At 62.6% G+C, this 56,184-nt stretch carries 51 protein-coding genes (2 of these 51 running past the window's edge); 22 read left to right on the top strand and 29 right to left on the bottom strand.

Annotated features, from left to right (window positions below; translation table 11 throughout):
- Positions 1–22, top strand: the end of a protein-coding gene (gene lhpI, locus NKH29_RS20925; RefSeq protein WP_023718954.1) for a bifunctional Delta(1)-pyrroline-2-carboxylate/Delta(1)-piperideine-2-carboxylate reductase. The gene continues 944 nt to the left of window position 1, outside the view; 22 of the gene's 966 nt are visible here — the last part of the coding sequence; the start codon falls outside the window, past its left edge; it ends in the stop codon at positions 20–22.
- 106 nt (positions 23–128) lie between these two features.
- On the opposite strand, the gene NKH29_RS20920 is transcribed toward lhpI, so the two are convergent.
- Both NKH29_RS20920 and NKH29_RS20915 read right to left on the bottom strand, forming a co-directional pair.
- Positions 129–497 carry a VOC family protein gene (locus NKH29_RS20920; protein ID WP_031193999.1) on the bottom strand — a complete coding sequence of 123 codons (369 nt, stop codon included), beginning with the start codon at positions 495–497 and terminating at the stop codon, positions 129–131.
- Positions 498–583: 86 nt separating this feature from the next.
- The gene (locus NKH29_RS20915) at positions 584–1,267 is read right to left on the bottom strand and encodes a helix-turn-helix transcriptional regulator (RefSeq protein WP_023718953.1); all 684 of its coding nucleotides are present in this window, start codon (positions 1,265–1,267) and stop codon (positions 584–586) included.
- 124 nt (positions 1,268–1,391) lie between these two features.
- Between NKH29_RS20915 and NKH29_RS20910 the strand changes: the two genes are divergently transcribed.
- The 7 genes from NKH29_RS20910 (at position 1,392) to olsB (ending at position 8,839) form a co-directional block, all read left to right on the top strand.
- A complete protein-coding gene (locus tag NKH29_RS20910) occupies positions 1,392–1,877 on the top strand; it encodes a DUF1772 domain-containing protein (protein WP_023718952.1) in 486 nt (161 codons plus the stop codon).
- A gap of 89 nt (positions 1,878–1,966) precedes the next feature.
- Positions 1,967–3,028 carry an RsmD family RNA methyltransferase gene (locus NKH29_RS20905; RefSeq protein WP_353000503.1) on the top strand — a complete coding sequence of 354 codons (1,062 nt, stop codon included), beginning with the start codon at positions 1,967–1,969 and terminating at the stop codon, positions 3,026–3,028.
- A complete protein-coding gene (locus NKH29_RS20900) occupies positions 3,029–3,892 on the top strand; it encodes a TrmH family RNA methyltransferase (protein WP_023718950.1) in 864 nt (287 codons plus the stop codon).
- 26 nt (positions 3,893–3,918) lie between these two features.
- Complete coding sequence (gene lspA / locus NKH29_RS20895) at positions 3,919–4,395, top strand: signal peptidase II (RefSeq protein ID WP_023718949.1); 477 nt, start codon at positions 3,919–3,921, stop codon at positions 4,393–4,395.
- 52 nt (positions 4,396–4,447) lie between these two features.
- Positions 4,448–5,437, top strand: coding sequence for an acrylyl-CoA reductase (NADPH) (gene acuI / locus NKH29_RS20890; RefSeq protein ID WP_352964148.1), 990 nt, complete (start codon positions 4,448–4,450; stop codon positions 5,435–5,437).
- 88 nt (positions 5,438–5,525) lie between these two features.
- Positions 5,526–7,814 carry a hybrid sensor histidine kinase/response regulator gene (locus tag NKH29_RS20885; RefSeq protein ID WP_023718947.1) on the top strand — a complete coding sequence of 763 codons (2,289 nt, stop codon included), beginning with the start codon at positions 5,526–5,528 and terminating at the stop codon, positions 7,812–7,814.
- A 149-nt stretch (positions 7,815–7,963) separates the two neighbouring features.
- Positions 7,964–8,839, top strand: coding sequence for a l-ornithine N(alpha)-acyltransferase (olsB, locus tag NKH29_RS20880; protein ID WP_023675251.1), 876 nt, complete (start codon positions 7,964–7,966; stop codon positions 8,837–8,839).
- A gap of 9 nt (positions 8,840–8,848) precedes the next feature.
- Here olsB and NKH29_RS20875 read toward each other — a convergent pair whose 3' ends face one another.
- A complete protein-coding gene (locus tag NKH29_RS20875) occupies positions 8,849–9,481 on the bottom strand; it encodes a trimeric intracellular cation channel family protein (RefSeq protein ID WP_023718946.1) in 633 nt (210 codons plus the stop codon).
- A gap of 76 nt (positions 9,482–9,557) precedes the next feature.
- Between NKH29_RS20875 and NKH29_RS20870 the strand changes: the two genes are divergently transcribed.
- Together NKH29_RS20870 and NKH29_RS20865 are read left to right on the top strand one after the other, a co-directional pair.
- A complete protein-coding gene (locus tag NKH29_RS20870; RefSeq protein ID WP_352483594.1) occupies positions 9,558–10,208 on the top strand; it encodes a TetR/AcrR family transcriptional regulator in 651 nt (216 codons plus the stop codon).
- A gap of 53 nt (positions 10,209–10,261) precedes the next feature.
- Positions 10,262–11,041 carry a cupin domain-containing protein gene (locus NKH29_RS20865; RefSeq protein ID WP_352847375.1) on the top strand — a complete coding sequence of 260 codons (780 nt, stop codon included), beginning with the start codon at positions 10,262–10,264 and terminating at the stop codon, positions 11,039–11,041.
- 120 nt (positions 11,042–11,161) lie between these two features.
- On the opposite strand, the gene grpE is transcribed toward NKH29_RS20865, so the two are convergent.
- On the bottom strand, positions 11,162–11,797 hold the full coding sequence (grpE, locus tag NKH29_RS20860; RefSeq protein WP_353000501.1) for a nucleotide exchange factor GrpE: 636 nt from the start codon (positions 11,795–11,797) through the stop codon (positions 11,162–11,164).
- A 237-nt stretch (positions 11,798–12,034) separates the two neighbouring features.
- Between grpE and NKH29_RS20855 the strand changes: the two genes are divergently transcribed.
- Both NKH29_RS20855 and NKH29_RS20850 read left to right on the top strand, forming a co-directional pair.
- Positions 12,035–12,238, top strand: a complete 204-nt coding sequence (locus NKH29_RS20855; RefSeq protein WP_353000499.1) for a hypothetical protein — start codon at positions 12,035–12,037, stop codon at positions 12,236–12,238.
- Positions 12,239–12,359: 121 nt separating this feature from the next.
- Positions 12,360–13,382, top strand: a complete 1,023-nt coding sequence (locus NKH29_RS20850) for a fatty acid desaturase (protein ID WP_352483596.1) — start codon at positions 12,360–12,362, stop codon at positions 13,380–13,382.
- Between the two features lie 146 nt (positions 13,383–13,528).
- On the opposite strand, the gene NKH29_RS20845 is transcribed toward NKH29_RS20850, so the two are convergent.
- From NKH29_RS20845 to cysG, 6 genes are all read right to left on the bottom strand, one after another.
- The gene (locus tag NKH29_RS20845) at positions 13,529–14,149 is read right to left on the bottom strand and encodes a DJ-1/PfpI family protein (RefSeq protein ID WP_353000498.1); all 621 of its coding nucleotides are present in this window, start codon (positions 14,147–14,149) and stop codon (positions 13,529–13,531) included.
- A 137-nt stretch (positions 14,150–14,286) separates the two neighbouring features.
- Positions 14,287–14,823, bottom strand: a complete 537-nt coding sequence (locus NKH29_RS20840) for a DUF934 domain-containing protein (protein WP_023718941.1) — start codon at positions 14,821–14,823, stop codon at positions 14,287–14,289.
- Positions 14,824–15,038: 215 nt separating this feature from the next.
- Entirely contained in the window at positions 15,039–15,803 is a 765-nt protein-coding gene (locus NKH29_RS20835; protein WP_352816834.1) for a phosphoadenylyl-sulfate reductase, read from the bottom strand.
- Entirely contained in the window at positions 15,778–17,448 is a 1,671-nt protein-coding gene (locus NKH29_RS20830; RefSeq protein ID WP_023718939.1) for a nitrite/sulfite reductase, read from the bottom strand. Before NKH29_RS20830 ends, NKH29_RS20835 begins: the two co-directional genes overlap by 26 nt.
- 73 nt (positions 17,449–17,521) lie before the next feature.
- Positions 17,522–17,827 carry a DUF2849 domain-containing protein gene (locus NKH29_RS20825; protein WP_023718938.1) on the bottom strand — a complete coding sequence of 102 codons (306 nt, stop codon included), beginning with the start codon at positions 17,825–17,827 and terminating at the stop codon, positions 17,522–17,524.
- Positions 17,824–19,275: a siroheme synthase CysG gene (cysG, locus tag NKH29_RS20820; protein ID WP_352592662.1), complete on the bottom strand. Its 1,452-nt coding sequence runs from the start codon at positions 19,273–19,275 to the stop codon at positions 17,824–17,826. The genes NKH29_RS20825 and cysG overlap by 4 nt, the downstream gene beginning before the upstream one ends.
- 441 nt (positions 19,276–19,716) lie before the next feature.
- On the opposite strand from cysG, the gene NKH29_RS20815 reads away from it, so the two are divergent.
- Complete coding sequence (locus NKH29_RS20815; protein WP_023718936.1) at positions 19,717–20,166, top strand: baeRF12 domain-containing protein; 450 nt, start codon at positions 19,717–19,719, stop codon at positions 20,164–20,166.
- Between the two features lie 420 nt (positions 20,167–20,586).
- Here the strand turns inward: NKH29_RS20815 and NKH29_RS20810 are convergent, their stop codons facing one another.
- Positions 20,587–21,084: a GNAT family N-acetyltransferase gene (locus NKH29_RS20810; protein WP_023718935.1), complete on the bottom strand. Its 498-nt coding sequence runs from the start codon at positions 21,082–21,084 to the stop codon at positions 20,587–20,589.
- Between the two features lie 451 nt (positions 21,085–21,535).
- Between NKH29_RS20810 and NKH29_RS20805 the strand changes: the two genes are divergently transcribed.
- On the top strand, positions 21,536–23,308 hold the full coding sequence (locus NKH29_RS20805; RefSeq protein WP_352789318.1) for a cation:proton antiporter domain-containing protein: 1,773 nt from the start codon (positions 21,536–21,538) through the stop codon (positions 23,306–23,308).
- Between the two features lie 114 nt (positions 23,309–23,422).
- Here the strand turns inward: NKH29_RS20805 and NKH29_RS20800 are convergent, their stop codons facing one another.
- The 6 genes from NKH29_RS20800 to NKH29_RS20775 all read right to left on the bottom strand — a co-directional run bounded on the left by NKH29_RS20800 (position 23,423) and on the right by NKH29_RS20775 (position 29,803).
- A complete protein-coding gene (locus tag NKH29_RS20800) occupies positions 23,423–24,175 on the bottom strand; it encodes an SDR family NAD(P)-dependent oxidoreductase (RefSeq protein ID WP_023675240.1) in 753 nt (250 codons plus the stop codon).
- Between the two features lie 86 nt (positions 24,176–24,261).
- A complete protein-coding gene (locus tag NKH29_RS20795; protein ID WP_352495497.1) occupies positions 24,262–24,576 on the bottom strand; it encodes a hypothetical protein in 315 nt (104 codons plus the stop codon).
- 72 nt (positions 24,577–24,648) lie between these two features.
- Positions 24,649–26,901: a transglycosylase domain-containing protein gene (locus NKH29_RS20790; protein WP_353000496.1), complete on the bottom strand. Its 2,253-nt coding sequence runs from the start codon at positions 26,899–26,901 to the stop codon at positions 24,649–24,651.
- Between the two features lie 338 nt (positions 26,902–27,239).
- Positions 27,240–27,491 carry a hypothetical protein gene (locus NKH29_RS20785; RefSeq protein ID WP_353000494.1) on the bottom strand — a complete coding sequence of 84 codons (252 nt, stop codon included), beginning with the start codon at positions 27,489–27,491 and terminating at the stop codon, positions 27,240–27,242.
- A gap of 202 nt (positions 27,492–27,693) precedes the next feature.
- A complete protein-coding gene (locus tag NKH29_RS20780) occupies positions 27,694–28,314 on the bottom strand; it encodes a ribonuclease D (RefSeq protein WP_352816844.1) in 621 nt (206 codons plus the stop codon).
- A gap of 103 nt (positions 28,315–28,417) precedes the next feature.
- The gene (locus NKH29_RS20775; RefSeq protein WP_352483602.1) at positions 28,418–29,803 is read right to left on the bottom strand and encodes a M20/M25/M40 family metallo-hydrolase; all 1,386 of its coding nucleotides are present in this window, start codon (positions 29,801–29,803) and stop codon (positions 28,418–28,420) included.
- Between the two features lie 445 nt (positions 29,804–30,248).
- Between NKH29_RS20775 and polA the strand changes: the two genes are divergently transcribed.
- Positions 30,249–33,197 carry a DNA polymerase I gene (gene polA / locus NKH29_RS20770; RefSeq protein WP_352483603.1) on the top strand — a complete coding sequence of 983 codons (2,949 nt, stop codon included), beginning with the start codon at positions 30,249–30,251 and terminating at the stop codon, positions 33,195–33,197.
- A gap of 228 nt (positions 33,198–33,425) precedes the next feature.
- Here the strand turns inward: polA and NKH29_RS20765 are convergent, their stop codons facing one another.
- Positions 33,426–33,830, bottom strand: a complete 405-nt coding sequence (locus NKH29_RS20765; RefSeq protein WP_023721937.1) for a Fur family transcriptional regulator — start codon at positions 33,828–33,830, stop codon at positions 33,426–33,428.
- 211 nt (positions 33,831–34,041) lie between these two features.
- Between NKH29_RS20765 and NKH29_RS20760 the strand changes: the two genes are divergently transcribed.
- The 3 genes from NKH29_RS20760 (at position 34,042) to NKH29_RS20750 (ending at position 37,427) form a co-directional block, all read left to right on the top strand.
- Entirely contained in the window at positions 34,042–36,243 is a 2,202-nt protein-coding gene (locus NKH29_RS20760; RefSeq protein ID WP_031194909.1) for a caspase family protein, read from the top strand.
- Between the two features lie 111 nt (positions 36,244–36,354).
- Positions 36,355–36,726 (top strand): hypothetical protein, encoded by a 372-nt coding sequence (locus tag NKH29_RS20755; RefSeq protein ID WP_352483640.1) that lies wholly within the window; start codon positions 36,355–36,357, stop codon positions 36,724–36,726.
- Positions 36,723–37,427, top strand: a complete 705-nt coding sequence (locus NKH29_RS20750; protein ID WP_353000491.1) for a DUF4760 domain-containing protein — start codon at positions 36,723–36,725, stop codon at positions 37,425–37,427. Before NKH29_RS20755 ends, NKH29_RS20750 begins: the two co-directional genes overlap by 4 nt.
- Positions 37,428–37,578: 151 nt before the next feature.
- Here the strand turns inward: NKH29_RS20750 and NKH29_RS20745 are convergent, their stop codons facing one another.
- Positions 37,579–38,661 (bottom strand): trypsin-like serine peptidase, encoded by a 1,083-nt coding sequence (locus NKH29_RS20745; RefSeq protein WP_353000489.1) that lies wholly within the window; start codon positions 38,659–38,661, stop codon positions 37,579–37,581.
- 350 nt (positions 38,662–39,011) lie between these two features.
- On the opposite strand from NKH29_RS20745, the gene NKH29_RS20740 reads away from it, so the two are divergent.
- Positions 39,012–40,145 (top strand): S1 family serine peptidase, encoded by a 1,134-nt coding sequence (locus NKH29_RS20740; protein WP_352495500.1) that lies wholly within the window; start codon positions 39,012–39,014, stop codon positions 40,143–40,145.
- A 73-nt stretch (positions 40,146–40,218) separates the two neighbouring features.
- Here the strand turns inward: NKH29_RS20740 and NKH29_RS20735 are convergent, their stop codons facing one another.
- The gene (locus NKH29_RS20735) at positions 40,219–40,569 is read right to left on the bottom strand and encodes a hypothetical protein (RefSeq protein WP_352592768.1); all 351 of its coding nucleotides are present in this window, start codon (positions 40,567–40,569) and stop codon (positions 40,219–40,221) included.
- A gap of 191 nt (positions 40,570–40,760) precedes the next feature.
- On the opposite strand from NKH29_RS20735, the gene NKH29_RS20730 reads away from it, so the two are divergent.
- The gene (locus tag NKH29_RS20730; protein WP_352592770.1) at positions 40,761–41,090 is read left to right on the top strand and encodes a DUF2934 domain-containing protein; all 330 of its coding nucleotides are present in this window, start codon (positions 40,761–40,763) and stop codon (positions 41,088–41,090) included.
- Positions 41,091–41,171: 81 nt separating this feature from the next.
- Here the strand turns inward: NKH29_RS20730 and mgrA are convergent, their stop codons facing one another.
- The 7 genes from mgrA to NKH29_RS20695 form a co-directional block, all read right to left on the bottom strand.
- On the bottom strand, positions 41,172–42,218 hold the full coding sequence (mgrA, locus tag NKH29_RS20725) for an L-glyceraldehyde 3-phosphate reductase (protein WP_352495501.1): 1,047 nt from the start codon (positions 42,216–42,218) through the stop codon (positions 41,172–41,174).
- Between the two features lie 129 nt (positions 42,219–42,347).
- On the bottom strand, positions 42,348–43,496 hold the full coding sequence (locus NKH29_RS20720) for a Gfo/Idh/MocA family protein (RefSeq protein ID WP_352816858.1): 1,149 nt from the start codon (positions 43,494–43,496) through the stop codon (positions 42,348–42,350).
- Between the two features lie 12 nt (positions 43,497–43,508).
- Positions 43,509–44,255 (bottom strand): sugar phosphate isomerase/epimerase family protein, encoded by a 747-nt coding sequence (locus NKH29_RS20715; protein ID WP_023721947.1) that lies wholly within the window; start codon positions 44,253–44,255, stop codon positions 43,509–43,511.
- 87 nt (positions 44,256–44,342) lie between these two features.
- Entirely contained in the window at positions 44,343–45,473 is a 1,131-nt protein-coding gene (locus tag NKH29_RS20710) for an ABC transporter ATP-binding protein (RefSeq protein WP_051409752.1), read from the bottom strand.
- 5 nt (positions 45,474–45,478) lie between these two features.
- Complete coding sequence (locus NKH29_RS20705) at positions 45,479–46,414, bottom strand: carbohydrate ABC transporter permease (protein WP_353000486.1); 936 nt, start codon at positions 46,412–46,414, stop codon at positions 45,479–45,481.
- Positions 46,407–47,300 carry a carbohydrate ABC transporter permease gene (locus NKH29_RS20700; protein ID WP_023721950.1) on the bottom strand — a complete coding sequence of 298 codons (894 nt, stop codon included), beginning with the start codon at positions 47,298–47,300 and terminating at the stop codon, positions 46,407–46,409. The genes NKH29_RS20705 and NKH29_RS20700 overlap by 8 nt, the downstream gene beginning before the upstream one ends.
- 107 nt (positions 47,301–47,407) lie before the next feature.
- On the bottom strand, positions 47,408–48,646 hold the full coding sequence (locus NKH29_RS20695) for an ABC transporter substrate-binding protein (RefSeq protein ID WP_031194918.1): 1,239 nt from the start codon (positions 48,644–48,646) through the stop codon (positions 47,408–47,410).
- A 396-nt stretch (positions 48,647–49,042) separates the two neighbouring features.
- Between NKH29_RS20695 and NKH29_RS20690 the strand changes: the two genes are divergently transcribed.
- Positions 49,043–50,092, top strand: coding sequence for a LacI family transcriptional regulator (locus tag NKH29_RS20690; RefSeq protein WP_353000484.1), 1,050 nt, complete (start codon positions 49,043–49,045; stop codon positions 50,090–50,092).
- Between the two features lie 324 nt (positions 50,093–50,416).
- Here the strand turns inward: NKH29_RS20690 and NKH29_RS20685 are convergent, their stop codons facing one another.
- Positions 50,417–54,520, bottom strand: a complete 4,104-nt coding sequence (locus NKH29_RS20685) for a HigA family addiction module antitoxin (RefSeq protein WP_353000482.1) — start codon at positions 54,518–54,520, stop codon at positions 50,417–50,419.
- A 209-nt stretch (positions 54,521–54,729) separates the two neighbouring features.
- Here NKH29_RS20685 and NKH29_RS20680 point away from each other — a divergent pair, with 209 nt between their 5' ends.
- Positions 54,730–55,821 carry a hypothetical protein gene (locus NKH29_RS20680; RefSeq protein ID WP_353000480.1) on the top strand — a complete coding sequence of 364 codons (1,092 nt, stop codon included), beginning with the start codon at positions 54,730–54,732 and terminating at the stop codon, positions 55,819–55,821.
- Positions 55,822–56,169: 348 nt separating this feature from the next.
- Here the strand turns inward: NKH29_RS20680 and gnd are convergent, their stop codons facing one another.
- A protein-coding gene (gnd, locus tag NKH29_RS20675) for an NADP-dependent phosphogluconate dehydrogenase (protein WP_352789304.1) crosses the window boundary here: on the bottom strand, positions 56,170–56,184 show its final stretch. It continues 1,410 nt past the right edge of the window; only the last 15 of its 1,425 coding nucleotides appear in the window; its start codon lies beyond the right edge, outside the window; it ends in the stop codon at positions 56,170–56,172.

The following is a 56,184-nucleotide window of genomic DNA, read 5'->3' as shown; positions in this document are numbered from 1 at the left end:
TCGCGCAAGCGTAGGGCAGTAGGGCAGTAGGGCAGTAGGGCAGTAGGGCAGTAGGGCAGTAGGAAACCGTGCTAATCGTGCGGCGCCGCGCCTAGTGCTACTTTGCTCTCGCCTACTGCCCTACTGCCTTACTCCTTTTGCCAATAAACCCGTAGCCGGTGGTTGTCCGGATCGAGCGCGACGAAGGTGCGGCCGAAATCCATGTCGGTCGGGCTCTGCAGGATGGTCAGCCCACGGTCGGCCCACTCGGCATGGGTGGTGTCGACAGCGCCAGGCGTATCCAACGCAAAGACGACCTCGGCGCCACCGCCTGCGGCCGCCGCGGCCGGCTCTACGGTATGACGCGACCAGAGGCCGAGTTTGAAGCCGTTGTCGAGCACGAACAACACGAAGGTCGGCGAGGTGTCGACCGGCTCGCGTCCGAGCAGCGCGCTGTAGAAGGCGCCGCTTTGCTCAGGCTTGTCGACATAGAGGATGACGAAATTGGGCGGTGTCATGAATTGCTCTCCAGATGGTTTCGACTGGAGCAGCATAGCGTGCACCACTGCCAGATTCTGGCAGCAGTCTTAACTGAGCGGCAGCCTTAGCTTGGCTTGTCGAGCGTCGCCCGCCATTCTTTGAGCAGCACCTGGCGACGGCGCGGATAACGCGTCTCGGTGGCGTTGAGGCCGGATATCCGATCGGCGCGAAAGTGCCTGAAATCCTGGCGCATCTCGCACCACGCCGCGACGACGCGCACCTTGTCGAAGAAGCCGAGTGCAAACGGCCAGACGGTGCGCTCGGAGGCAGCGCCGCCGGCATCGCGATAGACAAAGCTCAACTTGTGCTCCTCGCGGATGGCTTGCCGCACCACGCCGAGATCGATGCCTTCGGTGACCTCGGTGCGCGACCCGACCAGCAGCGTCGAGGCATCGAGCTCTTCGCGCAAATCGTCCGGCAGCACGGCGGCGATCTTGGCCAGCGCGTCGGTGGCGGCGTTGGCAAGCCGCCAGTCCGGCTGCTTGGCCACCCAGCGCGAACCGAGCACGATCGCCTCGATCTCCTCGTCGGTGAACATCAAGGGCGGCAGCATGAAGCCTGGCCTGAGCACGTAACCCAGCCCCGCCTCGCCCTCGATCGGTGCGCCCTGCCCCTGCAACGTGGCGATATCGCGATAGAGCGTGCGGATCGACACACCCATTTCGCCGGCAAGGCTGCGGCCGCTGACTGGCCGGCGATGCCGGCGCAGGATCTGGATCAAGTCGAGCAGGCGTTCGGCGCGGGACATGGATCGCAACCCGGTTTGGATGGATGCCCAATTTGGATGGACGATAGTGCGCCTGCGCTTTCGGCGGCAAGCAGGATGATCGCCGACCGGAACGTATGCGGCCTGACGCCGTTGTCTGGCCATTATGGATATACGCGGTCTTCTGTTGTTCTGGTCTGTTTTGACCGCCACCGTTGCTGCCCTAAGCCTCGGACCATCCTTCGCCCACGTACTGGAATCGGTGCCGCGGCTGACCAGATGGCCGCCGTCGCTCTGGCGAGAAACCACGGTCTTCAATGCTCAGTTCCAGTTCTTTTTGACTGTCGGCGCACCGCTGGACGTGGCGGCCGTCGCCTGTCCGGGGCTCCTCGCATGGATGCTGCGCGGCGACCGCCCGGCATTCTGGTGGGTGTTGGCCGCCACCATGCTTTATCTGATGGCGCTTGTCGCGTGGGTTGCGCTCGTCAAACCGGCAAACGATGTCCTGGCCACCTGGGTGCCTGGACCGATCCCGGGCAATTTCGAAGCTATCCGGAGCCGCTGGGAAGCCGGCCATATGGTCGTCACCGGCTTCAAGGCCGTCGGTTTCATCGCGCTCGCAGTCGGGCTGCTGTCGATCAGGCGTGGCTGATCCGTTCGCAAACGCCTGCAGCCCTTTTGTTGCGCCGGTCAATTCGCTGTGGCAGAAGCGGCGCAGCCGCCGTCCGGAGATGCGCCTTCTTGAAACCTTTTCGCGACAAACGCCGCGACAGCCGCTCGCCCTCGAAAGGCGGGATGGAGCAGCCACGGCGGCGCGACGCCAATCCAACCGCTGGTCCGGAGACGAAACCGCAGGGCCGGTCCGAGCAGAAAGCAGCGCCGCGCCCTCTTTCGCGCCGCGATGGCGCGCTGCCTGCCGAACATCTGCCGCTGATCCTCGAAGTCGGCGCCAATCAGGACTACGCGCTGCTCGACAGCGGCACCGGAGAAAAGCTCGAGCAATACGGCCCCTACCGCATCGTTCGGCCGGAGGGCCAGGCGATCTGGCAAAAGGCATTGCCGGCCAGGGACTGGGAACGCGCCGATGCCATTTTCACCGGCGATACCGACGAGGAAGGCATCGGCCGCTGGCGCTTTCCGAAGACGCCGCTCGGCGAGACCTGGCCGATGAAGCATGACGGCATCGACTATCTCGGCCGCTTCACTTCGTTTCGCCATGTCGGCGTCTTTCCCGAGCAGGCCTCGCACTGGGACCACATGGCCGGGCTGATTGCGGCGGCAAAACGGCCGGTGAAGGTGCTGAACCTGTTCGGTTATACCGGCCTTGCCTCGCTGGTGGCAGCGCGTGCCGGCGCCGAGGTCACCCATGTCGATGCTTCCAAGAAGGCGATCGGCTGGGCGCGCGAAAACCAGGAGATGGCGGGCCTGTCGCAAAGGCCGATCCGCTGGATCGTCGACGATGCCGTGAAATTCGCCGAGCGCGAGGAGCGCCGCGGCAGCCGCTACGACATCATCCTGTTCGACCCGCCCGCCTATGGCCGCGGACCGAAGGGCGAGGTCTGGCATCTGTTCGAAGATTTGCCGGCGCTGACCGACATCTGCCGTGCGATCCTGACGCCGAAGCCGCTCGCTGTGGTGCTGACCGCCTATTCGATCCGCGCCTCTTTCTTCGCCATCCACGCCTTGATGCGCGACACCTTCGCCGGCATGGGCGGCACGGTCGAATCCGGCGAATTGATCATCCGCGAGAAATCCGCCGGCCGGGCGCTTTCGACCTCGCTGTTCTCGCGCTGGGTGGCCTGAATGAGTGCGTACGAACGGCACGCGGGCGCGCCAGGGCAGGTGAAGGAAGTCACCAGCCTCGCCAATCCGCTGGTCAAGGACATCAAGGCGCTCGCGCAGAAGAAATTCCGCGACCAGCAGAATGCCTTCATGGCCGAAGGCCTGAAGCTGGTCATCGACGCGCTCGATCTCGGCTGGTCTATCAGGACATTGGTTTTCGCCAAGGCCGGACGTGGCAATGCGGCGGTTGAAAAAGTTGCGGCGCGCACGGTTGCCGCCGGCGGCACCGTACTTGAAGTTTCGGAAAACGTGCTGGTCGCCATCACCCGCCGCGACAATCCGCAAATGGTCGTCGGCGTGTTCTCGCAGAAATTGCTGCCGCTGAAGGACATTCGCGCCCATGATGGCGACGTCTGGGTGGTGCTCGACCGCGTCCGCGACCCCGGCAACCTCGGCACCGTCATCCGCACGGTCGACGCCGTCGGCGCCAAAGGCGTCATCCTGGTCGGCGAGACCACCGATCCCTTTTCGGTCGAGACGGTACGCGCCACCATGGGCTCGATCTTCGCCGTGCCGGTCGCCAAGGCGTCGGCCGAGGCTTTTCTCGCCTGGCGAAAGAGCTTTCCCGGCCTCGTCGCCGGCACCCATCTTAAGGGTGCGGTCGACTACCGCTCGGTCGATTTTTCAAAAGGCCCGGTGCTTTTGATGATGGGCAACGAGCAGCAAGGCCTGCCTGACGAGCTTGCCGCAAGCTGCGACAAGCTGCTGCGGATACCGCAGGCAGGCCGCGCCGATTCGCTCAACCTTGCGGTGGCCACCGGCGTCATGCTGTTCGAGATCCGGCGCGGCGCGCTGAAGCTCGGCCCGGAGGATGCCCGATCGTGACATCCCAAACCGTGAAACTGCAAACCATGAAGTCCTGGAGCCCCTACGCTTTTCTGGTTGTCGCCGCGATAGCGCTCGACCAGTGGCTGAAATATCTGGTCGAGACCGGCCTTGCCTTCCAGGAAAGGCTCGATCTCCTGCCGTTCCTGGCGCTGTACCGCACCTACAACACCGGCATCGCGTTTTCGCTGTTTTCGTCCTTCGGCGACACCGGCCTGGTGGTCGTCGCGGTTCTGGTGGTCGCTTTCGTTCTCTATCTTGCGGCCCGCACGCCGCCCGGCCACCTGCTTGCCCGCGTCGGCTTCGCGCTGATCGTCGGCGGCGCGCTCGGCAATCTGATCGACCGCGCTGCCTATGGCCATGTCATCGACTATATTCTGTTTCACACGCCGGTCTGGTCCTTCGCGATCTTCAACCTCGCCGATGCCTTCATTTCGGTCGGTGCCGTGCTGGTCGTCTTCGATGAGCTCATTGGCTGGTGGCGCGGAACATCGAGCGATTGACCTCACTCGCCCGGCACCGCACATTTCTTATTTGCAAGCCCGAGGAGAAAAAATGCCCGAAGCCTTCAAAGCCATCCTCGTTTCGCGCGACGCCGAGAAAAACCAGTCGGTCGCGGTGACCGAGCTCACCGAGGCAGACCTGATGGAAGGCGACGTCACCGTCGCGGTGGAGGCGACGACGGTGAACTACAAGGACGGCCTTGCAATCACCGGCAAGGCGCCGGTGATCCGCCGCTGGCCGCTGGTGCCGGGCGTCGATTTCGCCGGCACCGTCATCTCGTCTTCCAATCCCGACTGGCGCGAGGGTGACAAGGTCATATTGAACGGCTGGGGCGTCGGCGAGACGCATTTCGGCGCCTTTGCCGGACGCGCCCGCGTCAAGGGCGACTGGCTGGTACCGCTGCCGGACGGCATGAGCCCGCATGATGCGATGGCGGTCGGCACCGCCGGCTACACCGCCATGCTTTGCGTCATCGCGCTGGAGCGCCACGGCATCGTGCCCGACCGCGGCCCTGTGGTGGTGACGGGCGCTGCCGGTGGCGTCGGGTCGGTCGCGGTCTCGATCCTGTCCAGCCTCGGCTATCACGTCATCGCCTCGACCGGCCGCAGTGCCGAAAGCCCCTATCTGACCGCCCTCGGTGCCGCGGAAGTGATTTCACGCGACGAGCTTGCGCAGCCTGCAAAACCGCTAGCCAAGGAACGCTGGGCCGGCGGCATCGACGCTGTCGGCAGCCACACGCTGGCCAACGTCCTGTCGATGACCTCCTATGGCGGCGCCGTTGCCGCTTGCGGCCTCGCCGGCGGCATGGACCTGCCGGCAAGCGTCGCCCCGTTCATCCTGCGCGGCGTCTCGCTGCTCGGCATCGATTCGGTGATGGCGCCCAAGGCGGTCCGCATCGAGGCCTGGCGCCGCATCGGCACCGATCTCGATCACGCAAAGCTTGCCAGCCTGTCGACGAGCATCGGCTTCGACGGCATCATCGGCGCCGCGCATGACATCGTCGAGGGCAAGATCCGCGGCCGCGTGGTGGTGGACATGTGAGGCTCCAAAGGGAAAAAAAGAGCGCGACCGCTAAAATTCGAACGATCAACCACAACCTTCAATAAGCTCTGTCTGGCAGGAATTCCGTATGATTGCGGAACCCGGCATCAGAGAGGCGGAACCAGCCGAACGGGCCGACCGGGCGGCCCCCGAGGCGTCAGGGCGGCAGCTTGTCGCCGCGCCGCCGCTGGCGCCGGAATTGCCGGACGCCAACCGCCACGGCCTGCCCTTCCTGACTCTCGTCGCCATCGTCGTGCTGGCAGGCCTGTCGCATCTGACCGGAGCGCCGATCTTCATCACCATTGGCCTTTTGGCGACAGCCATCGCCGGGCTCGCCATGCATCTGCGCAACAGGCGCACCCAGCGTCGCGCGGTGGCCCTGCTCGATGCCACGACCGCCCGCAGTCGCGCCGAGATCGAGACGCTGGCCGACCGCATGTGGGAGATGCAGGAGAGCGAGGAGCGCTTTCGCGGTCTGATCGATGCACTCGGCGATCTCGTCGTCCACCGCGACCGCGACGGCCATATCGTCTACGCCAACAAGGTTTTCGCCGACCTTGTCGAAACCGACCAGCGCGACCTCGCCGGCAAGACCCTGGCGGAACTAGGCATCGATGTCGGCATCGTTCCCGACGCCGCCTTTTCCGACCATGAATGCCTGAGTTCCACTGATGTCGCCATTCGCACGCCGGACGGCCCACGCTGGTTCTCTTGGATCGAGCTGTCGGTGCGCGACAAGGACAGCGGCGCCGTTTCGCATCGCGCCATCGCCCGTGACATCACCGCCCGCAAACGCGCCGAATCCTCGCTGATCACCGCCCGCGAACGGGCCGAATATGCGAGCCAGGCCAAATCGCGCTTCCTCGCCACCGTCAGCCACGAGATACGCACGCCGATGAACGGCATCATGGGCATGGCCCGGCTTCTCGCCGACACCAGCCTTTCGCCCGAGCAGCGGACCTATGTCGGCGCCATCTCGACCTCGGCCAGCGCGCTGCTGGCGCTGATCGAGGACCTGCTCGACTATTCCAAGATCGAGGCCGGCCGCTTCGATCCCGAACCGCAACCGATGTCGGTGCGCGAGATCGCCGACAATGTCATCGAGCTTTTGGCGGCGCGGGCTTTTGCCAAGGATATCGGCCTCGGCTGCCATGTCGAACCCGACGTGCCGCAGCTGATCACCGCCGACCCCGGCAGGGTCAGGCAGGTGCTGCTCAACCTTATCGGCAATGCCGTCAAGTTCACCGACAGCGGCGGCGTCCTGGCAAGCATCGGCCGCGTCCGCACCGAAACCACCAACCGCATCCGCTTCACCATCACCGACACCGGCCCCGGTCTGCGCGAGGAGGACATGGAGCGCATCTTCGAGGACTTCGAACAGGCTGACGGCACCTCGACCCGTACGCATGGTGGTGCCGGCCTCGGTCTCGCGATTTCCAAGCGCCTGGTGACGGCGATGGGCGGCACTATCTCGGTGTCGAGCCGGCTTGGCCAGGGATCCGAATTCGTCTTCGAGATTCCCGCTATTTCCGCCGTCGAGGCGCTGCAGATCCGCCAGAACGCGCTGTTGGGCCGGCATGCGGTAATCGTGTCGAAGAACCTGGTCGAGGCCGAAGCCATCGCCCGCACCATTCGCGCCAATGGCGGAACGGTCGATCTGGCCGCCGCCGCCGCCCAGGCCGCCCCTTTCGCCGAGGGCTGCAACGTGCTTCTGGTCGATGCTGCCATGGAGCAAAGCGACGGCAGGCTGCTCAGGCGCCTGCGCCAGAGCGGATTTGTCGATTGCGAGGCGGTGACGCTGATCGCGCCGACCGACCGCGGCATGCTTGGCGAGTTCCGTGCCAACGGTTACGCCACCTTCCTGGCGAGGCCGGTGCGCGGCGAGACATTGCTGCGCGTGCTTTTGACCAGCCACGCACCGGTCATCGCCGAGCCGCAACCGCAAAAGCGCGGCGCGCAGGCTGGGCACGCCATTGGCGGCCGCCAGCAGGGCCTGTCGGTGCTGATCGCCGAGGACAACGACATCAACGCCATGCTGGCCCGCGCCACCCTCCTGAAGGCCGGGCATCGGGTGAAAGTGGTCGGCAACGGCAAGGCCGCGGTCGAGGCGGTCATCAGCACCGGCCATAAGCACCGCTACGACGTGGTGCTGATGGACCTGCATATGCCTGTCATGGACGGGCTGGACGCCATCGCCGCCATCCGCCGCCATGAGGAGGAGACCGCGGTTCCGCCGGTGCCGATCATGGTGCTGTCGGCCGACAGCCAGGAAAAGACCCGCCACGCCGTGCTCGCCCACGGTGCGAGCGGCTTCGTCACCAAGCCGCTCGACCCTGATGCCCTGGTTCATGCGGTTGAAGGGCAAGTGGCCGCTTGAGGCACAACATAGACGGTCGATAGATTACCCAGCCGACGAAGTATTGCCCGCAGAGCCGTATCACGGTACTGTCACAATCCTGTTGCACCTACACCGTATCCCCGTGCCAAGAGGGATGGCTCGAAGGAGAATCACTCGTGCATACAGTCATGCCGGAATGTGATGCTCGGCCGAACGCCAGCGGGCCTTTGCTCGTCGGCCGGAACGCCGATGCCGTCATAAAAGGCGCATCGCTCGGCCGCATCGGCAATCTCGAAGTGCGGCTCGCCCGCAACGAGGCCGAGATCGCCGCCGCGCAGGAAGTGCGCTACCGGGTGTTCTACGACGAGCTTGGTGCCAGGAAGGACCTGTTCCAGATGCAGGACCGCCGCGATGCCGACCGCTTCGATCCCCTCTGCGACCATCTGCTGGTCTTCGATACTTCGCTTTCCGGTCCCGAGCATCGCCGCATCGTCGGCACCTACCGCCTGCTGCGGCAGGAGATTGCCGCGGCGGCGGGCGGCTTCTATTCCGAAGGCGAATTCGAGTTGACCAAGCTGATCGCGCGACATCCCGGCCAGCGCTTCCTCGAGCTCGGCCGCTCCTGCGTTCTGCCGGAATACCGCTCCAAGCGCACCATCGAGGCGCTGTGGCAAGGCATCTGGGCCTATATCAATCATTACGGCATTGGCGTGATGACCGGCTGCGCGTCGTTCCACGGCACCGTGCCGGCGGCACATGCAGAGGCGCTGACCTATCTTGCCCACCACTGCCGGACGAATTCATCGTGGGACGTGCGTGCCGTCGCCGGGCGCTATTGTTCGATGGATCTGATGCCGATCGAAGCCGTTAACACCAAGGCGGCGATCGCCGCGATGCCGCCGCTGGTCAAGGGCTATCTGCGCGTCGGCGCGCGCATCGGCGACGGTTGCGTCATCGACCGTGAATTCTCGACGGTCGACGTGTTCGTGGTGATGCCGGTCAAGGAGATCGGTGCCCGCTACGTCAATTATTATGGCGGGGAAGCGCAGCGGTTTGCAGCCTGACACCTTAAATCAGGGAATATCTTCCGGACGCCGGCCAGGCTTGCTTTTGTAGGACGGAAAGGCCCAGCCGAATTTCAGCGCGCCGCCGCGTACGCAGAAAGCCGCCATGAAACCTGCCAGGCCCGACGCAAGCGGCGGCAGTCCGGCGAAATCGCCAAGTGTGTAGAGGCCGGCGCCGGCAAGCGCTGCGGTAACGTAGATTTCCGGTCTCAGGAGCACCGAAGGCTCGCCTGTCAACAGATCGCGCAGAATGCCGCCAAGGGTTGCGGTGAGCATGCCGGTGACGATCGAAACTGCAGGTGACCCGGTGATCGTCAGCCCCTTGGCCGCGCCAATCACCGAAAATGCGGCAAGACCTATGGCGTCGAGCCAGAGCAGCAATTTGTAGCGCGACTCGAAACGATGTGCGCTGAAGAAGACGACGACCGCCACCGCCGCACAGATTAGCACATAGTCGCGGTTTCCCACCCAGAACACGGGCACGTTGAGGATGACGTCGCGAAACGTTCCGCCCCCGATGCCGGCAACGCTAGCCAGAAACAGGTAACCGATAATGTCGAGCTGTTTGCGCGAGGCGGCCAGCGCACCGGTCGCCGCGAAGACGGCGACGCCGGCATAGTCGAGAAGCTCGATCGGGTTCATGGAGGGAATAATGAAATACCGAGTGGGGAATAGCGAGTGGCTCCTGCGAATCTGGATTGACTCCAGATAAATTTAAATGATTGAATTATTCATTCAATTATTTGGGTGGACGTCTATGTCCCCTCGCCGCTACAGCATGGCTTCCCGGACTGCCGCCTTCGCCAAGACGAGGCAGCGCATTCTCGACGCGACAATCAAGCTGCACACCCAGAACGGCATCTTTGGCACGACTTGGAAGGATATCGCTACGGAAGCCGATGTCGCCGTTGGCACCGTCTACAAGCATTTTCCTACTCTGGATGACCTGGTGCCGGCGTGCGGCGAATTGCTGATGGAGCGCCTGCGTCCTCCGTCGCCCGAAGCAGTGACGGAGATAATCGGCGACGCGACCGATCCTGAAGAACGGCTACGCCGGGTCGCCAACGAGCTGTTCGCCTTCTACCAACGTGGCGGACGGCATCTCGAAAGCGACCTGCGCGAGCGCGAGCTTCCGGCCATGCGGGAATGGGAGGAATACCTGCGACACATGGTGGCCGGATTCGTGCGTGAGGCACTGGCGCACGACGGTCCGGGCGATGATGTCGTGCAGGCAATCAGCTTTCTATTCGACTTTCCGACGTTCAACGCCATGCGGATACGCGGCATGACGGTGGACCTCGCCGTCGAAACGGCAACGACAATGGCGCTCTGCTGGCTCAAAGGCAGAGGCCGGACGAGCACGTCTTGAGCGAACAGAATGCGGGAGGCGAAACAAAGGTCAGATGGCAAAGGGAGGAAGTCATGGACACGAATGTCGTTGAAATCACTGAATTTGCATTGAAGCCCGGATTCACCGAGCAGATGTTCCTGCAGACTAGGGATGAAGTGAATGACGAGGTGCGAAAGCTCAAGGGTTTCCTCAACCGTCGCCTGCTCAAATCCGCAGGCGGCTGGACGGAGATATTCGAATGGGCGGACATGGACAGCGCCAAGGCGGCTGGCGAGGTCTGGTCCTCCCTGCCCGGCATCAAAAACTATTGCTCGATGGTGAATTCCGCCTCGATCAAGGTCGGCTACCATTCTGTGGCGGCCGTGGCTGGCGGCGAAGCTGGCAGGAGCACTCCCCACGCCTTTTGCAGTCACGCCTTGGAAGGAGAGGCGCGCTGGTGGCTTGGCTCGCTAGCGGTGATCAAGGCGACAGCGGTCCAGACCGCGGGCCAGTTCACGCTGATCGAAGTGCTCGAGAGCGAAGGTGAGGCGCCGCTGCATGTGCACCATCGCGAGGACGAGTCATTCCTGGTGATGGAAGGCGAGATCGAGTTCGAGATCGGCGGTAAGGCGATTATGGCTGGACCCGGTTCGTTTCTCTTTGGGCCACGCGATGTGCCGCACCGCTATACGGTCAAGCGTGGGCCGGCCCGGATGCTGTTCTTCTTCACGCCTGGCGGTTTCGAGGAACTTCTGAGGGCGACCAGTGTGCCCACCGCCGACAGGCGCATTCCTCCGGACGGCGAAGGAATGCCGGACATGGAGACATTCCCCGACGTGGTCCGCCGCTATGGCTGTGAACTGCTGAGCTGAGGGCAGGAAAGCCTGCACGGCGAACTGTTTGATCGCCCTGAAAATCGGATAGGTTGGGGGCGGTCGATCATCCCTCACGCTTTGGTGGCGGTTGCTGGCTAACGGAGCCCTACTCCCAGTTCACGCATCCTTCTCAGCCTGCTCGTTCACCGGCCCCGGCTCCACCGGCGCTTCGCTTGCCACATGCTTGGGGCCGCCCTTGGCGACGCCGACCATGGCCGGCCGCAGCACGCGCTCGCCGATCGAATAGCCGGGCTGCACGACCTGGACGACCGTGTTGGCCGGCACGTCGGGATTGGGCACCTCGAACATCGCCTGGTGGAAATTCGGATCGAATTTCTCCCCCTCGGGCTCGAGCTTCTTCACGCCGTGGCGCTCCAGCGCCGACAGCATGGCGCGCTCGGTGAGCTCGACGCCGTCGATCAGCGCCTTGAAGCCGGCATCACCCGACGCCTTGGCCTCCTCCGGGATGGCATCCAGCGCACGGCGCAGATTGTCTGATACCGACAGCATGTCGCGGGCAAAATTGGCGACCGCATAGGCGCGCGCATCGTGGACGTCTCGGGCGGTGCGGCGGCGCAAATTCTCCATGTCGGCCGCCACGCGCAGCGCGCGATCCTTCAGCTCTTCGTTTTCCTTCAGAAGCCGCACAAGCGCTTCATAGTCGCCGTCGACGCCGCCTTCCCTTGGCTCCGCGGCAGCCTCGGTCTTCTCGGCTTCATCGGGCGCGCGTTCGTCTTTTGCCTGGTCGCTCATCGCGGTTTCCCGTCATTTTCAAATGGTGTGGATTTGCGCCCGATATCGAGGTTTAGCGGCCAAAAATCAAGGGGCAAGCGATACTGCAGCCGCTGTTGCGGCTTGATGGCGGACGGCGCAAACCTTTCGATTTTAATTCAAACTTTACCGTAACCGCCGGCTTTGCTTGCCAGGCTACTACAATGCGGGAACCATTCCTCCCTTGGAAGAGTTTCGAAGCCGACACAGGATTTTGAGATGATGCCCCGCAGGAACGGCGAAAAACGCAACGGGCTCGCCGCCGATATCCGGCGCCAGCTCGGCACCGAAGCGACCAAGCGCTTTCTGCGCACCTTGCCGGCCTTCCGCACCGAGTCCGATATTCCCGACCGTCTGAAGGAATTGCTCGACCGCCTGGACGGCGTGGAAGCCAGGGTGGTCGCAGGCGGGCGCCGTCGGTAGCGCGCCGTTGCCAGGGACGCGACCGGCAATTGTGGCCGGTTGCCATCGCGCGACATTTACGCGCAGTAACTTTGCGTGATCTCCGTCTTGCGGCAGCGCCCTGCTCCGCCTATGTTTCATGATGAACATGATTTCCCCCGAAGCTGTGGCAAACAGCAAGCGCGCCTGGTTGAAAATCCTGTCGCGCTATAAAAAGCCCGACAGACGTCGCAGCGCTGTCGAACTCGCCATCACCCTCATCCCTTTCGCCACGTTATGGGCGCTGTCCTCGGCCGCCTATGCCTATGGCCATTGGTGGGGTCTGGTCCTCATCCTTCCGGCCGCCGGCTTTCTGGTGCGAATCTTCATGATCCAGCACGATTGCGGTCACGGCTCCTTCTTTGCCAATCGCTATGCCGACGACTGGATCGGCCGCGTCCTTGGCGTGCTGACGCTGACGCCCTACGATTGCTGGCGCCGCGCCCACGCAACCCATCACGCCAGCGCCGGCAATCTCGACGAGCGCGGCACCGGCGACATCAAGACACTGACCGTCGCCGAATACCGGCAACTGTCGTGGCGGCGCCGGCTCGCCTATCGCCTCTATCGCCATCCGCTGGTGATGTTTGGCCTTGGTCCGATATGGATTTTCATTTTCGAGCAGAGACTGCCCTTGGGCATGATGCGGGGCGGCCTCACCCCTTGGGTGTCGTCGATGTCCACCAACCTCGCCATCGCCGTCATCGCCGCTCTGCTCATCTGGTTCGTCGGCCCCGGCGCGTTCCTGGTCGTGCATCTGCCGATCGTCATTCTCGCCGGATCGGCCGGCATCTGGCTGTTCTACGTCCAGCATCAGTTCGAGGAAACGGAGTGGACAAAGGACTCCGAGTGGGAATTCCAGCACGCTGCCCTGCACGGCTCGTCCTATTACGACCTGCCGCCGGTTCTGAACTGGATCACCGGCAATATCGGCGTCCACCATGTGCACCACCTCTCGGCCAAAGTGCCGTGTTACCGGCTTCCGGAAGTGCTGAGGGACTATCCGGAGTTGCGTGAGATCGGCCGCGTCACGCTTCTCGACAGCCTGCGCTGCGTCAAGCTGGCGCTATGGGACGAGAGCCGCAGCAAGCTGGTCTCGTTCCGCGAAGCGCGGATGGCCGTGTAGACGCACCGCCGCACCTAAAGCGCGTCGCGCTCGACCGGCCTCATGCGACGCGCTTTAAGTTCTTGTTTATGCATGCCGTTATCGCAAAACCGCTGCACACTTTTGCGCGACATGCATTAGGGGCGCGGCGGCTCCAAATTCCGAGCTTAAGCCGCCTGGCGTTGGTCGCGCATCAGGATCTCTCCCTGGCGAATCTCGGTGCCCAGCACTTTCAGACATTCGCGCATGAAGGCGGCAAGGCCCGGCCAGCCCTTGGCCGACACCAGATTGCCGTCGACATGGGCACCGGTCGGCGCAACATCGATATAGATGCCCCCGGCCAGCGTGACTTCCGGCTCGCAATATTGCAGCGCCGCGACTTCCCTGCCGCGCACCACGCCGTCGACCGCGATCAGGATCTGCACGCCGTGGCAGATGGTGAAGATCGGCTTGCCGGCCTCATGGAAATGCCGCACCAGCGCCTGCACGCGCTTGTCGATGCGGATATATTCCGGCCCGCGCCCGCCCGCCGCGTAGACGGCGTCGTATTCGGCCGGGTTGACCTCGGAAAACGTCTTGTTGAGGATGTAGTCGTGGCCGAGCTTTTCCGTATAGGTCTGGTGGCCTTCGAAGTCGTGCAACGAGGTCTTCAGGATGTCGCCGGCCTTCTTGTCGGGGCAAACGACATGGACCGTATGGCCCACCGCATGCATGGCCTGTTCAAAGACGAAAATCTCGTATTCCTCGCTGAACTCGCCAACGAGCGTCAATATCTTCTTGCCAGCCATACCCGGTTCCTCCCTTGTGGCCACATTTATTCGGATCGCAAAATAATGGACCTATCCTAAGACGGGGACGGGCAAAATAAAAGATCGAATCGGCAATGTGGTCCGACCAGATCGTGCTTCTGGTCCCCTGGAGCAGATCAGCTGGCGCGCACCCGCCGCCAGGAATATTTCGGGCCTTTGGCCTCCGGCTTCACCGCCGGCTGGTAGAACAGCGGCAGTCCGCCGGTGCGGCCTTGCTCGAGCCGCTTCAGCAGCACCGGGTGCGAGATCTCGAATTCGTCGAAGCCGAGGCGCAGCATGTGCGGCAGCTGGTCGATAAGCACCTGCCCGGTGGCGCGCATGGCGCCGGTGAAATGGTAACGGCTGCGCAGCAATTCGCCCTTGGAGAACGAGCGGCCGTCATTGAACGCCGGGAAGGCCAGCGCCACCAGCGACAGCTGGTCGAGCAGGCCGGCGATCTTCTCGAGCTGATCGCCGGGCTGCAGCAGCACGCCGATGCGTTCCTTCGCCGACCGCCGCACCTCCCGATCGAGGCCGAGAAACGCCTGCAGCGGCAGGATGAAGCGGCCATTGCCGACCAGCGCCTCGGCGCTTTCGGCATGAACCCACTCGTCCTCGCAAAAACCATTCGGCGTCCACAGCCGGGTGGCGTTTTCCGCTATCAATTCGCTCATCAAGAAATTCCCAAGTCCACAAGGTTCTAAAGTGCAAAACACCTCAGGGGGTGTTGAGATTCAGGTCAGGCCGAGCCGGAGCCGAAGGCGGGCGCGAAGCGACCAAACTGCGTGGCTTCCGAGAACCGGAGCGGAGCGTACTTTTGGGTACGTGAGCGCCGGAAGCGCAGGAAGCCGCCGTTTGCAGGCCGGCATCCCCTGAATATCAATATATCCTAAAGTGAGGCATCGGTCAGCGACTTCTCCAGCCCCGACAAATGGATGCCGCATTCGGTCTTGGCGTGCCCGGCCCAGCGGCCACTGCGCGCGTCGTCGCCCGGCTGCACCGGCTGCGTGCAAGGGAAACAGCCGATCGACAGATAGCCATAGGCGACGAGCGGGTTTTCACGCAGCGCATGTGCGCGCATGTAGCTGGCCTGGTCTGATGTCGTCCAGTGCGCCAGCGGATTGATGCGGATGCGCGAGCCGACCGCCTCGAACACCGGAAGCGCTGCCCGGGTCGCGGCCTGGAAGCGCTTGCGTCCGGTGAACCAGGCGCGGAACGGCTCGACGCCGCGCGCCAGCGGCTCGACCTTGCGCACGTCGCAGCAGGCGTCGGTATCGGTCTCGTTCAGATTGCCGGTCGGGTCGATCCTTGCCAGCGCCGCATCGTCGGGCCTGATCACCCGGATATCGGTCAACCCGAAATCGGCGACCAGCGCGTCACGATAGCCGAGCGTTTCCTCGAAATGCTTGCCGGTGTCGAGAAAGATCACCGGCAGCGTGCGGTCGAACTCCGCGATCATGTGCAGCAGCACCGCCGAATCCGCGCCGAAGGACGAGACGGCGGCGATTTCGCCGTGAAAGAATTCCCGGGCCGACCGCTCGATAATCTCCAGCGGCTTTAGATGGCCATAGAGCGCGTCGAGACCCGCCGCTTCGGCGGCGATGCCGGCCTCGACGTCGATGATCCGGTCAAGCGGCCTTGGTTTCGCCAGCATAGAGCGCCTCCTTGAACGGCGCGGGACCGACACGGCGGTAGGCGTCGATAAATCTTTCGTTTCTGTCCAGCCGAAGCCCGAGATAGGTCTCGACGATCTGCTCGATGGCATCGGTGATCTCTTCCGAACTGAAGCCGCGGCCGATGATCTCGCCGACCGAGGTGTTCTCGTCGGCCGAGCCGCCGAGCGTCACCTGGTAGAGCTCGGCGCCTTTCTTCTCGACGCCGAGGATGCCGATATGGCCGACATGGTGATGGCCGCAGGCATTGATGCACCCGGAAATCTTCAGCTTCAATTCGCCGATCTCGCGCTGGCGCTCCAGCGAGGCGAAGCGCCGCGAGATTTCCTGTGCCACGGGAATCGAACGCGCTGTCGCCAGCGCGCAATAATCGAGGCCGGGGCAGGAGATGATGTCGCTGATCAGGTTGGAATTGGCCGTCGCCAGCCCGATATCGACAAGCGCGTCATAGACCGCCTTGAGGTCGGCACGCGCGACATGCGGCAGGATCAGGTTCTGCTCGTGACTGACGCGCAGCTCGTCGAAGGAATATTTTTCGGCAATGTCTGCGACCGCTTCCATCTGGCTGTCGGAGGCGTCGCCGGGCGTCTCGCCAATGCCCTTGAGCGAGATGGTCACCGCCGCGTAGTCGGGATGGCGATGGGTGACCACATTCTGGTCCAGCCATTCGGAAAAGCTCTTCGAGTCGAGCCGGGCAAGCTTGACCGCCTCGTCGCCTTCCGGCCGATCGACAAGCGCCGGCGGCGCGAAATAGGCGTCGATGGCGCGGATGTCTTCTTCCGGCAGCCTCAGCTCGGCGTCCTTCAACTCCTGCCATTCGGCCTCGACCTGGCGGGTGATCTCCTCGACGCCGGTCTCGTGGACCAGGATCTTGATGCGCGCCTTGAACTTGTTGTCGCGACGGCCGTAGAGGTTGTAAACGCGCAGGATCGCCGTGCAGTAGGACAACAGATCCGCTTCGGGCAGGAAGTCGCGGATCTTCTTGGCCACCATCGGCGTGCGGCCCTGGCCGCCGCCGACATAGACGGCGAAACCAAGCTCGCCGGCGGCGTTCTTCTTCAGATGCAGGCCGATGTCATGCGTCTGGATGGCGGCGCGGTCGCGCTCGGCGCCGGTCACCGCGATCTTGAATTTTCGCGGCAGGAACGAAAACTCCGGATGCACCGACGACCATTGCCGCAGGATTTCGGCATAGGGGCGCGGATCGGCAACCTCGTCGGCGGCGGCGCCGGCGAAGTGGTCGGCGGTGACGTTGCGAATGCAGTTGCCACTGGTCTGGATGGCGTGCATCTCGACGCTTGCCAGGTCCGCCAGGATCGCCGGGATGTCCGACAACGCCGGCCAGTTGAACTGGATGTTCTGGCGGGTCGTGAAATGCCCATAACCCTTGTCGTATTTGCGTGCGATGTGGCCGAGCATACGCAGTTGCTTGCTGTTCAGCGTGCCGTAGGGCACGGCGATGCGCAGCATATAGGCATGCAGCTGTAGATAGACGCCGTTCATCAGCCGAAGCGGCCGGAACTGGTCCTCGGTGATCTCGCCGGCAAGCCGCCGTGCGACCTGGTCGCTGAACTCGGCGACGCGGGCCTTGACGAAATCGTGGTCGAACTCATCGTAACGGTACATTTTCAGGTCTTTCCGGGCGCGTCCGCCCGTTATTTTCTTCGTTCGAGCACGATCGGGATCATGCTTGTGTCATCTATGCCGCGCGTGCGGCCTGCGGACGGGCCTGCTTGCCCAGATCGTGGCGGGTGGTCGGGCCGGCGGCACGGATCTTTTCGCGCAGCCGGACCGCCTCGACAGTGCCGTTGACCACAGTCACGTCGATCAGATTGACGTCGACCACCTCGTTGTCGGCGGAGGCCTTGGCGCCGATCGCCTCCAGCCGGTCCTCGGCCGCCTTGTCATGGGCGATGTCGGCATGGTCGATGATCTCGGCCCAGCCGCCATTGGCGTACCAGACGGCTATGCCGTCGGCGAGACGGTTCGCGGTCAGCACTTTCATTGGTTCACTCCTTCCGCGGCAGCACGGGCCACGCTGTCCTGCCTGTGTGCGGCCAGCGGCTCGGACCGTTCGAAATTGGCGCCGGCGACGGCGTCGCCGATGATCGTCATCACCGGGCCGCTGAGGTCGGCGCGCGCCTCCAGCGACGGCAGGTCGGCGAGCGTGCCGTGGAAACGGCGGCGGTTGGCAAGACTGGCATTCTCGACCACGGCGACGGCCGTGTCCGGCGACAGGCCGGCTTCGATCAGCCGGCCGGCGACCTCGGCGGCGACCGAGCGCCCCATATAGACGGCGACCGTCGCGCCCGAAATGGCGAGCTTTGCCCAATCGGGCAGCGAATTTCCCTTGAGGTCGTGGCCGGTGGTGAACACCATCGACGACGACACGCCGCGCAGCGTCAGCGGCAGTTCGAAATCGGCGGCGGCGGCGAAGGCCGCGGTGACGCCCGGAACCACTTCGTAGGCGACGCCGGCATCGCGAAGTGCCGCCATCTCCTCGCCGGCCCGGCCGAACACCAGCGGGTCGCCGGACTTCAGCCGCACGACGCGCTTGCCGGCGTGGCCAAGCTCGACCAGCAGCGCATTGATCTCGGCCTGGCTCTTGGAATGGCAGCCCTTGCGCTTGCCGACCGGCAGGCGTTCGGCATCGCGGCGGCCCATGGCGACGATGGCCTCCGGCACCAGCGCGTCATGGACGATCACGTCGGCTTCCATCAGCAGGCGATGGGCGCGCAGCGTCAAAAGGTCCTCGGCGCCGGGACCGGCGCCTACAAGCGCGATATGGCCCGATGCCGGTTCGTTCGAAAGCAACAGGCCGACGGCGGCATCATGCGCCTGCGAAAGCTCGCCGGCCTCCACGGCACGGGCCGGCGCGCCGCCAAAGAAATCGCTCCAGAAGCGGCGGCGGGCATTGCCCTTCGGCAGCAGCTTTTCGGCGGCGCCGCGAAACGACGCGGCAAGTGCCGCGAGCGGCCCGAGCGAGGGCGACAGCATGCGGTCGATGCGGCTGCGCAGCATCTGCGCAAGCACCGGGCCGGCACCTTCCGTGCCGATGGCAATGGCGACCGGCGCGCGGTTGACCAGTGCCGGCGTGAAGAAATCGCAGAGCTCCGGCCGGTCGACGGCATTGACCGGAATGCCCAGCCGGCGCGCATCCCCGGCAACGCGGCGGTCGAGCGCCTCATCGCCGCTGGCGGCAAACACCATCACCGCACCATTGAGATGTGCTGCATTATAGGCGTCGGCAATGTGGGTGGCGCCCGTCTCGGCGATGCAGGCCAGCAGATCGGCGCTTGCGGCATCGCTGACGATGCGCAGCACAGCGCTCGACTGAGCGAGCAGCCGCGCCTTGGCCAGCGCTTCCTCGCCGCCGCCGACGATGGCGACGGCTTCGCCCTCGACCCGCATGAAGACGGGAAAGGCATTGAGCTTAGGCTTGGCTTGCGGCATGACGAGCGGAATCCTGGAACCGTTTGCCAGTTCTACGCGGGGGCGCGAAAAACCAGAAGGCACCCACTCGCGCATCGCTTCGTAGCAGGCAATCTCTTTTCTGCAAGCATAACGGCCAAGAGAAAAATATTCCACATTCAGATGCGGAGCGGATTGAAGCTGCTGTTGCGGCCCTTGATCCGCTGCCTTTCTAGCGGCTTGCCGAGCCAGCCACAAAACAGATTTTTCCAATTTCTACCAATTTAGTAGATTAAAGCCGCCGCATGCCAGCCGAGCCATCAAAGACAGCCTGGCGCTCTCGCCGGCTCCTGTCGGAGATACCGGGTCCGAGTACCGGAACATTCACGCCTCGGCACGCGTTTGCTCTATAGGGCCAAGCCCGGTCATGCCCCTGCGGCAAAGGCCCGGCTATGGGCTTGAAAAATCAAAAAGGAGCGCCCCATGAGCAACGTCAGACTGAAACGCGGACTGTGGATCGTGGTGGCAGATGGCGAAAAGGCGCTGTTCCTCGAGAACCGTGGAGACGTCCAATATCCCGACCTTCAGGTCGTGCACGAGATGGAGCAGGAAAATCCGGCAACCCGAGAGCAAGGCACGGACCGCCCCGGCCGCTACAGCGACGGCCCTTCCGTCCACCGCAGTGCGGTCGAGGACACCGATTGGCACCGCCTCGGCAAGGAGCGTTTTGCCGACGAGATTGCCGACCGGCTCTACAAGCTCGCGCATCGCGGCACCTTCAAGGAGATCGTGCTGATCGCACCGCCGCCAGTGCTGGGCGACATGCGCCGGAAACTGCACAAGGAGGTCACCGACAAGATAACGGCCGAAATTCCAAAGACGCTGACCAACCACAGCATACCCGATATCGAGAGCCTGCTGCAGGCGACCTGATCGGGCATCGGCGGTGCGTACATTCCTTATTGATCGTGAGGCTGAAGCAGCCCAGGGCAATCGCATCAGGTTTGTGCTGCCCCTCACCCTTACCCATTCCGGGGCGAGCCGCTTGTCTCGCCCGTCCTTCGGCCCCCCGTGAAAGACGGGGAGAGGGGGTTGCCAGCGTTGCGTCCAAGCCCCTTCTCCCTGTCACTTACGGGGAGAAGGTGCCGGTAGGCGGATGAGGGGCAGCGTTCCGCCCTCCCACCCCGACGCAAGGGTGAGGAGAGAAACACAAGGCGGCACGTTCACCCTCCAAGCCTCGCTCCGGAAGATGTCGAAATGGGCCTCCTTCGCCACGTTCCAATCGGTTCAAAGCTGACCGGGGGCCGGATCACGGCGACAAAACGTACTGTCGGTCGGGATGCGCCAGCATCGTCATTGACCGTCGAGCATCACGGCCATGCAGATGGTGTCGACATAGCGACCATCAATGCAAACGCTACGCCTGAGGACACCTTCCGTAACGAAACCAGTTTTCTCATACAGCGTTATGGCCCGGCTATTATCGGCGTGCACCGAGAGTTCAACGCGAACGAAGTTTTCTTGCCGAGCCTTTTCTAAGGCGGCGGTGATAAGGCGACGGCCCAATCCTTGTCCACGATAATCGGGTATGATTCCTATCGCTAAACTTCCGCGATGAGCGTGAGATGGAAAGAAATGGCGGGTGATGTCGCACCATCCCACAACGCGGTCTCCTTCCGTCGCCACGATATGCGGGTTTCGCTGCTTAATCATATTCAAAACGAAATCGCGTGTCTCAGGAAGCGGGAACGCTTCAAGCATGGTCAGGTATTTTCGCTCCCGCGCGACAACGTCGAGAGCCGCATGGAAACTCTCAATGTGCTCTGCGGCTGTATTGGCGATTTCAACCATACTTCCTCCAAGGTTCTCCGCTTTCCCAAAGTCTTTGTCGAAGATTGTCTCATCCGCAAGCGCCCGGCTTCAAAAACGCCTGTGGCGCAGTAGGAGGCTGCCACGATCTGACAGGACACGGGTTGGCGAATCGTGCCTGATGCGTCGCACCCATCTTCCATCCCGAGGACCGCTTCGGTCTGCTAACGGATGAATCCCAGTTCTATCAATGCACAATTAGCAGCGTCTGCCTGCGCGAACGGGATAAGCCCTTTTCCGTATCAATCGCCTGCCTAGAGCAGGCCGCGCCGGGTGGCAACGCTTACCGGCTCTCTGCCTTTTGCTTCTTTGCCATCGATTTCATGGGGATTGCGGGTTGTCTCGCGACTGTCCGAGCCCCCATACTGCCGAGGCGGCGGCTTTCGGGCGGCGCACGTCCGACATGGCAATTCCTGAAGGCGCTCCATAGACAATGCCGCATGACACGCCCCTTATCGCCACCATCGTTGCCGGTCTGGGGCTGGCTTTCGTCTTCGGCGCACTTGCCAACCGTTTTCGCGTGCCGCCGCTGGTAGGCTATCTCATCGCCGGCGTTCTGGTTGGACCGAACACGCCGGGTTTCGTTGCCGATGCCGGCCTCGCCAATGAACTGGCCGAGATCGGCGTCATCCTGCTGATGTTCGGCGTCGGCCTGCATTTCTCGCTGAAGGACCTGTTGTCGGTCCGCGCCATCGCCGTGCCCGGCGCCATCGTGCAGATCGGCTTCGCGACAGCCCTTGGCGCCGGCCTCGCCTGGATGCTCGGCTGGTCGATGGGCGCCGGGCTGGTCTTCGGCCTGGCGCTTTCCGTGGCCTCGACCGTGGTGCTGTTGCGCGCGCTGCAGGAGCGGCGGCTGATCGAGACCGAGCGTGGCCGCATCGCTGTCGGCTGGCTGATCGTCGAGGATCTGGCGATGGTGCTGGCGCTGGTGCTTTTGCCGGCATTGGCCGGCGTGCTCGGCGGCCAGGAGCAGGTGGGGGTGCACTCCGGCGGTCTGCTGTCGCTGCCGGCGAGCTACGGCGTCTGGGGCGTCGTCGGCATCACACTGGCCAAGGTCGCGGCCTTTGTCGTGGTCATGCTGGTGGTCGGCCGCCGGCTTATCCCCTGGATCCTGCACTACGTCGCCCATACCGGATCGCGCGAACTGTTCCGGCTGGCGGTGCTTGCGATTGCGCTTGGCGTCGCCTTCGGCGCGGCCAAGCTGTTCGGCGTGTCGCTGGCTCTCGGCGCTTTCTTCGCCGGCATGATCATGAGCGAATCCGAGCTCAGCCATCGGGCGGCCGAGGAATCGCTGCCGCTGCGCGACGCCTTTTCCGTGCTGTTCTTCGTTTCGGTCGGCATGCTGTTCGACCCGTTCAGCCTGATCAGCAATGGCTGGCCGATCCTGGCGACGCTGGCCATCATCGTTATCGGCAAGTCGCTGGCAGCCTTCGTCATCGTCGTCGTTTTCCGCTATCCGGTCGCAACGGCATTGATGATTTCGGCAAGCCTTGCCCAGATCGGCGAATTCTCGTTCATCCTGGCCGAACTCGGCGTCGGGCTGAAACTGCTGCCCGAACAAGGCCGCGACCTCATCCTCGCCGGCGCCATCCTGTCGATCGTCCTCAATCCGCTGATGTTTCTTGCCGCCGACCGGATGAAACCCTGGCTGGAAGCACGCGCCGGCAGGACGGCGCCGTCCGGCGAAGCAAGGCCGATCGGCCCGGCGACCGAACCCGGCCAGGTGGCTTCGGTCGCGGCGCCCGCGAAGGAGGATGGCCCGCCGCCCAGGACGAGGCTGACCGGCCACACCATCCTGATCGGCTACGGCCGCGTCGGCAGCCTCGTCGGCGCGTCGCTGAAGCAGGCCGCCCTGCCCTTCCTCGTCATCGAGGATGCCGACAAGACGTTGGCGAAGCTCAAGGCCGAAGGCGTCGAAACCGTGGCCGGCAACGCGGCGAATGGCGACGTGTTCGCCGCATCCAATGCCGAGGGCGCGAAGCGGCTGATCCTGGCCATCCCCAACGCCTTCGAGGCCGGGCAGGTCGTGCTGCGCGCCCGCGCCGCCAATCAGACAATCGAGATCATCGCCCGCGCCCATTCCGATGCCGAGGTCGAGCACCTCAAGGGCCTTGGTGCCGACACCGTCATCATGGGTGAACGCGAGATCGCCCGCGGGATCGTCGAGGAGGTTTTGGCAGCACCGAAAGCGCCCACGGCAGCCTAAGCCTGCGCTGCCCCGCCAGCGTAGCGGTCAAGCCCCTTCTCCCCGTTCTTCACGGGGAGAAGGTCCCGGCAGGGGGATGAGGGGCAGCGTCAACGATTGATCAAAACCAACCGCTCAAACGTGCTGGCCGCCGTTGATGTGGATTTCTGAGCCGGTCACGTAGGACGCCTGCTGCGAGCACAGGAAGAAGATGATGTCGGCGACTTCCGCGGTGGTGCCGAGCCGCCTCAGCGGAATGGTCTCGACGATTTTTTCCGTGCCCGGCGACAGGATCGCGGTGTCGATCTCGCCCGGCGCAATGGCGTTGACGCGAATGCCGTGCGGACCGAAATCATGCGCCATCTCGCGCGTCAGCGAGCCGAGTGCCGCCTTCGAGGTCGCGTAGGCGGTGCCGGCGAAAGGATGCACGCGGGTGCCGGCGATCGAGGTGACGTTGACGATCGAACCCTTGGCTGACGCCAGCTCCTTGAACAGGCCCCGCGCCAGCATGATCGGCGCGAAGAAATTCACCTGGAAGACGTCGCGCCAGACATGCATCGGCGTGTCGATCGAGTTCATGCGGCTGTTGCCGTCCTTGAGCTTCGGCGAGATGCCGGCATTGTTGACCAGCGCGTGCAACTGCCCGCCATGGGCCTCGAGCCGGTGGCGGATCTCGGAGATGGCGATGCCGACATCTTCCTGGTCGGCGAGATCGACCTTGATGTGGTCTTCCGGGCCGGCCGGCCACGGGCAGTCCTCGGCAAAGGCCTGGCGCGAGCAGGTGATGACGCGCCAGCCTTCACGTGAAAAGCGCTTGACCGTGGCATGGCCGATGCCGCGGCTGGCGCCGGTCAGCACGATGGTTTTTCTGGTGTCGGTTTCGGCCATGTCGCGTCTCCAGTGACGTGATCTACCCGAATATCGTTACGGTGGCGAGGGCCGTGCCGACCGATGCCAAATGACAGACGATATCTTCAATAGCAGGTGGGGCATTCGTAGCGCAGTTTGAGATTTACGACGAACATGAGGAGCGCCAGCACCCAAAGAACAGTCAAGAACACGATACGATTTCTTCGCATCAAGCGTCCAAAAAGCCACGCCAGACCATACGGTATGAGAAGCCCGGCAACGAAAGCGCCTACCATTCCGCCGATCCTCTCGTCGAGAAGATATGCCGGATCAGTTCTGAGGTTGGGTGCTTGTCGGAACAAGATAGCGCTTGCTGTCATGGCAATCAGCAGCGACCATTGTTCAAAGCTCAGACGGTTAAACCTACCAACGGCTTCCATTGCTCAAGCTTCTCCGGTCAATCCTTGCCGATCTAAGGGTGAGCACGTTTTTTGCCGCGAACAACGACAAAGTCAGCCGCCTGTCAGAATATCGAGGATCGAGGTCTGCCGCTTCTTGACCGGGCCGCCGACATTACCGGGCGGCACCGGGTGCTTGATCGATCCGGTGGCGCCGTCGACCCCCGGCATGGCCAGGCCGCCGACATCGACCGTCTCGGCAGGACGCACTGGACGCGAAGCCGACTGGGTAGCTGCCGCAGGCGGCGCCGATTGGCCAACGGAAGCGACCGGCGCCGGCGGCGCCGTGTCGGACGGTATGTCATCCGGGACGATGGTGTCGGGTGGCGTCGACTTCCACGTTCCAGGCAGCGGCCGCACCGGCACGCCCTCATGCGCGGCGACCATGAACTCGTGCCAGGCCTGCGCCGGCAGTGCGCCGCCGGTGACCTTCTTCATCGCGCTGCCGTCATCATTGCCGAACCAGACGCCGGTGGTCAGATTGGCGGTATAGCCGATGAACCAGGCATCGCGCGAATTCTGGCTGGTGCCGGTCTTGCCGGCCGCCGGCCAGGCGAACGCCGCCTTCCTGGCCGTGCCGATCTCGACCGTGCCTGTCATCATCGAGTTCATCATACCGACGACATCGGGATTGACGACGCGCGGCGCACCGCCGCCATTGTTTTCGTAGAGCACCTTGCCGTCGCTCGTCGTGACGCGGCGGATGAAATGGATGTCAGGCCTATAGCCGCCATTGGCGAAGGGAACATAGGCCGAGGTCAGTTCCAGCGGCGTCACTTCCGAGGTGCCGAGCGCGATCGATGTGTTGGCCGTCAGCTCGGACTGGATGCCCATGCGGTGCGCCGCCTCGACCACCGCATTCGGCCCGACTTCCATGGTCAGTTGCGCGGCCACCGAGTTCAGCGATTTTGCCAGCGCCGTCGCCAGCGTCACCTTGCCGAAATATTTGCCGCCGTAATTGTCGGGCGTCCAGTTGCCGATCTTGATCGGCGCGTCGTTGCGCACGCTGTCCGGCGTGCGGCCGGATTCCAGCGCCGCCATATAGACGAACGGCTTGAACGCCGAACCGGGCTGCCGGCGCGCTTCCGAGGCGCGGTCGAACTGGCTGGTCGAATAATCATAGCCACCGACCATGGCGCGCACCGCGCCGGAATTGTCGATCGACACCAGCGCGCCCTGGCTGACATTGAGCTTCTTGCCGCTCTGGTCGATCAGCCTCCGGATCGATTGCTCGGCGAGCTTCTGCAGCGTCAGATCGACGGTCGTGTCGACGACGATGTCGCGGCGCACGTCGCCGATCAGGTCGGGCAGTTCTTCCATGATCGTATCGGCGACATAGTTTTCCGAGCCGGTCCAGTAGGACGGCGCGCGTGTCGCCGGCGCGCTCATCGCCGTGGTCATCTCCTTGGCGCTTATCTTGCCCTCGTCGCGCATCGCGGCGAGCACCAGCTGCGAGCGCTGCTCGGCCGCCTTTGGGTCGCGTGCCGGCGACAGCCGCGACGGCGCCTTGAGCAGACCGGCGAGAAGTGCCGCCTCCGACAGCGTGACGTCGCGCGCGCTCTTGCCGAAATAGCGGCGCGAGGCCGCTTCGACGCCATAGGCGCCCGAGCCGAAATAGACCCGGTTGAGGTACATTTCGAGGATCTGGTCCTTCGTATGCTTGTGCTCGAGCCACAGCGCCAAAAGCACTTCCTGCACCTTGCGCTCCAGCGTGCGGTCCGGCGTCAGGAACAGGTTCTTGGCCAGCTGCTGGGTCAGCGTCGAGCCGCCCTGCGAAAAATGCCCGCCGAGCACATTGGTCATCATTGCCCGGGAAAGGCCGATCGGGTCGATGCCGAAATGCGAATAGAAGCGGCGGTCTTCGATGGCGATGACGGCTTCGGGAATATAGGGCGACATTTCGTGCAGGCCGACGGCCTCGCCGCCGCTCATGCCGCGATTGCCAAGCAGCTGGCCGTCGACCGAGACGATCTTGATGTTGGGGGCGCGGTCGGGAATGGCCCAGGTGGTGGCCGCCGGCATTTTCGCGCCGTAATAGACGACGATGCCGGCAGTGGCGATGCCGCCCCAGATGGCCAGCACGAAGCACCAGTAGAACAGCCGGCCAAGCACACCGAACACGCCGCGCCGGCCTTTGCCGCGCCCGCCACGCGACGGCTTGGCCTTGGACGATTTGCGCTTTGCAGCGGCTTTTCGGTTGCTCGGCACGACGCGGTCCTCCTCGCTTACCGAAAAACCGGCCGAGGATCTCGCCCCCGGCGATGCCTCGAAGCTGGGCTCGATGCGGCTGTCTTTCCGGTTCGCCATGCGCTGTGCTGTCTTCCCCATGCCTATGGCGTTCGGGTTGAAGACTAGATGCGGCGATTTAAGGGCGGGTTAAGTCGGGAAAAATCGAAGTAAACTGTATTCAATCACTTGCGAAGCACGCGCGGCCCGCGACAGCGCCAAAGCCAAAGCCAAAGCCAAAGCCAAAGCCAAAGCCAAAGCCAAAGCCAAAGCCAAAACGAAAAACCCGCCTCGGCGGGCGGGTCGTTGGCGCCAATGAGCACCATAGTGGAATTAGTAGCATAGCTGCCGGCACAAAGCAAGAACAAAATACGCTTCGCCTCAGAATAATCACTTCAGGTCGGCGGTTGCGACAACCCTCAGTCGTCCGCGTCCGGGTCGTCGGAGGCCGGCCGCCAGCTGATCGGTTCGATCTTCTTTTGCGTATGGCCCTCCGTATAGGCCCACCAGCCGGCGTCGCTTTCGTCCCAGTCGCCGCCGGCCGCCTTCAGCCGGTCGAGCGAACGGTATTGCGCGATGCTCTCGTTCATCACGCCGTCGCTGTCCTGCCAGTAGACGGTGACCTTGGAGCCGTCCTTCGGTGCCGTCTCGATCGGTTTTCGCGCAGCCATTTTCATTCCTCCCGGTGAAGCGAACGGAACGCCGGGACAAGCGCCCGGTTCCTGGCCGATGGCCTTTGTAAGAATTCGCTCCGGCGAGACATATGGCGTGGTTTTCGAGAACCGGAGCGCAGCGGACATTTGGGTCCGTGAGCACCGGAAGCGGAGAAACCTGCGCCAGATGGCCGCCGGAGTAGAATTATCATGAAGGCCATCAGCTGTGGGCGAAGATATCCTCCTCACCCCAGCCCATCAGGTCGAGTTTCGCACGCGTCGGCAGGAAGCGGAAGCAGGCATCGGCCTCCCTGGTCCGGTTGTCGCGCGCCAGCCGCGCGCTCAGCACGTCGCGCAGCCGGTGCAGGTAGAGCACATCGGAGGCGGCATATTCGAGCTGCTCGGGCGACAGCGTCTCGGCCGCCCAGTCCGAGGATTGCTGCGCCTTCGACAGGCCGACCCCGAGAAGCTCGAAGCAGATGTCCTTCAGCCCGTGCCGGTCGGTGTAGGTGCGCGTCAGCCGCGACGCGATCTTGGTGCAGAACACCGGCTCCGGCATGACGCCAAAGGCGTTGTAGAGTACGGCGAGATCGAAGCGGCCGTAGTGGAAGAGCTTGGTGATGCTGCGATTCTTCAGCAGGCTGACGAGGTTCGGCGCCTTCCTCTGGCCGGGCGCGATCTGGATGACGTCGGCCGAGCCGTCGCCCGGTGAGATCTGCACGACGCAGAGCCGGTCGCGATGCGGGTTCAGCCCGAGCGTCTCGGTGTCGATAGCGACCGCCCCGACATCGTAATGCAGCAGGCCGGGCAAATCGTTTTTGTGGAAACGTATGTCGCTCATCGTCTTCTCCGGTCGCGGCCCCGTGCAGCGATACGCGACGGGCCGTGCCCGTCCTTGCCGTGATCCGGTGAAAAATCAACACAAAGTTGATTGTGACGCAATTTCAGCGTGTCAGCGCCTCGAGAATGCGCGCCCAGGAGCGCTGGCCCTTGTGGAAAGAGCTCATCTCGTACTTCTCGTTCGGCGAGTGGATGCGGTCGTCGTCAAGACCGAAACCGACCAGCAGCGATTCCATGCCGAGATAGGTCTGGAAATCGCCGACCACCGGGATCGAGCCGCCGCTGCCGGTCACCACCGCCGGCTTCGGCCACTCGTCGGACAGCGCCTGCTTGGCCTTGGCGAGAAAGGGCGAGTCGTAGGAAAGCTGGATCGCCGGCGAGGCGCCGTGCGGATGGAATTCAACCGAGCAGTCGGCCGGAACGCGCTGCCTGACGAATGCCTGGAAGGCGGCGCGGATTTTTGCCGGATCCTGTTTGTGGACGAGGCGGAAGGAGACTTTTGCCGAGGCTTGCGCGGCGATCACCGTCTTGAAGCCCTTGCCGGTATAGCCGCCGATGATGCCGTTGAACTCGGCCGTCGGGCGCGCCCAGGTCAGTTCGAGCACCGAGCGGCCCTTTTCGCCGGACGGAATCGACAGGCCGATCGGGCCGAGGAAGGTCTCGGCGGTCTCGCCCAGCGACAGCCACGACTGCAATATCTGCGAGGGCGTTTCCTCGACGCCGTCATAGAAACCCGGAATGGTGACGTGACCATCCTCATCGTGGATGTCGGCCAGGATTTTTGCCAGGATGCGGATCGGATTGGCGGCCGCACCGCCATACAGCCCGGAATGCAGGTCGCGGTCGGCGGCCGTCACCGTGATCTCCTCGCCGACCAGCCCGCGCAGCGAGACGCAGATCGACGGCGTATCGCGGTCCCACATGCCGGTGTCGCAGACCAGCGCGAAATCGGCCTTGAGCTCGTCCGCATTCGCCTCGAGAAACGGTTTCAGCGACGGCGATCCGGACTCCTCCTCGCCCTCGAACAGGATCGTGATTCGGCACGGCAATCCGCCATGCACCTGCTTCCACGCGCGGCAGGCCTCGACGAAGGTCATCAGCTGACCCTTGTCGTCGGCCGCGCCGCGGCCGGTGATCACCTTGTGGCCGGGCTCGATCTCCTTGACCGCCGGCGCGAACGGGTCGCTTTCCCACAACTCGATCGGATCGATCGGCTGCACGTCGTAATGGCCGTAAAACAACAGATGCGGCGCGCCGGCTGGCCCGTCGTGATGCGCCACCACCATGGGATGCCCTGGCGTGTCGCGCACGCTGGCGTCGAAGCCGATCAACTTGAGCTCGGCGACCAGCCATTCGGCGGCCTTGCGGCAGTAGGCCGCGTAGTCCGGATCGGTGGAGATCGACTTGATACTGAGCAGGCCGAACAGGCGTTCCAGGCTCTGGTCGAAGTTCTTGTCGAGGCGGTCGAGGACAGGGGAAACTGCGGACATAGGCGGGCCTTTCGATTCTGGCGGCGAATCTAGAGCCCATGCGGCCAAACGGAAAGCCCGCGAACGTTGGGCCACGGGCAGGATCGGGTCGAAAGGCAAAAAAATGCCGCCGTGGTGGAGGGGGAACCACGGCGGCCTTACTCGAAACGATGCGGCAGCCCGGAGAGGGGGGATAGGCTGCCGCAAGTGTCCGGGATAGGCGGGGGACGGGCCTTGCTCCGGACTTCGGCGAAAACTGCCGATGGCGTTTATCTGTGTCTGCGAACGTGGCGATTCAAGGGCACAAAAATTACACTTTTGTAACATAGGCGTGAGCGAACAAAGCTCCGGCCAAGCCGCCAGGCCGGCCAAGCTCACACGCCATTTGTCAGGGTGTTGCCGGAACCCTTGGCGCAAGCCGCCTTTGGCATGGACCGCGGCGCTGCGCCGCGCTATCCCTCGTGCCATGAAAAAAGGCGATCATCTCTTCCTTGTCGACGGCTCCGGCTACATCTTCCGTGCCTATCACGCGCTCCCGCCACTGTCCCGCAAGTCCGACGGGCTGCCGACCAGTGCCGTGCTCGGCTTCTGCAACATGGTCTGGAAGCTGACCCAGGACGCCCGCAACACCGATGTCGGCATCGTGCCGACGCATTTCGCCGTGATTTTCGATTATTCGTCGAAGACCTTCCGCAACGACCTCTACCCCGAATACAAGGCCAACCGCTCGGCGCCGCCGGAAGATTTGATCCCGCAATTCGGCCTGATCCGCCAGGCGACCAGGGCCTTCAACCTGCCATGCCTTGAGACGGAAGGCTACGAGGCCGATGACCTGATCGCCACCTATTGCCGGCTTGCCTGCGAAGCCGGCGCCGACACCACCATCATCTCTTCCGACAAGGATCTGATGCAACTGGTCGGCCCAACGGTTGCCATGTACGACCCGATGAAGGACCGCCAGATCGGCGTTCCCGAGGTGATCGAGAAATGGGGCGTGCCGCCGCAGAAGATGATCGACCTGCAGGCGCTGACCGGCGATTCGGTCGACAATGTGCCGGGCGTGCCCGGCATCGGGCCGAAGACGGCGGCGCAATTGCTCGAACAGTTCGGCGATCTCGATACGCTGCTCGCCCGCGCCGGCGAGATCAAGCAGGACAAGCGGCGCGAATCGATCATCGCCAACGCCGACAAGGCGCGCATTTCGCGTGATCTGGTGACGCTGAAGAACGACGTGCCGGTGACCGAAGGGCTTGACGATTTCGTGTTGCACGCGCCGGACGGTCCCAGGCTGATCGGCTTTCTCAAGACCATGGAATTCTCGACGCTGACCCGCCGCGTCGCCGAAGCGACCGGAACCGACGCGGGCGACGTTGCGGCCACTGCCGTCACGATAGAGCGTGCCGATACCGCGCATGGCCCCGATATGGGTTTTGGCATGCCCGCGGCCGCCGAGAGCGCACCCCCGTCGGACGAAGCGGCTTCCGAAGTCCCGGCCGAAGCCAAGCAAGGCGACACCCCATCGCTGCTTTCGGCGCTTCGCCTGGAGGTTGCGACCGCCCGCAAGATCGACACCGGCGCCTACGCCTGCATCCGCGACGCCGCGACGCTGAAGGCCTGGATCGCCGAGGCGATGGAGAGAGGCATCGTCGCCTTCGACGTTAAGGCCTCCTCGCCCGATCCGATGCGGGCCGAACTGATCGGCCTTGCCATGGCCGTCGCGCCTGGCCATGCCGCCTACGTGCCGCTTGCCCATAAAAACGGCAATGGCGACCTGCTCGGCGGCGGCGCGGTCGACAACCAGATCTCGATCCGCGACGCACTAGCGTTGCTCAAGCCGCTGCTCGAGGACAAATCTGTCCTCAAGATCGTGCACGACATGAAATACCGCCTCGTCGTCATGAGCCGTCATGGCATCGAGATCGGCCCCTATGACGACACCATGCTGATCTCCTATGTGCTCGAGGCCGGCACCCATGGTGGCCATGGCCTGGAGGCGCTGGCCGATAAATGGCTCGGCCACGCGACCATTCCGCTGAAGGAACTGGCCGGTTCGGGAAGAAACTTCGTCGGCCTCGATCAGGCCGACCTCGGCAAGGCGACGGCTTACGGCGCCGAGCACGCCGACGTCGCGCTCAGGCTCTGGCAGGTGCTGAAGCCACGCCTTGCCGCCAAGGGCCTGGTCTCGGTCTATGAACGGCTGGAACGGCCGCTGGTGCCAGTCCTGGCACGGATGGAACAACGCGGCATCTCCGTCGACCGGCAGATCCTGTCGCGGCTCTCCGGCGAACTGGCACAAGGTGCGGCGCGGCTCGAGGACGAGATCTACCAGCTGGTCGGCGAGCGCATCAACATCGGCTCGCCAAAACAGCTCGGCGACATCCTGTTCGGCAGGATGGGCCTGCCCGGCGGTTCGAAAACCAAGACCGGCCAATGGTCGACCTCGGCGCAGCTTCTCGAAGACCTCGCCGCCGAAGGCCACGAATTGCCGCGCAAGATCGTCGATTGGCGCCAGCTGACCAAGCTGAAATCGACCTATACCGATGCCCTGCCCGGCTTCATCCATCCCGACACCAAGCGCGTCCACACCTCCTACGCGCTTGCCGCGACGACGACCGGCCGGCTGTCGTCCTCGGATCCCAATCTGCAGAACATCCCGGTGCGCACCGTCGAGGGGCGAAAGATCAGGACGGCCTTCATCGCCGACAAGGGCAACAAGCTGGTTTCCGCCGACTACAGCCAGATCGAATTGCGCGTGCTCGCCCATGTCGCCGAAATCCCGCAGCTAAAGCAGGCCTTCGCCGACGGCGCCGACATCCACGCCATCACCGCCTCGGAAATGTTCAACGTGCCGGTCGAGGGCATGCCTTCGGAAGTGCGCCGCCGTGCCAAGGCGATCAATTTCGGCATCATCTACGGCATTTCGGCCTTTGGCCTCGCCAACCAGCTGTCGATCGCACGCGAAGAAGCCGGTGACTACATCAAGAAATATTTCGAGCGCTTCCCCGGCATCCGCGACTATATCGACGCCACCAAGGCCTATGCGCGCGAGCACGGCTTCGTCGAGACCATCTTCGGCCGCCGCATCCACTACCCGGAGATCAGATCGTCAAACCCCTCGATCCGGGCGTTCAACGAGCGCGCCTCGATCAACGCACGCCTGCAGGGCACCGCCGCCGACATCATCCGTCGCGCCATGATCCGCATGGACGAGGCGCTGGAGAAGGCGAAGCTTTCCGCCCGCATGCTGCTGCAGGTGCATGACGAACTGGTCTTCGAGACGGCCGAAGCCGAGGTCGAGGCGACGATTCCCGTCGTCTGCCACGTCATGGAGAACGCCGCCATGCCGGCGGTATCGATGTCGGTGCCGCTGCACGTCGACGCCCGCGCCGCCAACAACTGGGAAGAGGCGCATTAACGTCCCGTCTGCAGCCGGCTAAGTCGCGATCCTTCCCACCCCCCTCTGTCCTGCCGGACATCTCCCCCGCAAGGGGGAGATCGGATGTCGCCCCGGCTTTCGCCAACCGTCGGCGTTGCAAAAATGGGCGGTGAAATTGAAGCTGCCAATCTCCCCCCTTGCGGGGGAGATGTCCGGCAGGACAGAGGGGGGCGCTGTCCCGCCAGCATCTCGCGGCTTAGTAAGCCCTCAAGCCGCTTCAGCCAAACACTTCGCACAAGTCCCACGAAACTCGATCACCGCCTTCTTGGCGGCGAAGCCGGTCGAGCGCACCCATTCGTCGAGCCGGTGGCCGACATCGTGGTCGGAGAACTCGGTCACCTGGCCGCAGCTGTCGCAGATGGCAAACGCCGTCATCGAATGGCTGTGGTCGTGCGGCTCGGCACAGGCGACGAAGGAATTGAGGCTTTCGAGCCTGTGCACGAAGCCGGACTTCACCAGCGTGTCGAGCGCCCGATAGACCTGCAGCGGTGCGCGAAAACCGCGCTCGCGCAATTGGTCGAGCAACGTATAGGCGCTGAGCGGCCCGCTGGCGGCCTCGAGTTTCTCGAGAACGCAAAGCTGGTTCTTCGTCAGTACATCCCTTGCCGCCATGATCCCGTTCCAAGCCGCTCCGTGCCGATCACTGCCAGTTCGCATGCAATTCGACCTCTTGCACTGAGATAGCGACGAACTGCTATTTTTGCTACTGTTTCTATTCGCAGCCGGTGGTCGGCTGGCCGGCGGCGCCATATTCAAAATACTGACAAAATCGTCAGCCAGGCTGGCCGTGCTTGGAAATTCGATCGGGCTTGGGGAAGCAACCATGATCAAAGTGACGCGGCGGACGCTGCTTGCCGGCACGTCTGCGCTGGCCGCTGCCGGCCTGGTGCCGTTTCGGGCATTCGCAGCGGCGCGCACCTACCATGCGCTGCTTGTTGCCTGCACCGATTACCCGAACCTGCCGAAGAAAAACTGGCTGATCGGACCGAAAAACGATGCCGGCCTGGTGCGCGATTACCTCCTGGGGAACACGCCCGCGCCGGTAAAATTCCTGGCCGAAAACGTCACGCTGCTCGCCAAGGATGTCGAAGGCGCCGACGGACCGCCGACACATGCGGCGATCAAGGCAGCACTCGCCGACCTTGCCGCCAAGGTCCAGCGTGATGATTTCGTCTATCTGCATTTGTCCGGTCACGGCGCGCAACAGCCCGCGGCGACCAAGGGCGACGAGACCGACGGCCTCGACGAAATTTTCTTGCCGTCCGACATCGACAAATGGGTCAACCGCGAACAGGGCGTGCCCAATGCGCTGGTCGACAACGAGATCGGCACCGCGCTCGACGCCATTCGCGACAAGGGCGCCTTTATCTGGGCCGTGTTCGACTGCTGCCATTCCGGCACGGCGACGCGCGCCGCCGAGGTCGACGACGAGCTGGAACGCAAGGTCGAGTTCGCCGATCTGGTCGGCGGCGACGATGCTGCCAGGGCGGCTGCGGTGAAAGCCTATGACGGGATTGCGTCGGCCGCGCCGCGCGGCTTTGACGAGGACGGGCAGCGCAAGCCGGCCTTCAAGCTGGCGCCGACCGGCGCCGAGCCGACCACCAAGGGTAGATTGGTCGCCTTCTACGCGGCGCAGACGGTGGAGACGACGCCTGAGATGCCGCTGCCCAGGGGCACGGCCGATGCGCCGCGTTTCGGGCTGTTCACCTTCACCATCCTGTCGAAACTGGCCGAGAACCCCAACATCACCTACCGCCAGCTCGGCCAGGCCGTGCTGCAGCAATATTCGGCGGACGGCCGCACCCGGCCAACGCCGCTGTTCGAGGGAGAACTCGACGCACGCGTCTTCGGCACCGACAAGACCGATGCGGTCATGCAATGGCCGATCGTCGTCAAGGACGACAAAGCCACGATCGGCGCCGGACTGCTGCATCGCCTCACCCCCGGCAGCAAGCTGGCAATCTTGCCGTCGGCGCTGTCGCCGCTGTCCGAGGCGCTTGGTTATCTCCAGGTGCGATCGGCAAAGAACCTGGAGAGCCGGGTCCAGCCGGTCGAGTTCGGCGGCAAGCCGGCGCTCAAGCTGGCTGACATCCCCGCCAATGCCTATGCCCGGCTCGCCGAGCTCGCCGTCGACTACAAGCTCGTGGTCGCGCGGCCGGCAGCGGCCAAAGGCCTCGAGAAAGAGGCTGCGCTGGCGAACTCGGTTCTCGACGATCTGGCGGCCAGGGAGAACTCAGGGTTCCACATCGCGCTGGTCGAGCCGGGCAAGAGCGCAGATCTGCGTCTCGCCGTGCTGCGCGAGAATGCCATTGCCGGCGCCGCAGAAGACGCCACCGACGCGCCGGCGCTGTGGTTCCTGCCAGCTTCGGGCGACATGACGCTCAAGGATGGCAGCAAGCCGCCGCTGATCGTCATTCATCCGGACGGCCGCGAAAAGCTGATCGACGCCGCGGCCAGGAACCTGACGAAAATCTTCCGCGCCATCGGCCTGTCGAGGCTGGCCGCCGCTTCGGATTATCGGCCGGAAGAGGTCGACGTCGAGTTCCGGATCAAGCGTCTGGACAGTGACGCGCTGCAGCCTATCGAGCCGTCGACGGTGCCGCGTGTTTCGCCCGACGATCAGGTGCATGTGCTGGTCAGGAACGGCTCGACCAACCTGGTTGACATCAACGTGCTCTATGTCGGCTCCGACTATTCCATCCAGCATTTTCTTGCCGAGCGCCTGACCGAGGGCGCCGTGCTCGAGGAAGGCCTGTTCAAATTCACCGACACCAGCTTCGGCATGGAGCAGATGATCGCCGTCTTGACCGAGGCGCCGCCGCAGAGCGAGAAGCAGGACCTGAGCTTCCTGGCGCAAGCGGGGGTTGTCTCGGTAACGCGCGGACTGGGACAGCCAAGTTTCTCCGATATGCTGGCCGATATCGGCATGGCGCCGGCGACGCGGTCGGCCATGCGGCTCACCGACGACAAGGCATCGAAGGGCGCCGTGATGATCTTCCCGATGGAGACGGTGCCGCGCGCCTGAGGCGGGATCAAGCGCCCGGCCAGGCCTCTTGCCTGATCGGCTGATAATGAACATTCTTCGACCGCCGCTGTCGGCGGCCGAACGGAACGGATGAGGGCGTTCGTGAACAGGATGGTATTTTCGTGGCGCGCAACAACCGCCGGCCTTGTCGCCGGGCTGTTGCTGGCCGCCAATGCCTCGGCGGACGAGATCTGCGGCCTTTGCGCCAAGGAGGTCGTCATCAACTCCGAACTGGCGAGTTGCTTTCTCGATCAGTACGACCAGATCGCCAAAACCGGCAACACCGCCGTCGTCGTCGATCTCAGCAGCTGCACCTCACGCGGCGTGGTCGAGCCGTTGCCGTCGCCGGGCAAGCCGCAGGTGGAGCCTGACGTGCAGTTCATCGTTTCGCGGGCGCAGCTGGATTGCCTGAAGAAGAAGCTGGAGACGCCGGGCATCGTGCTCGATCCGTCAGCTATCATCGAACTGGACAGCTGCGGATGACGAAAGCAGGGAGCGACGCAACGCAGCAGGCAGGGGCGGCGCCGGTACCGCAAAAGAAGCCGGCGTCACTGCCGGAAACCGTCGAAGGCCTGCCTTGGGTGAGCAATCACGAGGTCAAGAAGGAGGCGAACCCGTTCACCGATCGCGACTGGCGCATGCTTGTCTATGCCTGGTCCGGATTGCTGGTACGGCTGGCGATCATCTTCACCTTGATCTTTTCGGTCTACCAGTTCCTGGCAAACCAGGAGCAGAAGCGTGTCGAACAGACGATGCCGCTGGTCGAGCTCTGGGAAAGCAAGGATTACCAGCAGGCGCAACGGGCCCTCAAGCAACGCCTGGCGACGCTCAATGCCAAATACGGCAATCTGCTCAGCGCCAATCCCACGCCGACCGAGGAACAGGTCTATCGGCAACGCATCGGCATCGAGGCGATGAGCGCAACCGGCGGCGACATGCCGCTTGCCGAGTTCAGCGACAATTTCGACCGCATCGTCTATTTCCTCAACCGTCTTTCCTTCTGCGTCGAAGGCAGGCTTTGCTCGCGTCAGGTCGCCGACTCGTATTTCCGCGACTATGCCGCCTCGTTCTGGAGCTATTTTGCCGGCTATATCGACAAGGAGCGCAAGGCCGGTTCGCCGACCTTCGCCCTGCCAATCGAGAACTATGTCCGCCAGGCGCCACCCCCGGCCCAATCCAGATAATCCCCGAAAATGCGAAAGCCGGCGACGGAAATGCTCCGCCGCCGGCTTTGATTGGAGCATTTTGCAGCCAAGTGTGATCACATTTGGCGTCGCAGAAATGCCGCTAAAATAGATAACCCGCCCCGATGATCGCGGCGCGCACTCTGCAGGCCTATTTGTACAGGCTGTTGATCCACTGGACGTTGATGGCGTTCAGGCGCACGGCGGTATTGGCATCCGGGCTCTCGGCCACGTTCACGCCGGTGATGACGCGCTGCTTGGAGCCATTGTCATAGGCATAGACCGAGCTGCCGCTCGAACCTGGATACGTGTCGCAGTCGTACTGGAAATACTCGGTGGCGATGTTTTCGGCGTGCACTTCGCAGGTCGCCTTCCACATCGTGCCGATCGGCTTGTCGCCGGGATAGCCGATGATGTTGGCGGTGAAATCGCCGAGATCCACATAGTTGGCATAGCCCAGCCAGCCGAGATTGGTGCCGACATCCTGCTTGAGGGTGACGATGCCGAGATCCCACGGCACGACAGAGCCGTAAAAGCCTTGGTAATTGTCGATGAAGCCCTGGACGATATAGGCGCTTTCATAGGTGAAGGCGCCGAACGGAGCGTCGTCGGCGGTCTTGCCATTGAGAGCCGGCACGAACAGGATATCGTCGAGCCAGGCCTTGTCCTCGTGGCTGTAGAGGCAGTGCGCCGCGGTGAGCACCGTGCGCGGGCCGATCAGTGTCGCCGAGCAGCTGCCATAGCTGCCGCTCTTCGATTTGCCTTCGAGATAGCCGATCGCGGTGAACGGGTAGGTTTTGGTATTCTTGATCTGCTCGCGGTCGTCCGTCCCGAACACCTGGCGGCCGGCCTCTTCGCCTCCGCTTAGTCCGGAATTATCGGACTTCTGCCCGTCGGCGGGCGCGTTCATTTCCTTGATGACAAGGTCCTTCAGCGTCTCGTTCGGGTCGATCTTGATGTCCTTGCCATCGGCGGAGCGGCCGACGATGCCATAAGATTTGACTGCCGTTGCTTCGTCGGCGAGCGGAGCGGCGCGGTTGGCCTCGTCGTCGGTCAGTTTCGGCGGGGCGATCGGTTTCGCCCGGCCGGGCTTGTAATCGCCCGATGTCACGTCCCGCATGCTTTCGCCGTTGCCAGCATTGGCGGAGCCTGGATCGGCAGCCAAGGCAGGAACCGCCCACATTGCGGTGGAAAGCAACGCGGACGCAATAATGCTATGTGTCAGTTTTGTCATGGTGAGACTCTCCCAAAAGTCAGCAAGGACTGGATCAAGATAGAGAAATATTGTCGAGATCGTGGTGGTGACGAAAAATGAAATTGGTTGCCGGCGCCTTTACCGGGCCATTATTCAGTGCAGCCAGTTTAGGTCCCCGCCAAAAATGCTCGCAACGGTATACTGCCTAAATTAATCCAACATTGGCAACGACAAATTGCTTTCACATAGCCCGTGGGGGGCTATAGGATTTGGGCGGGCTTGGTTCGACAGCACGATTAGCAAAAGTGGTGCTCGGTTTTGTGACGGATCGCGCTCCGCCTTGGAGCATGATCTCACCGGCCGGTTCCATTTCAGTGGATCATGCGTCCGTGGCTGACCTGTCGGAATATTGTCTCAGGGGGTTCGAGGTGAAGATCATCCATAGGTTCAGACCGATTGCCGCCGCCGCGCTGCTCGGCATCGCGGCGGCCTTGCCGGTCGTTGATTCCGTTCATGCCACGGACGCGGCCGCCCGGCCGGAGGCGGCGATCTCGCCGATGAAACGCGTGGCCGAGGCCAGGGCAAAGGCCAGGGCGGAGAACCCCGACGGCGCCGATCGCGTCTACGGCGGCAAGCAGGCCGAGACGGGCGCCTACCCGTTCCAGGTGGCATTGCTGACCACGGGCAAGCTGGACAAAAGCCCGGCCTCGCAGGCGAATGCGCAGTTCTGCGGCGGCAGCCTGATCGCGCCGCAATGGGTGCTGACCGCGGCGCACTGCCTCAATGACGACGGCGAGCCGATTTCGCCTGATGTGGTCACCGTGCTCACGGGCGCCACCGATCTCAGCGAGGGCAAGCGCTACAAGGCGGTGGAGATCATCGTCAACGAGGGCTACAGCGAGCAGACGCTGGACAACGATCTCGGCCTGATCCGGCTGGCCGAGCCGGCCGATGCCCCGACCATCAAAATTGCCAGTGAGCCGACCCCCGACGCCGGCAAGACGACAGTCACCGGCTGGGGCAAGATGCAGGACGGAACATTTCCCACCGCGCTGATGGTCGCCGACCTGGACCTCCAGCCGAACGCAACCTGCAACAGCGGCATCAAGGCGATTTATGCGCATGATTTGAAAGCAGCGCTCGGCGAGCTCGCCCGCCGCATGCGTTATTCGGAAAGGGGCATCGAGGCGGCCGCCAACGCGATTGCTGCCGACATGGCGGATCCGCTGACCGGCAACATGATCTGCGCCGGAACGGCCAGCGGCGAGCGCGACGCCTGCAATGGCGACAGCGGCGGACCGCTGTTCATGACCGGCGCCGATGGTCCGGTGCAGGTCGGCGTCGTCAGCTGGGGCGAAGGTCCGGCCGACGGCGGCACCGCCTGCGGCCACAAGAACGCCTACGGCATCTACACGCGGCTGGCCAATTACACCGGCTGGATCGAGGAGAAGATGAAAACGGCAGCGCCCGTGCCCGCAGCACCCAAAGCCCTCGGCACGGCGCAGAAGCCGGCGACGCCCTGACCGGCGTCACTTGCTGAACCAATGAACAGCGGGAGCAATCCCGCTGTTTCTGTCCCAAAACCTGGGGTCGGGACTAGAACCAGCGATCGCGGCGCTGGTCTGTGGCGGCCAAGGTGAGGCCCAGTAGCGCCCCTACTGCCGCTCCGAGTATGAATGCGGACGATACTGTGCCAGGATTCTCCTGGACGACCCCGGAAACCGTTTGCGCCCTGTTGCGCAGGGCTTGCGCCGTCCGGGACGCGCGGTCAGCAGCGCTGTCATACCAGTCGCCGGCCTCTTCGATCGTCTCTTCCGCGCGTTCGGCCAAGGTCCGATTGATTTTGTTGATCTCACGCCTCAGCTGCGCGACCTGCTTCTCCAGGGCTTCCTGAGCTTCACGTTGAGTCATCTTCGGTGCTGCGGATTCGTTCGGGTCGTCGGCCATGGTAATCTCCTTTGCGGAAGGCTCGGCTCAACGGTCGGCCCACTGTACAGGTTCCTCGGCAAAACGATTCTGTCCGGTGTTTGTTCTGTGAGAACCCGGGATTTGTCCGGCATGTGTGCGAAATCGGCTTGAACATCGGATCGTTCCGGCGCTCCCCGCGTTGGTGAAAACGCCACAAGGGAGGAGCCGTCATGGACAACGATCGGCATGAAAAGATTCGGCAACGAGCCTATGAAATCTGGATGCGCGAGGGCCGCCCGGATGGCGCGCATGAGCGTCATTGGCAGCAGGCGAAGCAAGAGCTTGGCTACGATGAGACGATGACCGGCCAGGCTGACGATGACGCGGCCGAGCACGGTCCGGCTGGAACGATCGCCAGTTCCGACGTTCTGACGGTCGAGGCACTGGCGATGCGCACCGGGATAACCGGTGATCAGGCGCAAGAGCTGATCGACAGGCTCGGCAACGACAGAGCCGCACTCGAAGAAGCCGCGCGGAACCTCAAGGCAGCCGAAAGTTAGCCGCTGGCCACCGTGTCGAAGACAGCTATCAGTTTGCGCTGCCGCGTCTTTCGATGAAAACGGACCGCGGACCGTCTCCGCCTACTTCCTTGGCGGCCCCTTGCGCTCGGCCGACGTCGCCCAGAGATTGATGTCCGACTCGCGTGCAAAGGTGTCGATCTCGGCGAGCTCGGCATCGCTGAAGTCGAGCGTCTCGAGCGCGCCGACGCAATCCACGACCTGTTCCGGCCGGCTGGCGCCGATCAGCGCCGACGTCACCCTGCCCCGGCGCAACACCCAGGCCAGCGCCATCTGCGCCAGCGTCTGGCCGCGGCGACGGGCGATGACGTTCAGCGCCTCGATATTGGCGATCGATTTGTCGTTGATGAATGCCGGGCGCAGCGACTTGCCCTGGCTGGCGCGGCTGCCATCGGGGATGCCGCCGAGATATTTGTCGGTCAGCATGCCTTGTGCCAGCGGCGAGAACACGATGGAACCGACGCCAAGCCCCTCGAGCGTATCGAGCAGGCCGTCGTCCTCGACCCAGCGGTTAAGCATCGAATAGCTCGGCTGATGGATCACGCAAGGCGTGCCGAGCTGCTTCAAAATGTCGGCGGCTTCGCGGGTGCGCTGTGAATTATAGGAGGAAATGCCGGCATAGAGCGCCTTGCCCGAGCGCACCGCGTGATCGAGCGCGCCCATCGTCTCTTCCAGAGGGGTGTCGGGGTCGAAGCGATGGGAATAGAAGATGTCGACATAATCGAGCCCCATCCGCTTCAGGCTCTGGTCGAGGCTGGCCAGCACATATTTGCGGCCGCCCCATTCGCCGTAAGGTCCTGCCCACATTTCGTAGCCGGCCTTGGTCGAGATGATCAGCTCGTCGCGATAACCGGCAAAGTCCGTCCGCAGGATCTCGCCAAAGGCCCGCTCCGCCGAGCCGGGCGGCGGGCCGTAATTGTTGGCGAGATCGAAATGCGTGATGCCGAGATCGAAGGCCTTGCGCGTGATTGCCTGCTTGGTTCTATGCGGCGTGTCATCGCCGAAATTGTGCCACAGCCCGAGCGAGATCGCCGGCAGCTTCAGGCCGGACCGCCCGCAGCGATTGTAGACCATCTTTTCGTAGCGGTTCTCGGCGGGAACATAGGGCATGGGAAATCCTCATATCGAAACGAGCCCGACGGCTGTCGCCGCGACGCACGGCAGCCGAGCCTTCCGCACCTTTAGCCTCTCCCCGCGCAAACGGGGAGAGGCTTTTACGGTGCTTGGGAGGTGCGCCGCCTACTTCGTTTTCTTCTTCGCCAGCAGCTCCTTCGCTGCCTTGACGCCGAGTGCCGCGGGCCGCTCGCAACTGGTCTGCATGGCGACGAACTTTCCGGTCTCGCCAGAACGCAACAGGCCGGTCATGACATCGACGGCATGCAGCGCCAGTTCCATCGAGCAGCGGTGCGGCCGGCCTTCGGTAATCGCGATCGCCATGTCGGCAAGGCCGGCGGTGCGGTAGTTGGCCATCATGCCATGCGAATGCATCTCGTTGGGCACGCCGAACGGATGCCGCCATTTCGGCAGCTTCTTCACCGGCTTGGCGGCCTCGGTGTAGCGCACCTCGCCGCCGAAGAAATTCGGATCCGGCACGAACACCGTGCCTGCCTCGCCATAGAGCTCCATCGGCGCGTGGCCATGGCTCCAGACATCCCAGCTGGTGTTGAGCGTCACCACGGCGCCGTTCTCGAATTCCAGCACGCCATGGATCGTCGTCGGCGTGGAGACCGGGATCTTTTCGCCGGCGCGCGGCTTCGAGCTGATGATGCGTTCCGTCATCGGGATCGAAGCAAAAGCCGCGACCTGCTTCACCGGCCCGATCAGCTGGATCAGGTTGGTGATGTAATACGGTCCGATATCGAGCACCGGCCCGGCGCCCGGCTGGAAGAAGAAGTCCGGATTGGGGTGCCAATGTTCCATCCCATGGCTCATCACATGACAGGTGCCGCTGGTGATCCTGCCGAGCCTGCCGGTGTCGATCAGGTCGCGGACAAGCTGGTGCGCGCCGCCGAGGAAGGTGTCGGGCGCCGAACCGATGCGCAGCCCCTTGCTTTCGGCCCGTTTCTTCAGGTCGAGCCCTTCCTTGACCGAGAGCACGAAGGGCTTCTCCGAATAAACATGCTTGCCGGCGTCGAGAATCTGCTTCGACACCTCGTAATGCACCGCCGGAATGGTCAGGTTGACGATGATGTCGATATCGTCGGCCTTGAGTAGCCCCTCGACGGTCTCGGCGCGCAGCTTGAACTCTTTTGCCCGCGCTTTCGCCGCTTCCATGTTGATGTCGGCGCAGGCGCGCATCTCGATGCCACGGAACAGCGGCGCCAGCGAGAAATACGCCTTCGAGATGTTGCCGCAGCCGATGACGCCGATGCCAAGTTTTGTTGCCATGCTGGTGTGCTCCTAATAGGTCTTGGCGGCTGCGATCGAGCGGCGGGCGAAGCGCGCGATATCGTTGGGATTGTCCTGTTCCATGACGTAGTATTTTGCGGCGCTTTTGGCGCGCAGCGCCTTGATCAGGCCGGGCCAGTCGATGGTGCCGTGGCCGACATCCGACCAGCCGTCCTCGTCGAGTCCCTCGCCCGCCTTGGCCATGTCCTTGACGTGGACGGCGACGATGCGCTTGCCGTGCTTCTCGATCCAGGGCAGCGGATCGACGCCGCCGCGCACCACCCAGGCGACGTCCATCTCCCAGCCGATGTCAGGCGCCGAGGACAGAATATGGTCCTGCGGCACCGAGCCGTCGGCAAGCGCCTTGAACTCGAAATCATGGTTGTGCCAGGCAAAGCCATAGCCGGCTTTCCTGGCCGTCTCGCCGACCTTGGCCAGGCGTTCGCCGAAGCCGCGCCAGCCGGCTGTGTCGGCCGGCCTGAACTCGGCGTTCAGGAACGGGCAGATGAGCAGCGTGATGCCGAGCGCGTCGGCCGTCCTGCGCACGCCATCGAAATCCTTCTCGAGCGCGTCGATCGAGAAATGCCCGGTCGGCATGGCAAGCCCGTTCTTGTCGAGTTCCGCACGGAATGCCTTGGGATCGTCATAGACACCACCGAACCCTTCGACTTGGCTGTAACCAAGCTCGCCCAGCATCTTGAGCACGCCCTCCCAGGGCTGGAAATTGCGGGCACTGTAAAGTTGGAATGACCAGTTCATCGTCTCTGTCCGTTTTCTTGTGGATGGTTAGTCTTGGGGGGATGAGTCTTGGGGGGAATGGAAGAGTCTTGGGTGGCTAGATCTGCTCTAGAGGCGGTTACCTGTGGCGGCGTCGAACAGCGAGGCGCGCATCGGATCAAAACCGATGCCGACCGCCTCGGCGTTGTTTGGCGTGCGCTCGGCTGTCACCCGTACCGTGAAATTCTGGCCGCCGAGCTTCAGCCAGACCAGCGTGTCGGAACCCATGGGCTCGACGACCTCGACACTTGCCGTGGCTGCGAATGGCCATCCCGTGCCGCTGTTGAACGCGACGTGCTCGGGGCGAATGCCGAACACGGCCGGCCCCGGCACCGGGTCCTTCTCGAAAGCATAGGTGGCAAGCGGAATCCGTACATCCTCGGCGACGAAGTGCCAGTCGCCGTCCGCCTGCTCCAGCCTGCCGTCAAGGAAGTTCATCGCCGGCGAGCCGAGGAAGCCGGCGACAAACCGGTTGACCGGCCGGTTATAGATGGTCTGCGGTGCATCGAGCTGCTGGATGACGCCGCCCTTCATCACCGCGATGCGGTCGGCCAGCGTCATCGCCTCGATCTGGTCGTGGGTGACGTAGATCATGGTGTTCTCGAGCTTGCGATGCAGCAGCTTTATCTCGACGCGCAATTCCGCGCGCAGCTTGGCGTCGAGGTTGGAGAGCGGCTCGTCGAACAGAAAGACATCGACGTCACGCACAAGTGCGCGCCCGATCGCCACGCGCTGGCGCTGGCCACCGGACAGAGCCGCCGGCTTGCGATGCAAAAGCGGCTCGATCTGCAGGATCTCGGCGGCCCGGGCGATGCGCTTGGCGATCTCGTCCTTGGCGAGGCCGGCAACGCGCAGCCCAAACGACAGGTTCTTCTCCACCGTCATCTGCGGATAGAGCGCGTAGGACTGGAACACCATGCCGATGCCGCGATCCTTGGGCTCTTCCCAGGTGACGTTCTTGCCCTTGATGAAGATGCGGCCTTCGGAAACGTCCAGCAGCCCGGCAATGCAGTTGAGCAGGGTCGACTTGCCGCAGCCGGACGGGCCGAGCAGCACGATGAACTCGCCTTCTGCGACATCGAGGTTGAGCGTCTGCAGCACCGATATCGCGCCGAAATTCAGCGACAGGTTCTGGATCGAGACGCTGGTGCCGTTTGCCCCGCTGCTGCCGTTTACCTCAACACTGCCGTTTGCGTTCATCGCCATCATCCTTTCACCGCGCCGGCGGCGATGCCGCGCACAAACAATTTTCCGGACAGGAAATAGACGATCAGCGGCACCAGGCCGGTCAGGATGGTGGCTGCCATGTTGACGTTGTATTCCTTCACGCCTTGCACCGAGTTGACGATGTTGTTGAGCTGCACCGTCATCGGATAGGTGTCGGGGCGGGTGTAGACGACGCCGAACAGGAAGTCGTTCCAGATGCCGGTCACCTGCAGGATGATGGCGACGACGAAGATCGGCAGCGACATCGGCAGCATGATGCGGAAATAGATGCCCCAGAAGCCGGCGCCGTCGACACGCGCTGCCCGGAACAGCTCCTCCGGCATGGAGGTAAAGTAGTTGCGGAACAAAAGCGTGAGGATCGGCATGCCGAAGATGGAATGGACGATCACCAGGCCGCTGAGGCTGCCGTAGAGGCCGACCTCGCGCAGGATAATGACGATCGGATAGATCATCACCTGATACGGGATGAAGGCGCCAACGATCAGGATGATGAAGAAAGTGTCGGCCCCTTTGAAGCGCCAGTTGGCCAGCGCATAGCCGTTCACCGAGGCGAGCGCGATCGACAGGATCACCGACGGGATGGTGATGCGCACCGAATTCCAGAAGCCACGCGACAGCCCGTCGCAGTTGAGCCCGGTGCAGGCGCTCGACCAGGCCTTGACCCAGGGCTCGAAGGTGATCTCCATCGGCGGCGAGAAGATGTTGCCAAGGCGTATCTCAGGCATGCCTTTAAGCGATGTCACCACCATGACGTAGAGCGGCAAAAGATAGTAGAGCGCCACCACGATCAGCGTGCCGTAGAGGAAGATGTTGCGGCGCGAGAACGTGTGGCGCGGCTTCGGTCCGCTCGGCCCGTAGCCTTCGAGGCCGCCGGCGCCGGCACTGGCGGGCAATGAAACGGCATGGTCAGACACGCTTCTTGCCTCCGAACTCGAGATAGGCCCACGGCACGATGACGATGATCACCGACAGCAGCATCATCGTCGAAGCGGCGAACCCTTGGCCGAGGTTCTGGGCGAAGAACATGTAATCATAGACATATTTGGCCGGGACTTCGGAGGCGATACCGGGCCCGCCGCTGGTCTGGGCGACGACAAGGTCGTAGACGCGAACAATGTTGGAGGCGACGATGACCAGCGTGGTGATGAAGACCGGCCGCATCATCGGTATGATGATGAACAGATAGGTCTTCCAGGTCGGTATCCCGTCGACCCGCGCGGCCTTCCAGATATCCTCGTCGATGCCGCGCAGGCCGGCCAGCATCAGGCACATTATCAGCCCGGTGCCTTGCCAGAGAGCGGCGATCAATATGCCGTAGATGACGATGCTGGAATCATAGAGCGGATTGAAGCTGAAGCTCGTCCAGCCGAGGCTGCGCACCACTGCCTGGACACCGAACTCGGGGTTGAGCAGCCATTGCCAGACGAGACCGGTGACGATGAAGGACAGGGCGAAGGGATAGAGGAAAATGGTCCGGAATGTGTCCTCGAACCGGATCTTCTGGTCGAGCAGGGCAGCAAGCAGGAAACCGATTACCAGCGAGAACACCAGCGACAGCACGCCGTAGATCAGCAGGTTCTCGATCGAGATCAGCCAGCGCGGCGTCGCCCACAGCCGGTAATACTGGTCGAGACCGACGAAGTGCAGCCGCGGCAGCAACTTGGAATTGGTGAAGGAATAGAACACCGTCCAGACGGTGCCGCCAACAAAGATCACCAGCGCGGTGAAGATCATTGGGATCGAGGCGATTTTCGCATTGAGGTTGCGAAAGAGTTGGCTGGGGCGTTCGCTCTTGCTCATCTGCACAGCCGCGCTGGATCGGGTAAGGGCGGGAGGGTCAAGAGGTCTTGACCCGAGCTCCCGACCCTGCGCTCGCAGGGGCGGGAGTGAGGCGCTTGATCGATCGCTCAATCGGCCGAACCGACGATGGCGGCGAAGCGCTTCTGCGCATCTTCCACGGTCATGTCCTGCTTGGCGAAGAACTCGGAGAACAGATCCTCCTTTTGCTTCTGCGTATCCTGCGAAAGCAACTGGTCCGTCCAAGGCATGACATTGCCCTTGGCGAGGATTTCGAGGCCCTTCTTCATGCAGTCGTTCGCCGCCTTGAGGTCGACGTCGCCGCGCACCGGCAGCGAACCCTTCTTGAGATTGAAGGCGACCTGCGTCTTGGGATCAAGCAGCGTGTGGGCCAGCACTTCCTGCGCCTTCGATTTTTCGGGATCCTTCAGCAGCGGGAAGTAAAAAGCGTCGCCGCCGGTGGCGATCATCTCGTTGAGGCCGAGGCCCGGAAGGCAAGTATAGTCCTTGCCGGCGGTCTGGCCGGCAACCTGGAACTCGCCCTGCGCCCAGTCACCCATGATCTGGCCGCCGGCCTTGCCGGTGATGACCAGGTTGGTGGCCTGGTTCCAGTCCTGCACATTGGTGTTCTTCGCCATCTTGCGGGCGTCGTCCGCGGCCTTGAAGACCTTGGCGACTTCGGGCCCGGCGGCGAATTCCGCGTCCTTGTCCTTATAGACCTTGAGGAAGGCATCGGTGCCGCCGACCGCCGCGAGCAGCACGTCGAAAGCGCCGGAGGCCTGCCAGGGCTGGCCGCCGACCGCGAGCGGCTGGATGCCTGCTTTTTCAAGCGCGGGCGCCGCAGCGACATATTCATTCCAGTTCTTCGGCACCGGCACGCCGGCTTTTTCGAAGGCGGCGTTCGACAGCCACAGCCACTGCCAGGAGTGGATATTGACCGGCACGCAATAGATTTTGCCATCGAGGGTACAGCCGTCGAGCAGGCTCTTCGGCTGCACGATTTCCGTCCACTTTTCCTTGGTGGCGAGATCGGTGAGGTCGCGCATCAGCCCGGCCTGCACCAATTCTTCCGCCTGCCGGCCGTGATTGAACTGGGTCGCGCCCATCGGGTCGCCGCCGGTGATGCGGCTGATCATGATCGGCCGCGCTGTGCCGCCGGAGCCGGCGATGGCGCCGTCAACCCAGTGATTGCCGGTTGCGTCGAAAGCCTTGGCGAGTTCGGCGACCGCTGCCGCCTCGCCGCCGGAGGTCCACCAATGGGTGACTTCCAGATCCGTCGCGGCCGCCGGGCCGGCGAATTGCAGCGCGGTCGTCAATGCCAGCGCAGCAGTCATGAGTTGGTATCGCATTTCGTTCCTCCCAGAATCTGAAACGTTACAGATTTTGGATACGGCAATTGCTTCGGACGCGCAACCCCTCAGGCAAATCCGGCGCCAAATTTTTTCGAAGCGCGAATAAAATCACCTGGCCTGTCGAGCTACCGCATCGCAACAAGAGAGGTTGCACTGCAAAAAATTGGTGCTGCGACGCCAGAAACCCGGAAAAGCCCGTTTCAATCGTTTTTTTTTGCGCCGACCGGAGTACCGCTCGTTTTGCGCCTATCACCAGTGATATCGCGACGGCAGTGACAATCTGTAACGTTTCAGTATATAGCGGTCTCATTCGGTGAAGGCCCGCGGCGTACCCGCGGCCCGCCGATTGCCGGCCTGCCCGGCAACTGCTATGCGCCTGACGGGGCGGGACGAATGAACAGGCATCAAAAAGAGAAGGCCGACGAAGCGTCGGGGCAGGGCCGGCCGACACTGAAGACGCTCGCCTTCATGACCGGGCTGGGCGTCACCACCGTGTCGCGCGCGCTGAAGGACGCGCCCGAGATCGGCGCCGAGACCAGGCGTCGCGTCCAGCTTGTCGCCAAGCAGATCGGCTATCGGCCGAACCGTGCCGGCGTCCGCCTGCGCACCGGCAAGACCAATGTCATCAGCCTGGTGCTCAACACCGAGCACGAGATCATGAGCTTTGTCTCGGACATCATCTACGGCGTTTCCGAAGTCATTGCCGACACGCCCTATCACTTGATCGTGACGCCCTATTCACGCTCGCAGGATCCGCTCGACCCGATCCGTTACCTCGTGGAAACCGGTTCAGCCGACGGCGTCATCATTTCGCGCACGCAGCCGAACGATCCGAGGGCCCGCTATATGCTGGAGCGCGGCATCCCCTTTGCCACGCATGGCCGCACCGATATGGGGCTGATCCATCCCTATCATGATTTCGACAATTACGCTTTCGCAGCCGAGGCAGTGCGCCATCTGGCCGGCCTCGGCCGCCGCCGGCTGGCGCTGCTGGCGCCGCCGGTCGAGCTGACCTATCACGGCCACACGCTCGCCGGCTTTGCCGATGCGCTGAGCGAGGTCGGCGCCAGCGAGATTCCTTTCAACACCGTTTCGATCGATCATTCGATCGAGCAGATCAGAATGCGGACGGCGCAGCTGATGCGCCGCGAAAACCGCCCGGACGGTTTCATCAGCAGCGCCGCCGCCGCCACGCTCGCCATCGTCGCCGGCATCGAAGACGCCGGCCTCAAGGTCGGCCGCGATGTCGATGTGGTGTCCAAACAATCGTCGGAGCTTCTGCACCTGTTTCGCAGCGAATTGCTGGTCGTCAACGAGAACTTCCGGCTGGCCGGCGCCGAGCTCGCCCGCTCGGTGCTGGGCTGGATCGGCGGCGCCGCACCCGGCACCCTGCAAAGCCTGAGCAAGCCGGGCGAAGTCCAGGCCTATCGCCGCCCCGACTAGAGCGGGATATGTTCAAATTGAACTTGGCTCCATCTATTTGTCTTAGCCGCATTTCTGCGACGCCAAGTGATTCCACTTGGCTGGAAAATGTGCGCTGCTGACTGGCAGCCTTGGGGCCGGGGGCGAACTGGCAGCTTCTTTCATGCTCGAAGCGATAGCAGACACCAACAGGATGCTCGCAGCCCGGCCCGATCGAAGGCCCGGACTAGACTAGAACAGCGGATACCAAAAAGGTCGTACCGAACCTCAACTGCATCACGCGTTGGCTGAGGCTTTGCTTCTGTCGTATGGCAGTATTTTCTTGTCCCGCTCGAGGCATGAATTCTAGTGACGAAGACGGCGGCGGATGCCCGCTTCTGTGTCCTGCTGATCAGCCTCACGCTCATAGGTCTTGACCATCGACATCAGCAGCGAGGAAGACACAAAGGGATGTGTGAACTGCAACGCATCTGCCCATTTGCGATACTTGTCCGCAAGCTCGCGTTCCTGCCCTCCGCCTTCGCTGCGCCAGTGGACGCCGCGCGCATTGTAAAGACCGGTGTGCGCCCCGTTTGAAAGGGGCTCTGACTGGAGGTCTTCCATTACGTCGCGAACGACTTCGTTCGGCCACACCTCATCCTTTCCCGCCGGTGCGCCTGAGAAAAGTCTGCCAAGACAGAGATCGGCTATCTCGCCACGGTCGAGTTCGGCGCACGCTTTGCGCACAGTAGAAACCCATTCGCTAAGCTTTTCGCGCTGTTCCTTTTCAGTAGGCTTGCCTTGTCCCGGAATTCGTTCAAGCGCTTCGAGCAGACGGTAGCCACGGGTCGCGAGATGCTCGCGGCCTTCCTCGACGCGGTATTCGGGAGGATCCTCACCGCGATCCTTACGCTTGTACGCCCAGGCGACCGCCTGGACGTACAAGTCGGGACGGTCTTCAATATAGCGTTCAAGATTCGGTATTTGATGCCCGTCGCCGCCACGGAAAGTTCGGGCGAGCACATCAATGTAGGCGAATTCCAACCCGGCTTTCTCTTCGAGCGAAATATCCGGGTTGTGGTCAAGCAGCTGGAAGGCCCGCTGAATGTCGTAATCATGCAGCTGATATTCCCCGGGCTTGTCGTTCCCTTCCTGCGCGATTCCCGAGAGCATCTGGACGAGAAGAGGTGGGCGAATCTCATCTAGCTTGAAGTGCAAAGCCGCAAAGGCAGCGCGGGGTCTCTTTGCTCGGAGAAGACGGCGCACGCTCTCGTTGTTCTCATCCGGCGCGTCAAATGCATACTGAGGCACCACATCGCGCCAATAGGTAGCGCGCGCCTCCGGCGAGAGCTGATCCACAAGTTCCCACGTCGTCAGCCGGTAGGCAGATAGAAGCAAGAGGCGAAGAGCCTCTTCTTCAGTTAGCTCTGCGCGCAGCTTAGTGTAAAGGGCCTCACGGCGATCAGCATCCATGGCCCACATTGCCCCTGCCGCGATGCCGTCCCTGCCGGTTTCGCCCGCGGGCGGACGTAGGGACTGCAAAACGAGGTCCTGGAGCTGATCGTCATTGAGGATGCCACGCGCCAGATACGCACCGATCTGACGCTGCGAACTGCCTCTGGTGGCGAGATCAAACACACCATCGAGGCTACGCTCCTGGACGATTGCCGTCAGTGCTTCAGTACGAAGCTTGTCGATGCGTTTCTCTCGCGCCTGAAAGTCCATTTCCTCTTCGGCGAGCTCGTCGGCCGACTCGTCGACCCAGCCCTGACGGAAAAGCCATTCGTGCTGATTGACAACATCTGTCGGCCGCATCGCTTCGTAGATCACCTTCGCGGTTTTGGAGAGCCTTGCGTGCCCTTCCTCATCAGCTTTCTTGCGCCCACGCCGGGACAGCACTGTCACACGTAACTTTTCGCGGACCTTGGCGATTTCGTCATCATTCACGCCGCTCTTGCGCCACTCGTCGATGATCTCCCAGACCCGCTCCTGAAACTCAGGGCCAAGCGCATGAAGTCTGCCGATGAGATCGCATAGCATCTCCACCGTATAGGATGGTCTGCTCAGAGCGATCTTGACCATTTCGAGTACGAAGGCGTTGATTGGGCCCCATGTCTTGAAGGGTTCGCCAAAGCCATAGCCGTCGGGCCGCCATTTGGGCTTGTGGCTATAGTCGCCAACCCGGCTGCCATAGTCCCCAAACTGCTGAAGGCAGATTTGCCAGCCAACCGCCGGATGCTTTTCCAGCAGCATATGGATAGCCTTGAGCCGCGCCTTATGATCGGCTGCGGTCTGCGGCATCCACGCGCGGAAGGTCGAGCCGAGCGAGTTGATAGGCTTGTTCGCCCAGTTATCGTTGATTTCGACTTCGGACAGCTGACCGAGAGTCTTCACGACACGCGAGAAGGTCGTAGGGTTCCATGCCAGTCCCTCCAGAGCCCAAAGCAGGCCGGTGCGCGGGCAGGACGAGCCGAAGAGACCCGTGTCCGCTGGCCGGAGTAGTCCCAACGTCTCGGGGTGTGCAGAGCGCAGATCACGTTCGATGATGTCGAGAAATGCACCCGGCGCCGCCTCGGCATAAAGCGGAAGGTCGCGATCATTGGCTTCGAGCTTGCGCGTGGAGATCGGTTCGAGAAGATCTCTTATCAGCTTCGCGGCAGCGAGGTCGCCATCGAACCCCAGGCGCTTGCCGAACAGGTTCTTGCCGTGCACGGCGAGCAAGACGAGCGTCTCGGAGATACCTTCGCGCACTGCACCCGAGAACTCGCGTTTCTTGCCGTTCATCGATGCCGCCCAGCGGTCCTTATCTGGAAGGTCAAGGGCAGGATCGTCTTCGCCAAGCACCATGCGGGCAATGTCAAAGAAGCGGTCGAGATCGGCTTTGGTGAACGCGCCCGCGATCGCGAAGAGTGTGTCGATCTTAGAGATAACCCCGCGATAGCCCCCGATCGACCACACAGGGGCGTCGTTCAGCTGCGCAAGCCCCTGGACGCGCTTTTCGAGATGCTCAAAAGCAACATCACCGGCAAGAAGTGACAGTGCTGTCTGGTCTGCCTCGTTCTGGGTATCCCATGCGCCAAGCAGCACCAGCGGGATGAGGCCTGACGATGTCTCGTGATCCTCGGCCCATACAGGTGTGCGAATCGCCGGGATTGTCGAAAGCTGACGACGCAGGACAGTCAGCGAGCGGCCCGATGCGTTGGCGAGCGACGTCAAGTCATCACGTCCCTTGCCCATCGCCTCGAGGGCTTTGTTGAAGGCCTCGTCGCCAAGCGGCTCCAGCACGATGTCGGGTTCAGAGTTGGTGGCATTGCGCGGATAGACAACGATGGTACGCAACTCGGAACTGTGAGGTCCAAACTCGCGCTCAACCTCGCGTGTGTGCGCAACAGCGATGAAATCGATAGTGCCTTGAGCAAGCTTTGGCAGCACGCCCGGCTCGTCAAAGATGAGCACGCGGTCCTTGTGTAGTTCCAGTTCCGGCTCAGCCAGAACCTGACTGAGGAAAGCGAGCGCTTCTTCGACAGAGTCGGCGGCAATCACAAGGGGCTCGGAATGGTCTGTCGCCACGAACCCCCTGATCTTATCACCCCAGACCTTGTTGGCTGTACTGAATAGCGAGGGATGAAGCGCAGGGTCTGTAACGTTGGCCCAATCGCTCCAGCATCGATCCAGCGTCCGCACACCGCTTGAAGACCGAGCCGTCTGGTTCGCAAACCATGTCTGCGCAGCAAGCGACTGTTCCATCCACTGTTCAAGGTCGCTGGCGTCATAGGCGCGAACGTCCTTCCAGAGCTTCTTCGCTTTCATGGCGGCAATCCATGCAGTCTTGCCGGGCCAGCGGCGCGGCGTGACGAAAACGAAGGTAATGTCGTCGCGATCGGCCTTCTTGGTCGCCTTCACGCTCTTTGCGAAGTCGCCGTTGGCCTTGTCATTGATGTCAGCGGTGACGCCAAATTCCCAGCCCGACGTACCAGCCGGAATCCAAGGGGTACCCGAGCCAGCCTCAATGAAGCCATCCCAACCGGGACGCTCGGCATCATCGTTGCCGGGGAAATCGACCTTCTCAAGATCGTGCCCCGTCGAATGGACAAGTGTGCGTAGCAAGATGGAAAGCTTCGTGCGCGCCTGGATGGTTGTCGTGAACCAGTTCACAAGGTCGTTCGCCTGCACATTCAGGAATGGCGTCACGTAAGCGCGCGCGTTTTGCGCAGTGCCCGCCGCCTTGCTTGCATGGGCATCGTATGCGCTTTGCAGATCGAGGATCGTCTTCGCAGGAACGCCAAAGGCCCGCTCGATGCGCATCGCCATATCTGGCGTCGCCGAAACTTTTCCGTTCAGGAAGTTGGACACGCCAGGGCGACTGATACCGAGCAGCTTAGCAGTCTCTGTAACGTTCACCGCCAGGGTGTTGAGGATATTTTCCCGGACATATTGGCCGGGATGCAGAGGAAATTTTTTTTCAGCCATAGACTGATTATAGCAGTTGCGTTATGTGTAACGCAACACCTTACAGAACTCGTTCGATGGAATTGGCGAACAGGCCGGCGCGCCCCGCGACCGGTGTCCTTTGCCATCTGCGAGGTAGCTTCGAACTTGGTCGCTGAGCGGCATAATCAAATAGCTTCCTGTTCGTGGCATTTCGGAAACGCACTCAAATACTCCAGAGGAAATCAGAAATGGCAAAACGTGATCCGAACAAAACCGCCCGCAACAAACGGGACGCCGACATAACGGGAGAACTGAAGGTGCTGTGGCCAGTTGTATCTGCAAACACCGGCATAGCTGACCAACAGTCGTTCAACGCTCTGATCGGTGGCAAGGCAGCGACATTCATCGACCTTAAGAATGCCGTCATCAAATCGGCCGATGAATACATCTCCCTCTATCTGTCCGGGTTCAAAAAGGCCCGGGAGAAAGACGGATGGTCGGCCGGTGGAACCCCGTTCAGCGCCGACACGCTGGACAAGAACTTCGCCACATTGACGAAGTCAAAGGCGGTTAAGAAGTATTTCTTACTTTTTCTTCAGCGTTCGTTCTTGCGTCACTACGACGAGCTAGTTCGAGAGCGTCCATCGACGGCCGATGCAGAGGTCTGGATTGGCCAAAATAATAATGACTATGGCATCCTGATCACGCCTAGGTACAAGAACGGGGAGTGGGAAAACGACCAAAGCGAGATTCGGCACTTTCCGAAGTTGTACTGGACGATCGGTCATGTCTTGAGCTCTGGCCTTGTTGTTCAGAAAGACCCTGAGCCTTTAATCTTCGCTACTGTCGACGACTACCTACAGTTTTTTATGAAAGTGTTGGTGAGGCCGTCCGGGTCTACGTATGAGCGAGAAATTGCGAAGCGCTATTGCGACTATGTGAAAGCCCAGGAAAAGCCGGAGGACGTTCCCCTGCTCATCCCAGAATTTCGCTACAACGGCAAGGATAAGAAGCACAAGTATCGGCTGGATTTGTGCATCATAGATCCAGTGACCTTAAGGAAGGTCGGCATCGAGCTTTCTCCATGGTCCACCCATGGACTGCTCAAAGGAACTGCCGGGAAGACCCAGAAACAGATAAACGAGGAGGCGCTAGCGAATTTTGAGAAGGAAGCAACCAAGATGCGGGAATACTTTCAGAAGCACCGCATAACAACGCTAATCTATACCGACACTAGGCTCGCCGCGATCGACGAGGTGTTCGGAGAGATCGCGGTCTACCTCGGCGGGGGCGACCAAGTGAGCCAATTAGAATTCGATCTGATCAGCGAATTCCTGTAGCCAGTGTTGCCAACGGTCTGAGCCAAAACCCTAGAGCAATTCCAGGAAAAGTGTGTAACGGCTTCCGTTGCGTTCTCACCCGGCTACGGCCGCGTGAACATGTGGACGGGTTCGCTCGATTACCAACTCGAAAGCGGTCAAGTCATTCTCGGCACGCTGAACCGCCGTCGTCGACCGCTCCGAAATTCCTGATGACAATCCAATTGCAGCGTTTGACGAGTTCATGAAAGCGGGTGACGCGCCGTATGTTGTGAGAGACATCTTCGAGAAAGGCTTGTCCACGAAAACCTAAATGGATGACAGCTTTCCGGAAAAGATCAGTCGTTCCGGAACGTCGTATATGTGGCGCTACCCCGCCGCCCC

The organism is Mesorhizobium sp. M1295, assembly GCF_040318135.1.
Taxonomy (GTDB): Bacteria; Pseudomonadota; Alphaproteobacteria; order Rhizobiales; family Rhizobiaceae; genus Mesorhizobium.
This window is presented reverse-complemented; position numbering and strand designations above follow the sequence as displayed.

Excerpts from the sequence above, each read along its gene's own strand:
- NKH29_RS20920 (WP_031193999.1), bottom strand. The coding sequence starts at position 497 with ATGACACCGCCCAATTTCGTCATCCTCTATGTCGACAAGCCTGAGCAA.
- NKH29_RS20915 (WP_023718953.1), bottom strand. The coding sequence starts at position 1,267 with ATGTCCCGCGCCGAACGCCTGCTCGACTTGATCCAGATCCTGCGCCGG.
- NKH29_RS20910 (WP_023718952.1), top strand. The coding sequence starts at position 1,392 with ATGGATATACGCGGTCTTCTGTTGTTCTGGTCTGTTTTGACCGCCACC.
- NKH29_RS20900 (WP_023718950.1), top strand. The coding sequence starts at position 3,029 with ATGAGTGCGTACGAACGGCACGCGGGCGCGCCAGGGCAGGTGAAGGAA.
- lspA (WP_023718949.1), top strand. The coding sequence starts at position 3,919 with ATGAAGTCCTGGAGCCCCTACGCTTTTCTGGTTGTCGCCGCGATAGCG.
- acuI (WP_352964148.1), top strand. The coding sequence starts at position 4,448 with ATGCCCGAAGCCTTCAAAGCCATCCTCGTTTCGCGCGACGCCGAGAAA.
- NKH29_RS20885 (WP_023718947.1), top strand. The coding sequence starts at position 5,526 with ATGATTGCGGAACCCGGCATCAGAGAGGCGGAACCAGCCGAACGGGCC.
- olsB (WP_023675251.1), top strand. The coding sequence starts at position 7,964 with ATGCCGGAATGTGATGCTCGGCCGAACGCCAGCGGGCCTTTGCTCGTC.
- NKH29_RS20875 (WP_023718946.1), bottom strand. The coding sequence starts at position 9,481 with ATGAACCCGATCGAGCTTCTCGACTATGCCGGCGTCGCCGTCTTCGCG.
- NKH29_RS20870 (WP_352483594.1), top strand. The coding sequence starts at position 9,558 with ATGATTGAATTATTCATTCAATTATTTGGGTGGACGTCTATGTCCCCT.
- NKH29_RS20865 (WP_352847375.1), top strand. The coding sequence starts at position 10,262 with ATGGACACGAATGTCGTTGAAATCACTGAATTTGCATTGAAGCCCGGA.
- grpE (WP_353000501.1), bottom strand. The coding sequence starts at position 11,797 with ATGAGCGACCAGGCAAAAGACGAACGCGCGCCCGATGAAGCCGAGAAG.
- NKH29_RS20855 (WP_353000499.1), top strand. The coding sequence starts at position 12,035 with ATGATGCCCCGCAGGAACGGCGAAAAACGCAACGGGCTCGCCGCCGAT.
- NKH29_RS20850 (WP_352483596.1), top strand. The coding sequence starts at position 12,360 with ATGAACATGATTTCCCCCGAAGCTGTGGCAAACAGCAAGCGCGCCTGG.
- NKH29_RS20845 (WP_353000498.1), bottom strand. The coding sequence starts at position 14,149 with ATGGCTGGCAAGAAGATATTGACGCTCGTTGGCGAGTTCAGCGAGGAA.
- NKH29_RS20840 (WP_023718941.1), bottom strand. The coding sequence starts at position 14,823 with ATGAGCGAATTGATAGCGGAAAACGCCACCCGGCTGTGGACGCCGAAT.
- NKH29_RS20835 (WP_352816834.1), bottom strand. The coding sequence starts at position 15,803 with ATGCTGGCGAAACCAAGGCCGCTTGACCGGATCATCGACGTCGAGGCC.
- NKH29_RS20830 (WP_023718939.1), bottom strand. The coding sequence starts at position 17,448 with ATGTACCGTTACGATGAGTTCGACCACGATTTCGTCAAGGCCCGCGTC.
- NKH29_RS20825 (WP_023718938.1), bottom strand. The coding sequence starts at position 17,827 with ATGAAAGTGCTGACCGCGAACCGTCTCGCCGACGGCATAGCCGTCTGG.
- cysG (WP_352592662.1), bottom strand. The coding sequence starts at position 19,275 with ATGCCGCAAGCCAAGCCTAAGCTCAATGCCTTTCCCGTCTTCATGCGG.
- NKH29_RS20815 (WP_023718936.1), top strand. The coding sequence starts at position 19,717 with ATGAGCAACGTCAGACTGAAACGCGGACTGTGGATCGTGGTGGCAGAT.
- NKH29_RS20810 (WP_023718935.1), bottom strand. The coding sequence starts at position 21,084 with ATGGTTGAAATCGCCAATACAGCCGCAGAGCACATTGAGAGTTTCCAT.
- NKH29_RS20805 (WP_352789318.1), top strand. The coding sequence starts at position 21,536 with ATGCCGCATGACACGCCCCTTATCGCCACCATCGTTGCCGGTCTGGGG.
- NKH29_RS20800 (WP_023675240.1), bottom strand. The coding sequence starts at position 24,175 with ATGGCCGAAACCGACACCAGAAAAACCATCGTGCTGACCGGCGCCAGC.
- NKH29_RS20795 (WP_352495497.1), bottom strand. The coding sequence starts at position 24,576 with ATGGAAGCCGTTGGTAGGTTTAACCGTCTGAGCTTTGAACAATGGTCG.
- NKH29_RS20790 (WP_353000496.1), bottom strand. The coding sequence starts at position 26,901 with ATGGCGAACCGGAAAGACAGCCGCATCGAGCCCAGCTTCGAGGCATCG.
- NKH29_RS20785 (WP_353000494.1), bottom strand. The coding sequence starts at position 27,491 with ATGGCTGCGCGAAAACCGATCGAGACGGCACCGAAGGACGGCTCCAAG.
- NKH29_RS20780 (WP_352816844.1), bottom strand. The coding sequence starts at position 28,314 with ATGAGCGACATACGTTTCCACAAAAACGATTTGCCCGGCCTGCTGCAT.
- NKH29_RS20775 (WP_352483602.1), bottom strand. The coding sequence starts at position 29,803 with ATGTCCGCAGTTTCCCCTGTCCTCGACCGCCTCGACAAGAACTTCGAC.
- polA (WP_352483603.1), top strand. The coding sequence starts at position 30,249 with ATGAAAAAAGGCGATCATCTCTTCCTTGTCGACGGCTCCGGCTACATC.
- NKH29_RS20765 (WP_023721937.1), bottom strand. The coding sequence starts at position 33,830 with ATGGCGGCAAGGGATGTACTGACGAAGAACCAGCTTTGCGTTCTCGAG.
- NKH29_RS20760 (WP_031194909.1), top strand. The coding sequence starts at position 34,042 with ATGATCAAAGTGACGCGGCGGACGCTGCTTGCCGGCACGTCTGCGCTG.
- NKH29_RS20755 (WP_352483640.1), top strand. The coding sequence starts at position 36,355 with ATGGTATTTTCGTGGCGCGCAACAACCGCCGGCCTTGTCGCCGGGCTG.
- NKH29_RS20750 (WP_353000491.1), top strand. The coding sequence starts at position 36,723 with ATGACGAAAGCAGGGAGCGACGCAACGCAGCAGGCAGGGGCGGCGCCG.
- NKH29_RS20745 (WP_353000489.1), bottom strand. The coding sequence starts at position 38,661 with ATGACAAAACTGACACATAGCATTATTGCGTCCGCGTTGCTTTCCACC.
- NKH29_RS20735 (WP_352592768.1), bottom strand. The coding sequence starts at position 40,569 with ATGGCCGACGACCCGAACGAATCCGCAGCACCGAAGATGACTCAACGT.
- NKH29_RS20730 (WP_352592770.1), top strand. The coding sequence starts at position 40,761 with ATGGACAACGATCGGCATGAAAAGATTCGGCAACGAGCCTATGAAATC.
- mgrA (WP_352495501.1), bottom strand. The coding sequence starts at position 42,218 with ATGCCCTATGTTCCCGCCGAGAACCGCTACGAAAAGATGGTCTACAAT.
- NKH29_RS20720 (WP_352816858.1), bottom strand. The coding sequence starts at position 43,496 with ATGGCAACAAAACTTGGCATCGGCGTCATCGGCTGCGGCAACATCTCG.
- NKH29_RS20715 (WP_023721947.1), bottom strand. The coding sequence starts at position 44,255 with ATGAACTGGTCATTCCAACTTTACAGTGCCCGCAATTTCCAGCCCTGG.
- NKH29_RS20710 (WP_051409752.1), bottom strand. The coding sequence starts at position 45,473 with ATGAACGCAAACGGCAGTGTTGAGGTAAACGGCAGCAGCGGGGCAAAC.
- NKH29_RS20700 (WP_023721950.1), bottom strand. The coding sequence starts at position 47,300 with ATGAGCAAGAGCGAACGCCCCAGCCAACTCTTTCGCAACCTCAATGCG.
- NKH29_RS20695 (WP_031194918.1), bottom strand. The coding sequence starts at position 48,646 with ATGCGATACCAACTCATGACTGCTGCGCTGGCATTGACGACCGCGCTG.
- NKH29_RS20690 (WP_353000484.1), top strand. The coding sequence starts at position 49,043 with ATGAACAGGCATCAAAAAGAGAAGGCCGACGAAGCGTCGGGGCAGGGC.
- NKH29_RS20685 (WP_353000482.1), bottom strand. The coding sequence starts at position 54,520 with ATGGCTGAAAAAAAATTTCCTCTGCATCCCGGCCAATATGTCCGGGAA.
- NKH29_RS20680 (WP_353000480.1), top strand. The coding sequence starts at position 54,730 with ATGGCAAAACGTGATCCGAACAAAACCGCCCGCAACAAACGGGACGCC.